Origin of the sequence: Nostoc sp. ChiQUE01b (assembly GCF_034531255.1) — a bacterium.
Classification (GTDB): Bacteria; Cyanobacteriota; Cyanobacteriia; order Cyanobacteriales; family Nostocaceae; genus Nostoc.
The window spans coordinates 1-43,213 of record NZ_JAVRBM010000079.1 but is presented as its reverse complement, the minus strand read 5'-3'; the positions used below and the strand labels follow the sequence as shown (position 1 = coordinate 43,213).

Annotated in this window: 32 protein-coding genes; 15 read left to right on the top strand and 17 right to left on the bottom strand. The window is 42.1% G+C overall.

What is annotated here, in order from left to right; genetic code table 11:
• Positions 1-170: 170 nt before the first annotated feature.
• On the bottom strand, positions 171-2,372 hold the full coding sequence (locus tag RMY63_RS33135; RefSeq protein WP_322732766.1) for a PAS domain S-box protein: 2,202 nt from the start codon (positions 2,370-2,372) through the stop codon (positions 171-173).
• A gap of 392 nt (positions 2,373-2,764) precedes the next feature.
• On the opposite strand from RMY63_RS33135, the gene RMY63_RS33130 reads away from it, so the two are divergent.
• From RMY63_RS33130 to RMY63_RS33115, 4 genes are all read left to right on the top strand, one after another.
• The gene (locus RMY63_RS33130; RefSeq protein WP_322732765.1) at positions 2,765-3,037 is read left to right on the top strand and encodes a hypothetical protein; all 273 of its coding nucleotides are present in this window, start codon (positions 2,765-2,767) and stop codon (positions 3,035-3,037) included.
• Positions 3,038-3,078: 41 nt separating this feature from the next.
• Complete coding sequence (locus RMY63_RS33125; RefSeq protein WP_322732764.1) at positions 3,079-4,422, top strand: adenylosuccinate synthase; 1,344 nt, start codon at positions 3,079-3,081, stop codon at positions 4,420-4,422.
• 84 nt (positions 4,423-4,506) lie between these two features.
• Positions 4,507-5,124 (top strand): 50S ribosomal protein L25/general stress protein Ctc, encoded by a 618-nt coding sequence (locus tag RMY63_RS33120; RefSeq protein ID WP_322732763.1) that lies wholly within the window; start codon positions 4,507-4,509, stop codon positions 5,122-5,124.
• Positions 5,125-5,242: 118 nt separating this feature from the next.
• Positions 5,243-5,377: a hypothetical protein gene (locus RMY63_RS33115; RefSeq protein WP_322732762.1), complete on the top strand. Its 135-nt coding sequence runs from the start codon at positions 5,243-5,245 to the stop codon at positions 5,375-5,377.
• Between the two features lie 206 nt (positions 5,378-5,583).
• On the opposite strand, the gene RMY63_RS33110 is transcribed toward RMY63_RS33115, so the two are convergent.
• Positions 5,584-7,005: a CHAT domain-containing tetratricopeptide repeat protein gene (locus RMY63_RS33110; RefSeq protein ID WP_322732761.1), complete on the bottom strand. Its 1,422-nt coding sequence runs from the start codon at positions 7,003-7,005 to the stop codon at positions 5,584-5,586.
• A gap of 232 nt (positions 7,006-7,237) precedes the next feature.
• Positions 7,238-7,447, bottom strand: a complete 210-nt coding sequence (locus tag RMY63_RS33105) for a hypothetical protein (protein ID WP_322732760.1) — start codon at positions 7,445-7,447, stop codon at positions 7,238-7,240.
• A 441-nt stretch (positions 7,448-7,888) separates the two neighbouring features.
• Here RMY63_RS33105 and RMY63_RS33100 point away from each other — a divergent pair, with 441 nt between their 5' ends.
• From RMY63_RS33100 to RMY63_RS33080, 5 genes are all read left to right on the top strand, one after another.
• On the top strand, positions 7,889-8,785 hold the full coding sequence (locus RMY63_RS33100) for a hypothetical protein (RefSeq protein WP_322732759.1): 897 nt from the start codon (positions 7,889-7,891) through the stop codon (positions 8,783-8,785).
• A 313-nt stretch (positions 8,786-9,098) separates the two neighbouring features.
• Entirely contained in the window at positions 9,099-10,628 is a 1,530-nt protein-coding gene (locus tag RMY63_RS33095) for an AAA family ATPase (protein ID WP_322732758.1), read from the top strand.
• A gap of 73 nt (positions 10,629-10,701) precedes the next feature.
• The gene (locus RMY63_RS33090) at positions 10,702-11,208 is read left to right on the top strand and encodes a hypothetical protein (protein WP_322732757.1); all 507 of its coding nucleotides are present in this window, start codon (positions 10,702-10,704) and stop codon (positions 11,206-11,208) included.
• A gap of 145 nt (positions 11,209-11,353) precedes the next feature.
• Positions 11,354-12,145, top strand: coding sequence for a YdcF family protein (locus RMY63_RS33085; protein ID WP_322732756.1), 792 nt, complete (start codon positions 11,354-11,356; stop codon positions 12,143-12,145).
• A gap of 110 nt (positions 12,146-12,255) precedes the next feature.
• Positions 12,256-12,477, top strand: a complete 222-nt coding sequence (locus RMY63_RS33080; protein WP_322732755.1) for a hypothetical protein — start codon at positions 12,256-12,258, stop codon at positions 12,475-12,477.
• Positions 12,478-12,482: 5 nt separating this feature from the next.
• On the opposite strand, the gene RMY63_RS33075 is transcribed toward RMY63_RS33080, so the two are convergent.
• The 3 genes from RMY63_RS33075 to RMY63_RS33065 all read right to left on the bottom strand — a co-directional run bounded on the left by RMY63_RS33075 (position 12,483) and on the right by RMY63_RS33065 (position 14,938).
• Positions 12,483-12,704, bottom strand: coding sequence for a ferredoxin-thioredoxin reductase variable chain (locus tag RMY63_RS33075; protein ID WP_416212567.1), 222 nt, complete (start codon positions 12,702-12,704; stop codon positions 12,483-12,485).
• A gap of 883 nt (positions 12,705-13,587) precedes the next feature.
• A complete protein-coding gene (locus RMY63_RS33070; protein ID WP_322732754.1) occupies positions 13,588-14,121 on the bottom strand; it encodes a hypothetical protein in 534 nt (177 codons plus the stop codon).
• A gap of 211 nt (positions 14,122-14,332) precedes the next feature.
• A complete protein-coding gene (locus RMY63_RS33065; RefSeq protein ID WP_322732753.1) occupies positions 14,333-14,938 on the bottom strand; it encodes a DedA family protein in 606 nt (201 codons plus the stop codon).
• Between the two features lie 600 nt (positions 14,939-15,538).
• On the opposite strand from RMY63_RS33065, the gene RMY63_RS33060 reads away from it, so the two are divergent.
• From RMY63_RS33060 to RMY63_RS33045, 4 genes are all read left to right on the top strand, one after another.
• Entirely contained in the window at positions 15,539-15,886 is a 348-nt protein-coding gene (locus RMY63_RS33060) for a DUF3040 domain-containing protein (protein WP_322732752.1), read from the top strand.
• Between the two features lie 16 nt (positions 15,887-15,902).
• Positions 15,903-17,984 carry a dynamin family protein gene (locus RMY63_RS33055; protein WP_322732767.1) on the top strand — a complete coding sequence of 694 codons (2,082 nt, stop codon included), beginning with the start codon at positions 15,903-15,905 and terminating at the stop codon, positions 17,982-17,984.
• Positions 17,985-18,118: 134 nt separating this feature from the next.
• A complete protein-coding gene (locus RMY63_RS33050) occupies positions 18,119-20,368 on the top strand; it encodes a dynamin family protein (protein ID WP_322732751.1) in 2,250 nt (749 codons plus the stop codon).
• Between the two features lie 104 nt (positions 20,369-20,472).
• The gene (locus RMY63_RS33045; RefSeq protein ID WP_322732750.1) at positions 20,473-21,201 is read left to right on the top strand and encodes a hypothetical protein; all 729 of its coding nucleotides are present in this window, start codon (positions 20,473-20,475) and stop codon (positions 21,199-21,201) included.
• Here RMY63_RS33045 and urtE read toward each other — a convergent pair.
• The 3 genes from urtE to RMY63_RS33030 form a co-directional block, all read right to left on the bottom strand.
• Positions 21,164-21,862: an urea ABC transporter ATP-binding subunit UrtE gene (urtE, locus tag RMY63_RS33040; protein WP_322732749.1), complete on the bottom strand. Its 699-nt coding sequence runs from the start codon at positions 21,860-21,862 to the stop codon at positions 21,164-21,166. The genes RMY63_RS33045 and urtE overlap by 38 nt on opposite strands.
• Positions 21,863-22,009: 147 nt before the next feature.
• Positions 22,010-22,156, bottom strand: a complete 147-nt coding sequence (locus tag RMY63_RS33035; RefSeq protein ID WP_322732748.1) for a hypothetical protein — start codon at positions 22,154-22,156, stop codon at positions 22,010-22,012.
• A 122-nt stretch (positions 22,157-22,278) separates the two neighbouring features.
• Positions 22,279-23,922: a calcium-binding protein gene (locus RMY63_RS33030; RefSeq protein WP_322732747.1), complete on the bottom strand. Its 1,644-nt coding sequence runs from the start codon at positions 23,920-23,922 to the stop codon at positions 22,279-22,281.
• A 115-nt stretch (positions 23,923-24,037) separates the two neighbouring features.
• Between RMY63_RS33030 and RMY63_RS33025 the strand changes: the two genes are divergently transcribed.
• On the top strand, positions 24,038-24,562 hold the full coding sequence (locus RMY63_RS33025) for a hypothetical protein (RefSeq protein WP_322732746.1): 525 nt from the start codon (positions 24,038-24,040) through the stop codon (positions 24,560-24,562).
• Positions 24,563-25,165: 603 nt separating this feature from the next.
• On the opposite strand, the gene RMY63_RS33020 is transcribed toward RMY63_RS33025, so the two are convergent.
• Entirely contained in the window at positions 25,166-25,855 is a 690-nt protein-coding gene (locus RMY63_RS33020; RefSeq protein ID WP_322732745.1) for a pentapeptide repeat-containing protein, read from the bottom strand.
• Positions 25,856-26,172: 317 nt separating this feature from the next.
• Here RMY63_RS33020 and hisD point away from each other — a divergent pair, with 317 nt between their 5' ends.
• Positions 26,173-27,453: a histidinol dehydrogenase gene (hisD, locus tag RMY63_RS33015; RefSeq protein ID WP_322732744.1), complete on the top strand. Its 1,281-nt coding sequence runs from the start codon at positions 26,173-26,175 to the stop codon at positions 27,451-27,453.
• A 256-nt stretch (positions 27,454-27,709) separates the two neighbouring features.
• Here hisD and RMY63_RS33010 read toward each other — a convergent pair whose 3' ends face one another.
• The 7 genes from RMY63_RS33010 to RMY63_RS32980 all read right to left on the bottom strand — a co-directional run bounded on the left by RMY63_RS33010 (position 27,710) and on the right by RMY63_RS32980 (position 42,641).
• Positions 27,710-28,039: a hypothetical protein gene (locus RMY63_RS33010; protein WP_322732743.1), complete on the bottom strand. Its 330-nt coding sequence runs from the start codon at positions 28,037-28,039 to the stop codon at positions 27,710-27,712.
• Positions 28,040-28,417: 378 nt separating this feature from the next.
• Positions 28,418-29,794 carry an alpha-amylase family glycosyl hydrolase gene (locus RMY63_RS33005; RefSeq protein ID WP_322732742.1) on the bottom strand — a complete coding sequence of 459 codons (1,377 nt, stop codon included), beginning with the start codon at positions 29,792-29,794 and terminating at the stop codon, positions 28,418-28,420.
• 31 nt (positions 29,795-29,825) lie between these two features.
• A complete protein-coding gene (locus RMY63_RS33000) occupies positions 29,826-30,008 on the bottom strand; it encodes a hypothetical protein (RefSeq protein ID WP_322732741.1) in 183 nt (60 codons plus the stop codon).
• Between the two features lie 48 nt (positions 30,009-30,056).
• Positions 30,057-32,711, bottom strand: coding sequence for a CHAT domain-containing protein (locus RMY63_RS32995; RefSeq protein WP_322732740.1), 2,655 nt, complete (start codon positions 32,709-32,711; stop codon positions 30,057-30,059).
• A 29-nt stretch (positions 32,712-32,740) separates the two neighbouring features.
• Positions 32,741-35,950 (bottom strand): filamentous hemagglutinin N-terminal domain-containing protein, encoded by a 3,210-nt coding sequence (locus tag RMY63_RS32990; protein WP_322732739.1) that lies wholly within the window; start codon positions 35,948-35,950, stop codon positions 32,741-32,743.
• Between the two features lie 123 nt (positions 35,951-36,073).
• Complete coding sequence (locus RMY63_RS32985) at positions 36,074-39,466, bottom strand: filamentous hemagglutinin N-terminal domain-containing protein (protein ID WP_322732738.1); 3,393 nt, start codon at positions 39,464-39,466, stop codon at positions 36,074-36,076.
• 721 nt (positions 39,467-40,187) lie between these two features.
• The gene (locus RMY63_RS32980) at positions 40,188-42,641 is read right to left on the bottom strand and encodes a filamentous hemagglutinin N-terminal domain-containing protein (protein ID WP_322732737.1); all 2,454 of its coding nucleotides are present in this window, start codon (positions 42,639-42,641) and stop codon (positions 40,188-40,190) included.
• Positions 42,642-43,213 lie beyond the last annotated feature (572 nt).

Here is a 43,213-nt window from a genome sequence, read left to right as displayed (position 1 = left end):
TTTACACCCTAAAAGCTAGTCAAATAAAGGCTTTGATAGTTATCGGAGATGTCTACTATAATTAGTGGATATGTGCAAAAATCCCAAAAGCCTCTTTCCCCCTGCCCCCCTGCGGTCTAAATGATAAGTCTTTACTGTTAATCTATACAGGGATAGCAGTTCGTTGTTGTTTAGCCATCTTTTATAACTGATTCCAATTGTTGAGACAGCGAATGTGTGTCTCTGAATGTTGAGGCAGGCAAGTACACTGTAAATTGAGTACCTCTGCCTACTTGACTGTAAACATTGACAAAACCACCGTGATTCTTAATAATTCCCAACGCTGTAGAAAGTCCTAAACCTGTACCTTTGCCTACTTCTTTGGTAGTGAAAAATGGTTCAAAAATCCTTTGCTGAACTTCTGACGACATCCCCATACCAGTATCTGTCACCACGATCGCAATATAAGAACCCACTTTCGCATCAATATTTATCTGAACCGAATGTTCGCCAATCACCAGATTTTCCGCCACAATCCTAAGAATACCACCATTAGGCATAGCGTCGCGGGCGTTGATTACTAAGTTTATCAATACCTGATGTAGTTGAGTTATGTCTCCACGAACGTACCAGAGATTTTTAGGGATATCTATCTGCCAAGTAATGGATTTAGGGAATGTTTGAGTGATAATTTGCTCAATCTCTGCCATCAAAGGCTGAATTTGCACAATTGTCCGTTTGCTTTCAATACCCCGTGCAAAAGATAACACTTGTTTAAGCAAATTAGCGCCGCGTTTGACATTATTTTCTAAAGTTTGCAGTATTTGCTGACTCTGCCGATCGGGCAATTTCTTCTGCAACAGTTGAACTGACATTAAAATTGGCGATAGTATGTTATTGAGGTCGTGAGCGATACCGCCAGCTAGAGTACCGATACTCTCTAAACGTTGCGATCGCAGAAGTTGAGCTTCTAGTTGTTTCTGTTGCGTAATCTCAGTGTTCACAGTCAAAATGGATTTGGGTTGTCCATTATCATCCCGGATCAGTGTCCACCGACTTTCAATGATAATTACTTTGCCTTCCCTTGTCAGTTGATGCAATTCACCCCGCCACTCACCCGTATTCATCACCCTTAAGTAGGCATCTTCTAGCTGTGGTGAAATCTCTTTATATAAAAGTTGTAAAACATTCTTACCCACAACTTCCTCAGCCTTCCAGCCGTATAGACGTTCAGCACCTTTATTCCAAAATAAGATTTGGTTGTGGATATTTCGCACCAGAATCGCATCAGTTGATACATCCAACAGCGCTGCTTGTTCGCAGATTTTCTGTTCTGCCTGTTTTTGCTGGGTTATATCTCGCGTTAGTGCCAAATGCATGAAAGTGCCATCAGATTCGTTACGCAGTGGTACAGCATGAGTTTCCAGGTAGCGGCAAGTGCCTTTAAATCCCACGATTTCAAACTCCAAAGTCCCCTTATTACCTTGACAAACATTTTTATGCAAGTCGGCAAAGGCGGCTTTATACTCTGGTACAATTACGGCATCAACTGATTTACCAATCAAGATATCAGCACTTTCCACTTCCATCATTGCCAGCCCTTCTGCATTAATTTCTAAAAGGGTGCCATCTCTGGCAATTAGCTGGATGCATTCTGGTTCTGCATCTATCATGGCTCGTAAACGATTTTCGCTTTGGCGTAGAGCCAGTTCTGTCTGCTGAAGTTGCCTGATATAACGCCACAACAAATCATACAGCAGCGCCACCAGCACCAAATCCACAATCGCAGCGATAAAAAATGTCACTATCGCCTTTTGAGAATTTGCTTGTGACTGCTGCATTTCCTGCTGTAATAAATTTTTCTCTGCCTTTAAAGAGTCGTTAATCAGTTGTTGAATCTCTTTGCCAATTTGCTTGTCATTATCAGATAATATTTGCTGCCGAACTGCTTCTAATCCCTGGTTTTTTCTGAGGTAAATTTCTTGTTGTAAAATGTTGAGTCTGTTGGTAATTTTCGGCTCTAGCAAAGCAATCCACTGCTGCTTTTGATGGTTATTGGCAGTTAAATTTTTGAGAATCTGAATATTGCTATTTGTTTGTTGATCGGCGGCAAGATAAGTTTGGAAATCATCTGCATCTGCTGTAATTAAGTAATTCCGTTGTGCAGTTTCAGTATCTTTGAGTGTAGATTGGATACTTTCAAGTTGGGTAATAACTTTATATGAGTATGTTAACCATTGCTGGTTGTGAATCAGCTTCACAGTGTTGCTATATGAAACTACAGCATTAGTAAATACAACTGCTAATGCTAGGACAAATATTGCTTTCAGCTTTTGGACTCGATACCATTTTTTGCTCATGCGATCGCCCCTTCTGCCGCAAATGCCCTCCATCAGTTAAGATTAAAGATTAAAAACAAATATTGAGAATATTTTAAGAATTTCGAGAATACGGGTAGCAAAATACAATCTGTTATGGTTGTAAATCTCTGGATTTTTAGGGATGATGATTTATACATGATACTCGCAAATAAATCCGCTAATTTTTAATATAAATTCATTTTTAGCTGTAGTGTCGTCAATACAGTTAATTTGCCTATCCATAATATTTGCAGAGACGTTGCAATGCAACATATTTTGTTGAGAATTTTAATTAACCGCAAAATTATAGGGATTTCCTGATTGGTACCTACCTCTACCATTTTGCTAAAAGTATCTGGACGTACACCACACAAGCGTTTAAAGTCTTCTGGCTTCAGGCTCTTTACCTGGAAAGTAGGTCATAGATGCTACCCAACTCTAACCTACTTGTCCCACGTATGTGGGACTTTTGCAAGAGGTCTAATGGCTATTATGCTAGGATATCCGACGATGAATATCGCAGTATTTCCGAGCAGGAAATTGGGCAATATCAAGACGTAGGCCATTACCTGAAATATACAAAAGCTCTTTATGATTGGTCTGAGACTTTGGCTAAACCATTCAATTTACCACCACAAGGCAATACAGATGTGCGCCCCTACTGCAATAAGCTTGACATGATTCAAGCAATATGTTAATAATTATAGTTTGTGGAAACTTTACTTCTTAATATAAGCTCTTGGCTAACGTCATTGTCATAGGTGCCCAATGGGGCGATGAAGGAAAAGGTAAAATAACTGACTTACTCAGCCGTTCTGCAGATGTTGTGGTGCGTTACCAAGGGGGTGTCAATGCTGGACATACGATTGTAGTTAAAGGTCAAACCTTTAAACTGCACTTGATTCCCTCTGGGATTTTGTATCCAAATACCGATTGCATTATCGGTTGTGGAACAGTCATCGATCCACAGATTTTGATCGCAGAACTCGACCAACTAAAAGAGTTAAATATTTCCACTGACCACCTGCTGATATCTGAGACAGCCCACGTAACGATGCCTTATCATCGATTGATTGACCAGGCATCGGAAGAACGACGGGGAAGCTATAAGATCGGCACAACAGGTCGGGGCATTGGGCCGACTTATGCTGACAAATCTGAACGTACAGGCATTCGGGTTTTAGACTTGATGGACCCGAATGGGCTGCGTGAGCAGTTGGAGTGGACGATTAATTATAAAAACGTCATTTTAGAAAAACTTTACAACTTGCCGCCTCTAGATCCACAAGAGGTGATTGAGCAGTATTTGGGGTATGCAGAACGCTTGCGTCCTTACGTTGTTGATACATCGTTGAAAATATCCGATGCGATTGGGCGACGGCGCAATATTTTGTTTGAAGGCGCACAAGGTACGCTCCTAGACTTAGATCACGGAACTTATCCCTATGTCACGTCCTCTAACCCAGTGGCGGGTGGGGCTTGCGTTGGTACTGGGGTAGGGCCGACAATGATTGACCGGGTAATTGGGGTGTCAAAAGCCTATACAACCCGTGTGGGAGAGGGGCCATTTCCGACTGAATTGGATGGAAAGTTGGGAGAATTGTTGTGCGATCGCGGTGCCGAATTTGGCACAACTACCGGACGCAAACGGCGTTGTGGCTGGTTTGATGCCGTCATCGGTCGCTATGCCGTGCGGATTAACGGCATGGATTGTATGGCACTGACCAAACTCGATGTTCTTGATGAATTAGAGTCAATCCAAGTTTGTGTTGCATACAACATAGATGGCCAACGCAGCGAACACTTGCCCACAAGTTCTCGTCAATTTGCTAGATGTCGCCCCATCTATAAAACCTTACCTGGGTGGAAAGTGTCAACAACCCACTGCCGCACCCTAGAAGACTTGCCACCAGCAGCATTGGATTATCTCAAATTCTTAGCCGAATTGATGGAAGTTCCGATCGCGATCGTCTCACTAGGAGCCAGCCGCGATCAAACCATAATCGTAGAAGACCCCATCCACGGGCCCAAACGCGCTTTATTGCACCCTGACGGCACACCTGCGACCCTCCTAAGTGCGTAAATTTAGTCATTGGTCATTAATCATTACCAAATGACAAATGACAAATGACAAATGACAAATGACAAATGACAAAGGACAACTTCTATGGCTATTACAGTCGAATCTCAAAAACGTCCAGAAGGCAGCAAGCCAAGAGCTTTGCGCCGTGCTGGATTGATACCTGCCAATTTGTATGGTCATAAGGGTACAGAATCCATTTCTTTGACCATTGAGGCCAAAACTGTTGAGCGTTTGCTCAAAAGAGCTTCTGTCAACAACACCTTGATTGAGTTGAATATTGCTGATGCACCTTGGCGCGGCAAAACCTTACTGCGGGAACTTCAGATTCATCCCGCAAAAGGTACGCCTTACCACCTCAGCTTTTTTGCAGTTGCCGGTCACGGCGATACCACTGTAGAAGTACGGCTGCGTTTTGTGGGAACTGCTGTTGGTGTGAAACAAGAAGGTGGTTTTTTAGACACTGTTATCACTGAGTTGCAAGTGACCTGTGCGCCAGAAAACATCCCGGAAATAATTGAAATTGATGTCTCTAACCTGCAAATTGGAGACAGCTTGCGTATTCACGAGCTAGTCTTGCCTCAAGGTGTCACAGTTCTTGGCGATACAGAGCGAGTCGTAGTTAGCGTCTCGCAGCCGCAAATCAGTGCTGCTGCTGAGGATGAGGCTGAGGCAGGGAGTGAAACAGCCTCTGAAGCTACGTAAGTGTGTAATAATTTTTGATGATAGCCAGGGGGAAACTCCTGGTTTTTTTTGTATTTGAACCGCAGAGGCGCAGAGAGCGCAGAGCAAAGAGATGACAGAAGTATAGCAGGAGGCAGCTATGCTGGAGTCAGGAGGTAGAACTATTATTATTCCTAGCATTTACGCTTGTCATTATGTCCTAACCTATATGACTACGGCTGTAATACCAATTCAACGTTCAACCCAATCAACGCAGTTTATGGCTTTAGCCTAATGCACTTAATTACAAATTACTTTAACAAAGTGTAGGGGTTTAAATCCCCGGCTTCTATCAAGCCGCAAGTGTTGGGCTGCTTGTCTTTATCCCCGTTACAACACGGAAAAAGCGAATTGCGAATTGCGTTAGCGCAGCGTTAGCGAGTCTTCTCCCAAGGAGAGACGCCAAGGGCGAACGAGCGTCATTGCGAATTGCGAATTGGTTTAACGTGCATCACCAATCAAGACAAATGGCGACCAATAATAAGGATGGTCTTTAATTAGCTTCAACTTAGCTTGTTGCAAAGCTTCTCCTTTGGTCATACCTTGCTTGAGGTTTTGATAAAATTGAATCATCAATTGCTGAGTCGCTTCATCATCAACCGCCCATAAACTTGCCATCACAGCTTTAGCACCAGCACGCTCAAATATATAAGCAACTCCTGCAAGTCCTGTGCTAGCATCATTCAAATTAGTGTCTACAGCAGTTTGACAGGCACTAAGAGTAATCAGTTGTGTGCCTTGTAGCCCTAAAAGAGCAGCATTGGCAATGTCTAAGGGTTTGTCAGCAAATAGTAATGTATTATTTTTTAACTTGACTTTTTTGCAATCTTCAGTTTTGAAACAGCCGTGAGTTGCTAAATGCAAAAATGAAAAGCGCAATGCTTGGGATCTAAACTTTTCTAGGGTAGCTTCATTGTGAATATAAACTTCACTGTCTGGCAGTATTTCTTTAATACTTCTGACTTCTGCCTCTGCACCTGGGAGATTTTGTGGGTCACTGGGTACAGGATTACCAAATGCTAAAACAGCTTGTAGTTTGGGGGGTACGGCATTTTGCACACCTGGAGATTTTAGGGAATTATTAGTAATGGCTTGGGTTGGTCTATTTGTACTTTGGAAGAGTAGACCAATATTACCCAAAATAATAGCAACACCAGTGCGATCGCCCACAGCCCGAATTAGGGGCAGAGCTTGGTTGTAAAATTCGAGTGCTTTTTGCTTTTCTCCTAAAGCGTTGTAGACTGCACCGATGTTATTGAGTGTAGTCGCAACACCTGAGCGATCGCCCACAGCCCGAATTAGGGGCAGAGCTTGGTTGTAGAAATCGAGTGCTTTTTGCTTTTCTCCTAAAGCGTTGTAGACTTTACCGATGTTATTGAGTGTAGCAGCAACATCAGTGCGCTCGCCCACAGCCCGATATAGAGGCAGAGCTTGGTTAAAAAAATCGAGTGCTTTTTGCTTTTCTCCTAAAGCGTCGTAGACTAAACCGATATTATTGAGTGTAGTCGCAACACCTGCGCGATCACCCACAGCACGAAATAGTGGCAGAGCTTGGTTGTAAAAATCAAGTGCTTTTTGCTTTTCTCCTAAAGCGTTGTAGTTAAACCCAAGCCACACCAGTACAGTTCTTTCTAGTTTTTGGTCTTTGAGTTCCTGTGCCATAGCCGGAACTGGCTGTAATATTTGTATTGCCTTTTGGTGTTCCTGTTGCTGTGTCAGTTTTATCCCTTGCTCTAGCAGTCTTTGTGCTTCCTGTGCTTGCAAATTTTGAGTTTGTCCCCAAGTGGGTTGAGCCATCAGCATCACTGTTAAAGGCGTTAGATAAAAGCCCACAGCCAAAAGACTGGTGAGAATTTTTTTCATAGAATAGCGCAGAGGTAGCTGTTTTTAATTGGGTGTTAGCAAAAGTTGTCGTTGGCAACATCAAAGTATTTGGTCAAGACTAGGATTGTTACCTTACAGGAACGCTAAGAGCAAGCGGAGCGATCGCAAGAACAAAAATACCTTAACTTTGCGTAAGTCCTATAAATGTTTCAACATTAATTGCCGACATCGGAGCATTTGTTATAAACGTTGGGACATTTATTGCAAATGTTTAAGCATTTGTTGGAAATGTTTGAACGTTTGTTGCAAACGTTTGAATAATTGTTGCAACTACTTGAACATTTGTTATAAACCTTTGAATATTTGTTGCACTTATTTGAACATTTGTTATAAACCTTTGAATACTTGTTACAACTACTTGAACATTTGTTGCAACCGTTTGAATAATTATTGCAACTATTTGAACATTTGTTGCTAGCAACGAAGTATTTGTTACAAACGTTTAAATATTTGTTACTAGCATCGAAGTTTTTGTTATCAACATCAGCAAAAGCCTAAATTGGGGATTTACGTTGAGTAGACACAAATGTGCTATAGAAGCGTACAGCTAAAATAATTCACGAATCAATAAGGTTTTGCCAGAATAGTGATTGTTCTTTGTTGCGAATTGAACTGGATTTTATCTACCACATATTGCCGATTTCTAGCCACTGACTGAATACCCAGCCCCTTCCCTACTAGCGTTGGGGAGTAAGATTGAAAGCCTCTCTCCTTTTACTAGCGTTGGTGAGTAAGATTCAAAGCCTCTCTCCTTTTAGGAGAGAGGTTTGGAGAGAGGTCTATAACTTGGTGCGTTACGCTTCGCGGTAACATACCCTACAAAACTGCTTCCCCTGTTTCCCTCATCTCCTCTATTTTTCGTATGACCCAAACCCCTAACCAGGAAACCAATATTTTAGGTAAATTCACGAGTGTACTTGGCTTACTGGGTGCGGCGCTTTTCTTTGCAGGCTGGATTTACCGTTGGTCATATTTCTACTTTTTTCAGCTAGAAGTCAATACCCTCGACTTACCCGCACAGTCTTTTTTGATAGTTCCCCTGCAAATATTTCTCGGAGATGGTTGGACAATCTGCAAAAGTGCGATCGCTTTTTTTGTAGCTGCGATCGCTATTCAGGCAACATTATGGTTAATTAAGATCATCAGTGATACAGTAGTCTCTGCAAGCCAATTACTATTGAGTCGCATCATCTCTGCAACCCAACACAAACGCTCATGGACAGCTAAACGGCTAAAATCTCTGGCTGAATTTAGTTCTGGGCAACTGCGTTCAGTTGATTTTCTGCGATCGCTAGTCAATGAGATAGTCATAGTATCCTGGGTATTAATTGTGATATTTTGGTTAGCTCGTTGGCAAGGTATCGCAGATGCACAACGAGACGCTGGTCAAAACTCCACCTTACCTGTTGTAGCCTTAATTACACCTGAAGAAAAGTTTGCTGTGGGACGCAAACTTGATGATATATTTGCAGATCCATCTTTGAAAGGTTATCGCATAATTGGCGTTGGCGTAGCCCGCCGGAGGCATCGCGGTTTATTCGATGACTTGCGAGGTAGGGAAGATAATGATATCAGCAATCCAAAACAACCGAGAGTCTGGCGCTTACTCCTAGAACGTGGCGGCTGGATTTATTTGTTTCGAGCATTACCCTCAAACGCAAAACCTGGCGAGATTCCATCTGTGTTGGCTATTCAAGAAAGTGAGAAGGGACATATCATCATTCGCAGTCCAGAAGCTTCCAAAACGAGTTCTCCTTGATATGCTTAGGACTTACGCAGTGAAAACCTGAAACCTCGATCCCCCCTAACCCCCCTTAAAAAAGGGGGGATCTGAAAAGCCCCCTTTTTAAGGGGGTTGGGGGATCTATTCTGCGTAAGTCCTAATGCTGATATCTTGCACCATTCTCAATTGACCAATGACCAATGACTAATGACAGTCTTCACAGAAAATAGCGCAATATGTAAGCGCATTAGCTTATCAGCACTCAATTGGTAAACTGTGTAATAATTCTTGATGATAGCCAGAGGGAGACTCCTGGTTTTTTTTGTATTTGAACCCGCAAAGCAAAGAGATGACAGAAGTAACTCTTCCAGCTTTTATTGAGCAAATGTTGCAGCCCGGATTTTATCCCCATCCGGTAACAGAACCTATTCAACTAATTCAAACTCACATTTCTTATGTGCTGTTGACTGGAGATTACGCCTATAAACTGAAAAAACCTGTGAATTTTGGCTTTTTGGACTTTTCCACCTTAGATAAGCGGCAGCATTTTTGTCAGGAAGAGTTACGCTTAAATCAGCGGGGTGCTGGTGAACTGTATTTAGAAGTTTTGCCCATAACTTTGGTAGGGGAGCAATACCAGTTAGGGGGAACTGTTGAGCCTGTAGAATATGCGCTGAAGATGCGCCAGTTTCCTGAAGAGTCGCTATTAAGTAGACTTTTTGAAGAGGGTAAGTTAAATGAGACACGCCTAGCTGAGTTAGGACGGGTAGTTGCTCAATATCATGCCCAGGCACAGACAAATGATTACATTCGCACTTTTGGCGAAGTGCCAAATGTTCGGGCTGCCTTTGATGAGAATTATCAGCAAACTGAGAAGTATATTGGTGGCCCCCAGACTCAGGCGCAATTTACAGAAACAAAGCAATATACAGATAACTTTTTTGCCGAACGTCCAGAATTATTTGCTAGCAGAATTCACAACGGTTATATTCGTGAATGTCATGGAGACTTACACCTGAGAAATATTGCCCTGTGGCACGATAAAATTTTATTGTTCGATTGCATTGAATTTAATGAGCCGTTTCGTTTTGTCGATGTGATGTACGATGTGGCGTTTACAGTAATAGATTTGGAAGTGGGGCAGCGTAAAGATTTGGGTAATGCATTTTTGAATGCCTATATAGAGCAAACTGGAGACTGGGAAGGCTTACAAGTGCTGCCCTTATATTTAAGTCGTCAGGCTTATGTCCGGGCTAAGGTGACATCATTTTTACTAGACGATCCGAATGTACCTGCGACGGTAAAGGAAGAAGCGACAAAAACGGCTGCTGACTATTACAAACAGGCTTGGGAATATACTAAACCAAACCTGGGACAACTAATTTTGATGTCGGGGTTGTCGGGTTCTGGTAAAAGTACCACAGCAAGGTCTTTAGCCCGTCAACAAGGAGCGATTCACCTGCGTTCTGATGCGGTGCGGAAGCATTTAGGGGGAATTCCTTTGTGGGAAAAGGGTGGCGATGATTTGTATACACCGGAGATGACCGAGAAAACTTACACACGGCTGTTGGAATTGGGGATTATGCTGGCTAAACAAGGTTTTTCGGTAATTTTAGATGCCAAGTATGATAAACAACAATTACGGCAAGAAGCGATCGCACAAGCTACAAAACATCAACTTCCCCTTCAGATTATCCAATGCACAGCACCGCTTGAAGTTTTAAAAGAGCGTTTGAACAATCGCACTGGTGATATTGCTGATGCCACCGCCGATTTATTAGCCTCACAAATCAAACAAGCTGAACCTTTCAGTGAAGAGGAACAACCTTATGTAAAGATTTGGGATACAACTCAACCACAACAGGCACAATTAAAATAATTCGTAATTCGTAATTCGTAATTGCGTCAAAAATTAGGAATTACAGTAATTAGTTAAATAAGTTTTTTATTTTATGGCAGACAAAAAGAACGACTTTTTCAGTATTTCTCCCAGCTTCTTTTCTCAACTGTTATTTGGGGCATTTTTAACATTTATATTAATCATGACTGGCTCCGCACCAGCCCTGAGTATCTTCTTAGGAATCATGGGCGGTTTCATCTTAAGCTGGATCACAAATTTAACCGATAATAGCCCCCAGGCTCCAGATGTCGCCTCATCTGATGGTGTCGATACGGGATTGAAATACTGGTTATTTTTCATGCTGGGTTTTGTATATTTAGGCTATCCAGCACCCATGAGTATCTTGCTAGGTGGATTAGGCGCTTTAGCTGGAGGCTGGATTACTGCTTGGTGGGGAAGTAAGGAAGAAGCTAGAACTCAGTTGCAAGTTGAAGAGTCAGAAGAGAACGAAGTTGAACCAACGAATGAAAGAATCAACAAACGGCAAATCAGAAAAGCCGGTCGCCGTTACCGTCGTGCTCCTGGAAGTAGTTTCAATTTCAGGTTTTGGGAAAGGTAGGACTGGGGACTGGGAATTGGGAATTGGGGATTGGGGATTGGGGATTGGGGATTGGGCATTGGTCAATAATCAATAAGTTTTTCTTCCTCACTTCCTCATCTCCTATTCCTCATGCCCCATGCCCCATTCCCCATGCCCTAATAATATGTTTTTATATCTATCCAAATTACTGCCACTATTTTTTTATCCATTAGGATTAGCCTGTGTAAGCTTGGTAGTAGCATTAGTGACTTTGTGGAAACGACCAAGGACTGCGGCGATCGCAATTGCTTTTTCCTTAACTTTATTGCTATTTTGTAGCAATGCTTGGATCGCTAAATCATTAGTGCGATCGCTAGAATGGCAAAATCTTCCACCTGTCCAAATACCTAATGCAGAAGCGATTGTGGTTTTGGGTGGCGCAACGAAATCAGCTTTTCCCCCAAGACCTACCGTCGATTTAAGTGAAGCAGGCGATCGCGTCATCTACGCCGCCCAACTGTATCGCCAGAAAAAAGCGCCTATAATCATTCTGAGTGGGGGACGCATTGATTGGCGTGGAAGTGGTTCTCCAGAATCGGCAGATATGGCAACAATACTCACATCTATTGGTATTCCATCTGAGGCGATTATTCAAGAACCTGACTCTCTCAATACTTATCAAAATGCTGTAAATGTCCGCAAAATCTTGTTATCTCGTGGCATTCGTCAGGTATTATTAGTAACTTCGGCAATGCATATGCCGCGATCGCTTCAGATTTTCCAGCGTCAAGGAATCAATGCTATTCCTGCACCTACTGACTTTCTAGTTAGTGAGGGTGAATTGCAAGAACTCGGTAGTACTCCCAAAGCCGCTATACTAAATTTATTACCTGATACTGACAACTTACACCAATTTACCACCGCTTTAAAAGAGTATATTGGTTCTTTAGTTTATCGCTTACGCGGTTGGCTTTAATTAAAGTTAGAGTTAGGAGTTAGGAGTTAGGAGTTATTAATTAGGAAGTGCGGTAATTAGTTGAATTGAAAACAGACGCGATTAATCGTGTCTCTACTACTCTTAATTTTATGTCAAAAAATTTACCTTATATTATTCCAGTTGCTCAACCCCAAGTTGAGGAAGCTTTTGCGTCTTACCAAACAACCCATCAGTTTTACCAGGAAGTTCGATCACGGTCAGAGTTTCAGCGTTATTGTGATTGGTATTATACAACAGCAGAACAAAACCGCCAAGACCTTAAAAAAATGCGCGGCGAACTGAATATTTTCCAGTGGTTTCGCCGCCGATAAGTGCTTTAGATGACTTCTAACTCATTTTCACGCAAGTGGGCTTTAAACTTTTTACTAAACTGGACTACAATCGGTAGATTAGCGCTTACTGGTCTATCTCGCCATTGGGTGGCAATAGTTACTACTTCGCCTTCTGTGCCTTTGATGTCAAAAGGCTGATTCCGGTGTTCAGGATGATGATACACCACTACCGAATCTTTAACGCGGACGCGATCGCCAACTTTCATAACAACATTTACACCTAGCATTTTCTTTTCCACAAGTATCTGCTACAAAATATATGATTAAATCGCTTAGAATTTGATTTAATCAGCTATTTCTTGACGCTTCATCGGGGTGCAACGGCTTAACCCTCTGCGTCCAGGCACGTCTTAGCAATCCGTGCGTACTTTTTTAAGTTTTTTGCCGCGTTAATGAGTATTGCCCATAACCTTCCTCTTTACCCCAAAAGCAAGGAAATGAAAGAAAATCAGGCAATATTCAGATGTGCTTAGTACTTTGAGAAGATATCCAACTCTTTTATCTTGACTCTACGATGTTCCCCAGGTCAACTCTCTCACGAATTTTTGTGTATGGCAGATGCTTTGTGATTGCGATCGCTGGCGGTCGAGGTGAAGTGTTGATATTTTTTAGATTTTTGAGGAAATAATCAAATTCATCTTTGCCCTTCTGAAGCGTTTCAAAACATTACTTTTTTAAACCCAGAGGGACAGAGAGTTTTGCCAAGTAGCTTGCTAGCTCCTACGTTGCTGCAAGATGTGATGTAAAGTTATGTGTGGTGCAATGGCGTACCCGCCCGCCGTAGGCGATCGCTAACCTATATTGACTCACTAGCGATCGCCACTTTTTTCTCCGTCACTCTCAATGTACAAGTAGTTCTTGTCAAGATTGCAACATTCCTCATCAATATTACAACATCCATAAGCAACATTGTAATATTCCTCATCAACATTACAATATTCCTTATCAATGCTGGAATATTTCTCATCAACATTACAACATTTATAAGCAACATTGTAATATTCCTCATCAACATTACAATATTCCTTATCAAGGCTGGAATATTTCTGATTAAGATTAAAATATTTTGGCTAATTCTGCAATTAATCCCTAGCTAGCGTCAGAGTTTGATTGTACTTCCCAACGAAACAGCCGCGGCAATTGAGATACATCTATGGCGTAGTTCACAATCCACATCACCAATTCAAAAATCAATAAATATCGTACCCCCTGCAACTCGCTTGTAGAATCTAAAAGTGTCAAACCCTCATACAACTGCCAAAAGCGGTAAGGGAGATATATATAAGGAACCATCACCCAGACGACATTTTGCAACTGCCTAAGCGTCACCCTTTCAGAGATGATTTGCAACCCGAATACGATAAAATACCAACCAAGCACAATTAAGACCGTGCGATCGCCCCACCATACACCCCACAATAGCATAACCACTAATGGCGGCACTACTGCTAGCAGTATCACTGAGCCAAACCAGATTTTATACCAACCGGGAAATGGTAAAGGTAGAGTATAAGGCTTTGTGTTTTTCCACCCCCAGTTCACAACCACAATAAAAAGCGTGGCAATAAGGAAAAAGAGGAGATTTTCTAGGAACAGATAGAGGTCGATGTTTAAGGAAGTCACGTCGCTTCGCTCCGAATTCAAAATTCAAAACTTGTACTGAGCATAGCCGAAGTATTCAAAATTCAAAATCCCTATAAATAAATTTAGTTGCTCTGTATCCTTTTGTTTATCGCTCATGAGGGTATGATCAAGCTCTGATGTTTATGGCTTCAGTAAATCAATATACTTGTCCATACAATAAAACATCTACTAAGGAGCTACAAAAAATATTTCAACTTTTGTTTGCTCTATTTTCTTGTACCAAATGAATAATCGATGGTATTAAAGAAATAACTATAATTAATCCAATAATCGGTAACAAATACTTATCTACCTGTTCAGCTGGCAGAGATTTTCCTAAGAAAAACCCTAACAGGGTAATGCCGAATGTCCAAAGAAAGCCACCAATTAAGTTGTAAGACATAAATGTGCGATAATGCATTGCACCAATCCCAGCCACAATGGGCGCAAAAGTCCGTACAATGGGTAAAAAGCGTGCTAAAACAATCGTTTTTTTACCGTGCTGGTGATAAAAGTTTTGAGTTTTCACAAGATGTTTTTTATGAAACAGCCATGAATCTTCCTTATTAAATAGTCTTCTACCAAATTTATGCCCAGTCATATAGCCAACATTGTCACCTAAGACAGCACAAATAAAAGCACCAATTATCAGAACCCAAATGTTCAATAAATTCTGAGATGCAACAAATCCAGCAGTGAACAATAAGCTATCCCCAGGCAGAAAAAAACCAATTAACAAGCCAGATTCAGCAAAAACAATCGCCCAGACCCCAAAATAGCCGAGTGATTTAATCAGTTGTGGTAAATCCAAATGCATAGAATTTTTACTTTTTGACAATAGATCCACAACATCTTAACGTTCAGCAATTTTATTGAATAAAAAGTAATATTAAATTTATGTAAAGTTATTATGTAATCTGGGAAAATCTAATGACAGATGACAGGTTTTGGGTTATTGGTGCAAGAGACAAAGATATTTAAAAGTACTAAGAATATTTTGGGATGCTGCCAGATGAGGTTTTCAAGCGCAAATTGTGATGGAATTAGGAATTATTGGCTCAAAAAGAGTTGGGATGGGATAGAAATATTATCAGTAAAGGAATTAAACCAATTCGCAATTCGCAATGACGCTCTCTACCAGACGCTCTTGCTAGCTTGCAACTCTTACAGAGTACGCGGACTCGCTAACGCTGGGAAGAGAGCAATTCGCTTTTTCCGTGTTGTAACGGGGATAAAGACAAGCAGCCCAACACTTGCGGCTTGATAGAAGCCGGGGACTTAAACCCCTACACTTTATTAAAGACTTAACTATTAGTAATTTTACTGTGGTTATTAAATATTTACGTAAGCTAGTATACAGCATGATTGATGAGTGAATGCTGACATCTTTTCATTGTCTTAAACGGGATGGATACCGATGACATCTGAAAGCGTAGGCAAAGCCCGCCGTAGGCATCGCGAAAAAGAACTTGAACACCAAGAACGCATATTACGGGAACGAGAAGTTGAATTGCGACTGCGGGAAATGGAAACTAACATCCATCCTAGCGATGCGGCTTTTCATCAAACCGTGAAGCATCAGCCAGAAAATTCCCAGAAACCTTGGATGAAAAAAGTAATTCTGGGTGGGAAGCTGTTTGCTCTTGGTGTGGTAGCGCTGGTTGCAGTGAGAATAGCCCCAGTACTGGCTGGGTTTATTATTGTTGGTGCGCTAGGGTGGATGTCTTACAAATTATTTTTGGAATCTAAAAAAACCAATCTTTAATAAAGGTGTAACTATGATGAATGATCGGGTAGCAACTGACAGATTTATCCAAGATTTAGAGCGTGTTGCTCAAGTGCGATCGGAGATTTCTGTGTGTTTGAGTAGACTGGCCCAAACAATTAACCAAGCTGAGTTGGCTGGAGACTCTTCATCAGGGAAACTCAGTTTAGAGCGAGATATTGAAGATATTACAATAGCTAGTAAAAACCTCCGCCAAGGTGTATTTCGCCTTTTAGTCTTGGGCGATATGAAACGGGGAAAAAGCACATTTCTCAATGCCTTAATTGGGGAAAACTTATTACCGAGTGATGTTAACCCTTGTACCGCAGTGTTAACAGTTTTACGCTATGGGCCGGAAAAGAAAGTGACCATTCATTTTAATGATGGCAAAAGTCCCCAACAGCTAGATTTTCAGAATTTTAAGTATAAATATACTATTGATCCGACTGAAGCTAAAAAGCTAGAGCAGGAGAAAAAACAAGCCTTTCCTGATGTTGATTATGCAGTAGTTGAGTATCCGTTAACGCTACTAGAAAAGGGAATTGAAATTGTTGATAGTCCAGGATTAAATGATACAGAAGCGCGAAACGAATTATCTTTGGGTTATGTAAATAACTGCCATGCAATTTTGTTTGTGATGAGAGCTTCTCAACCTTGTACCTTGGGTGAGCGTCGCTATCTAGAAAATTATATCAAAGGTCGAGGATTGACAGTTTTCTTTTTGGTTAATGCTTGGGATCAAGTGCGGGAATCATTGATTGATCCTGATGATGTTGAAGAATTAAAAGCATCTGAGGATAGATTACGGCAAGTATTTAACGCGAATTTAGCAGAATATTGTTCTGTAGAAGGTCAAAATATTTATGACGAACGCGTGTTTGAGCTTTCGTCAATTCAAGCACTCAGACGACGGTTGAAGAATCCCCAAGCTGATTTAGAGGGGACTGGCTTTCCGAAGTTTATGGATTCGCTTAATACTTTTCTTACCAGAGAACGTGCGATCGCAGAACTTCGTCAAGTCAGAACCTTAGCTAGACTTGCTTGCAATCATACCCGCGAAGCAGTTGCTAGACGCTTACCATTACTTGACCAAGATGTAAATGAATTAAAAAAACGCATTGATTCAGTGGAACCAGAGTTTAACAAACTCACAGGTATTCGAGATGAATTTCAAAAAGAAATTATCAATACGAGAGACACTCAAGCAAGAACGATTTCCGAATCTTTTCGCAGCTACGTTTTAAACTTAGGTAATACCTTTGAAAGCGATTTCTTACGCTATCAGCCAGAATTAAATTTGTTTGATTTTCTCAGTAGTGGTAAACGAGAAGCATTTAACACCGCACTGCAAAAAGCCTTTGAGGAATATATCACCGATAAATCTGCTGCTTGGACATTAACTGCTGAAAAAGATATCAATGCAGCTTTTAGAGAACTTTCTCGCAGTGCTGCACAATATGGTGCGTCTTACAGTCAAGTCACAGATAAAATAACAGAAAAGCTCACTGGACAAAACGTCAGAGTAAATCCCACTACTACTGCTGAAGAAGACAACTCTCCCGGCTGGGCAAAATGGGCAATGGGATTGTTATCACTGTCTAAGGGGAATCTGGCTGGTTTCGCACTAGCCGGGGCCGGATTTGATTGGAAAAATATCTTGTTAAACTACTTCACTGTAATTGGCGTTGGCGGGATAATTACGGCAGTGACAGGTATTTTTCTTGGCCCCATCGGGTTTGCACTGCTAGGTTTAGGAGTAGGATTTTTGCAAGCAGATCAAGCGCGTAAAGAGTTAGTTAAAACGGCGAAGAAAGAGTTAGTTAGACACCTGCCACAAGTCGCACATGAGCAATCTCAGGTTGTATACAATGCCGTGAAAGAGTGTTTTGACTCTTACGAAAGAGAAGTTAGTAAGCGGATTAACGATGATATTGTATCTCGTAAATCTGAATTAGATAATCTAGTGAAGCAGAAACAAACCCGCGAAATAAATCGTGAAACTGAGTTCAAACGTTTAAAAAATTTACAGGAAGACGTAATAGCTCAGTTGCAAAAAATCGAAGCAGCGTATAGCAATTTATTAGCTTATTATAGTTGATAAATCTCATTACTCTCGTTCTCAGCTTCTAGCTGGGAATGCCTACTTGGAGGCTCCGCCTCCTATAACCATAAGAATGTGAGACGGAGCTTCAATGAATTGCATTACCAGGCAAAGACTGGAAACGAGGAACTATGCAACAACAGTATGAAGGTTATAAGGATTTAGCAGATTCTTTCAAATCTGCATCTGCGTTACTGAATTTAGAACGTAAATCGCAACTGCATCAAGATATAATTACCATTTGCAATCATCTAGTTAATCCTAGCTTTCGGATTGCGGTATTTGGCCCTTTTAATCATGGCAAATCTACTTTACTGAATGCCATGCTGGGGAATCGCACCTTACCAATTGATTTAATTCCCACCACAGGAGCAGCGATTACTGTCAAGTATGGTTCTGATGTGCGAACTCGCATCATGTTGGTAGATGGCACAGAAATCTATCGCAGTGGCACAGAGATTTTACAGCAATTTGCCATTCTTGATGGCAATAGGCAGATGCGAAAAGATGTAGTTTCAGTGGAAGTTTTTTGTCCGCATCCATTTTTGGAAACGGGTGTAGAATTTGTCGATTTACCGGGAACAAATGATCGGGATGAACAAGATAATTTAATCCGAGAACAACTATTAAGTGCAGATTTAGTTCTCCAATTATTAGATGCACGTAAGTTAATGACTTTAGGTGAGCGGGAAAACTTAAGAGATTGGTTATTAGATCGCGGTATTAAAACAGTTATATTTGTTGCCAATTTTATTAACTTACTTGAACCAGACGAGCAAAAACAAGTCCAAAATCGCCTGCTATTTGTTGCAGAAAGCTTTCGCTCTGAATTACCTCCAGGTTTTAGTAATTTATATCGTGTTGATGCTTTACCTGCCTTAAGAGCCAGATTAAAAGGCGATGTTGCTGCTGCTAATAGTAGCGGTTTGGCGGCTTTTGAAACAGCCTTGCAAAATATTGTCGGGATTTTGCAACCGAATCGTGGTAGTGTGCGTTTGCCAAGAGTACAAGCGATCGCTTCTCAAATCCAACTTTCATTAAAAGCTAAAATTGACCCGATTGCTATTGAAATAAAATCTTTTGATGATAAACAAAATAATAAAAATGAAATTAAACAAAAAGCAGCCGATTTAATTTATAAAGGTTTTACTACAAGCATAGGAGAGTTACGCGATTGGCTAGCATTGCCCAATCTACTCACGAAATATCAAGCTGATGCGGCAGTCGCATTGGCAGAAAGTAACTTTAAAGCTTGGCAAAGAAATACTCTGAAAAAAGACCTGAATCAATTGCAATTGGCTGTGGTGAAATGGCTTTATCAAGCTTATGAGTTTTTCCAAGAAGAACGACCGCAAGATTTATTAATTTCCTTTCCTAGCGAACCACAAGTAATACTACCCTCAAAGCCAAGCAATACTGATGATTTGAGTGAACCTGGTTCCATCGCTGTTGGTGGTGGTATTGGTTGGTTGTTAGGCGGCCCAGTGGGTGCTGCTGTCGTTGGGAGTATTTCTTATTTGTTAAACAAGAATATCCAAAAACAAGACGAACAATTAGCCAAGGAATCTTATCATCAGGAAGTCGCTAAACTTTGTATAACTGCAACAGAAGATTATTTATCGCGCTTCAGCAGTCAAGGGTTAGCTATTTTGGCTGAATATGAGCAGAAAGCTGAAAAAGTAATTTGTTTTGAAATCAGTCAAGAACCGCTAGAAATTACTAAGAAACGTGAAAATTTGCAGCGGTTACAAAATGGTTTTAATCACTTGCTGCAAGAGTTAGAAAAAGTCAAAATACTTTCAAATTATCAACCTTATAAAGAAATACCTAAATACAGCAACACCAATAGAAAATATTCGCCACAACCAAAGAGAGTTCAAGCTTCCCCTGGAAAAGATAATGGTGTTAAGCAACAACAAGAAAATACAAATACTGCTAAGAATACTGAGACAAAGGTAAAATCTGTTTCTCCACCACCGCCAAAAGCTTCTACCTCTCCACGGAAAGAAGAGGTGGAGGCGAAATTTCGTGATTGGGAACTCAATGAGGAAATAGCGCGAATGAAAGCAGAGATGCGTAGCCCTAAGGCTTGTCGTCAGACATCGCCTAGTTCTCAAACTAGCAAACAACAAAATACAACTCAAAGCAACAAAGCACCCACTCAACCAAAAAGCCAGACGGAAAAAGATAAGATTACTCGCGCCTACGGAATTTTAGGATTGCAAGCTTATGCTTCTCAGGCTGAGGTAAAGCAAGCTTATCGAACTTTAGTAAAAAAATGGCATCCAGATTTGTTTGTGAATCAGCCGCAACTGCTAAAACAAGCGCAAGAGAAAATGCACTTAGTTAATGAAGCTTATAGCATTTTGAGTGATAAATGAACAACCCCAACTTCTCAAAAAATCGGGGATCTTTAGATTTCTTCCTAATTTGATTAGAATTAGGAATAGCCTTTGCAAAAATTTCAGCCTCGGTGAAATATTCTATGGCATCTCAAATAGACCTAAATTTGCCTAATGGAGTTTTACAACGCTGGCAAAATGTAAAAGATTTTGTGGGCGGAAGCGTTAACTCTCTAAGTAATTCAGCACAACAAGCTGGAGAGTCTTTAAATACAACAACTGATAGAGCAATTGATACAGTTACAACAAGTTTAGAACAAACTTGGCAAACAGCAGAGCAATTTAAGAGTACAACATCGGGAGCAGTTAAAGATGCTATTACATCTTCTGCAAGTGATTGGCTGATACAACACCCGATATTTTTTCGGTTAGTTCAAATACTAAATTGGGCAGCTAATCACCCAATTATAAGTATAGTCATTTTGCTGTTTATACTTGCTCTCGTTTGGAGCATCATTAAAGCAATTGTCCGCTTGATTGAAACAGCTAGTTGGTCAATACTCAAAGTTCCGTTAAAATTGCTTGTGGCTTTGTTTCAAGTTAGCTTTCTATCCTTAACTAAAGTTGGGAGTTTTGCTGTTCAACGAATTACAGGTGCTAAAACAACTGATAACCTATCAGCTTTACTACCTGAAAATTTTCAACAAAATAAACAACAACGATTAGCAGAAATTTCTATTCGGTTAGAAGCAATTCAAAAAGAACAAAATGAGCTTTTACAAGAGGCAGCAGACTTGATTGCTACCGATACAATTGATATAGAAATATCAAAAATTAAACAGCTAAAAAGCGCTGAATCACATCTTGGCTAAGTTCGGCTGTGGAACCGGAGGCGACAATACCACCTTTTTGCATGGCGTAATAATAATCAGCCTGACGGACAAAGTGTAAATGTTGCTCTACTAATAATACCGAAATGCCTGTGGTTTCGACGATGCGACGGACTGCGGCTTCAATTTCTAGAATGATGGAGGGTTGAATACCTTCGGTGGGTTCATCTAAGACGAGTAATTGAGGTTCTCCCATTAAAGCACGTGCGATCGCTAATTGTTGCTGCTGTCCTCCACTTAAATCACCACCCATCCGCGAAAGCATAGTTTTTAACACCGGAAATAAACTAAAAACTTCCTCTGAAATTTCTGCTTTTTTTACTGGTTTGCGTCTAGCTTCCAACCCCAGCAATAGATTTTCTTTAACTGTCAACCGAGGGATAATCTCTCGTCCTTGGGGGACATAACCAATTCCCAACTTTGCCCTTTGGTCTGGGGATTTAGAGTTGATTAATTCTTCAGCTAAATTAATAGTACCGCTGCGGGGTTTGAGTAAACCCATGATAGTTTTTAGTAGGGTAGTTTTTCCGACACCATTGCGTCCAATTAGGCAAACCATTTGCCCAGATGGTACGCTCAAATCTACATTGCGGAGAATATGGCTTTCGCCGTAATAAACGTTAAGATTAGAAATTTTTAGCATAAAAGAATTTTTAACTATAGCAATCCGATTTGATTCGGTGAATTACTCGTAGAGACTGGGGACTGGGGACTCTTAAGAAGGAATAAAGGTGTACCTAGCTCCCTTAAAAATCAAATATGAGTCCTATATTTAACTTTGATATCAAGTCTATAAGACAATACGGTTCAGATAAGCTTTTTTTTCTCCCCCTGCTTCCCCTGCATCCCCTGCTCCCCCTGCCTGCCTCAACGGATAAATTTCCTTAACTGAACCGTATTGGTCTATAAGAACACTTGCACAGGAAGGGTTTCCCAACTTGAGCAAAGTGTCCGTCCCACGCTGCCCTATTGGGTCAGACGTGGGGCTTCTGTCGGTTTAAGCTAAAAATAGCATCTTACAAACTGTACCGCTTGGCGATCAAAGAGTGCTAATTCCGATTAAACAACCACAAAATTGTTTACGCTGACTGACAATCCAGTAGATAGTTGTGCAAATTTTACCTGAGTAAACCCAGACGCACTGCCATCAAGGTCAAAGAACAGTCCACCTGTAACACTGTCATAGATAAATCGTTGATTGCTTGTCGTTGCAGATGTTCCCAGGGTAAACTGACTTGTCTTAAGTGAACCCAGTGATAACCCGCCGCCAAAGCTAGCAGCCGATGCCTGAATCAGTTCATTAGTCGCGTTGAAGTCATAAATACTGTCAACACCTTGATTGTAACTATTGAAAACAAAGGTATCAGTACCAGCTCCTCCATAGAGGGTGTCATTACCAAAACCACCTATAAGGATATCATTCCCACTGCCACCATAGATTGTGTTCTTACCAAAGGCGCCAGAGGCGGAGATATAATCATTGCCAGCGCCACCATCCAGTAAGTTATCACCTTTTGAATTAGTAGCATTCAAGTTATCGTCCCCAGTGCCACCATTAAGGGTGTTATTACTTATGGAACGAGACTCGTATGTGATGGAAACGTCGCGGGGTGAGTACGGGTCGCTGGGAATATAGCTGTAGTAGCCAGAAATGGAGAGATAGTCATTGCCATCACCCCCAGAGAGCAAATTATCGCCTGTTGAACCGCCAGCACTTAAGGTATCCTTACCTGCACCACCGTTGAGGGTATTATTGCCTATGGAACGAGAGTCGTAGTTTCCGTAGTTATTTCCTTCGTAGTAACCAGAGATGGAGAGATTATCATTGCCATCATCCCCAGAGAGCAAATTATTGCCTGTTGAACCGCTAGCACTCAAGTTATCGTCACCAGCGCCACCGTTGAGGGTGTTCTTACCAGACGAGCGAGAGTTGTAGTCGTAGTCTGGATAGCTAAAGCTCTCGTAGCCAGAGATGGAGAGATAATCATTGCCATAGCCCCCAGAAAGCAAATTATTGCCAACAAGGGAGTCAGTCCCCGTACCACCAATGAGCGAGTCATTTCCCGCACCACCAATAAGAGTATCATCACCTGCACCACCTCGTAGCAAATCGTTTCCACTCAAGCCATCGATTTTGTCATTACCGCCTTGACCATTAACGACATCATTTGAGTCCTCTAACCCCGTAATGTTATTGTTGAGGTCATTGAGAAAAGTTACTGTGTTCTTGATGCCCAGGCTAGTATCAGTAGAGTTGGAATCGAGGACATTAAAGCTGTCGGTGATGGTATTTTGCCCGTCAAACAGGATATTACCAAGAGCTGGTTTTGCTCCAGAAGCTTTCAGATTATCCAAGTTTTCTAGTTTGAAGTTTTGCAGGATAACTATGGCATTAGTATTCCCTTCAAAGGTAATTTCTAGATCGTTGCCATTCTGAATCAGCAGTAAATTTCGAGCAGTTAATCCTGCACCCTGGAATTTGATGGTGTCCACTTCAGCAATAACCGCTGCTGTCGGGTTCGTTCCTTTACCTATGCCACCGAAATCAGTGATTGTATCAGTGCCGTCGCCCAAGTTGTAAATAAATTTATCCTTGCCACCGCCACCAGTGAGGATATCATTCCCTTGACCACCAATAATAGTATCATTTCCAGTACCACCCTCTAGTAACTCGTAGCCGCTGGTTCCAATAATATTTGCCATAATTTTTACCTACCTGATTCCATTTTTTCAGTAATTTCAGTTCTCAACCTTGAATTTATTTCCCCAATTAATTACTAAAATCTAATACTATATTAAATTTAGTATTTGTTCAGATATGAGTATAATTTCATTTAGACCTTTGATTTTGATTATAGGCACAAGTATTGGTTTACTGCCTTTGTTATCCAACTGGTGCGTCCAAGCACAAAATCAATCACAAAACATTGAGCTAAAAGTTTATAGTGAAAACGAGCAAAAACAAAGCTGTCCAGACAAGGTGATTGTCACTGAAAAACCCCATCCTTATCAAGAAGGCAGTTTTGCAACAGATGGCTCTATTAACCTGAGTGCCTATGCCAGTAACATCTCTGTTCAAGCCAGTAATAGCTTTAGTGTTACATGGGTTGGGACACTCAAGCCAAAATATGCTAAATGCTTTGCTTCTGCTGGAATGACTAAGGTTGATGGGCAAGACTACTCTGGAAAGATTAATTATTTACGGATGCACTTTGTTAAAGGTAAAGTTTATTTCATCCTAGATTTGGCTGGCGGCTCTGATGCTAATGATTATCCCCTAGTCGTGCTAAAAAATCGTTTAAAGAATGGCAATCCTACTTGGACTTGGGGCGGAACTGACTAGTACCGCAAGGCGGAATTCAAGAAGAGGCAGGGGAGCAGGGGGATGAACAGAAAAGGGATTGAACCCCACCTGTTGCGCTAGCTTCCCGTAGGGTACGAGAACCGCTTAAACCAATTCGCAATTCGCAATTCGCAATTCGCAATTCGCAATTACGTTTTGTAACGGGGATTTAACCCCGACACAAAACCTGCTGTCTATAGAGACAGGGGACTTAAACCCCCAAACTTTGTTAAATGTTGCGGGGGATTGTGACCCATGTTCCGCTTTGCTTCACACCAGGGAGGAAGGAGCATTCCCCCTGCTGAGAGCTCCCTTCCCCCCTGCTTCTTGTTCAAAATTCATGCATTCACGCATTCAAACAGGTATACAGCGTAAGCGTTTCGTTGATTTGGAATAGGTGGTTTATTTACGCCATGCTGTACTAGAGGTAATATTGGAGTTTGGCGATCATTGTTGAGCAAAAGCCAAGTCATATCATGTCCGTTTGATTACTTATTAAACCCGAAGAACCCCACCCCGCCAAAGCTACGCTTTGTCTCCCCTCCCCGCTTGCGGGGAGGGGATTAAGGGGTGGGGTGCAATGACTGTGGAAATCATAACTAATTATGCGGACATGATATCACTTTCAATTAACTTGGCATCTTTTAGGTTAGCCCCACTCAAATTGCACAAGTGAAAATTTGCCCCTCTTAGGTCTGCTAGTGACAGATTAGCTCCTGTTAAATCTGCACCTGTGAGGTTGACTTCACTTAAGTTAGCACTACTTAGGTTAGCCCCCTGAAGTGAAGCTCGTTGCAGGTCTGCCTCGCTTAGATTTGCCCTGATCAAGTATGCTTTACTCAAGTCGGCTCCACTTAAATTTGCTTGAGTTAGGTCTGCTGCTGTTAAATCAGCTTTACTTAGATTGGCTTGACTTAAGTTTGCCCAACTCAACGAGGCATAACTTAGGTTAATTTCACTCAGCTTCACTGATGCAAGCACTGCACACCTTAAATTAGCATTAACAAAATTTCTTTCTCCTATTGCATAACGGCGTAAAATTTCATCAGTTGTTACTCTGTCTAAAACAGCTTTTGATGCGCCTTGATAACACCATGTAGCTTTTAATAGTTTGGCAGCAGTGTTAACAGCTACCTCATCACTAGAAGCCACAATTACACCATTGCAGCCATCCCACTGACCGTTAAGCATGAAAGCAATCTCATTAGCGGCAGTCATTGAGTCAAATAGTAAAACAGATTCTTTATGCCGTTTTAACCAGTTATTCCAACCAATCGAGATAATATTTTTCATTTTTATAAATTTTGGCCTTTTCAAACGATTACAGCTCTAACTATTCTGGCTAATAACAATCAGACTGGTGTGTGTAACAACCGATCATTATTGTGCGTGCTTAACGAACGCTTGCTAAAAGTTCTCTCTTGACCAACGCTGGGCAGGTATGTCAGCCCCTGCGGGGAAGTCAAAAGTCAAAAGTCAAAAATTTTGAACCCCATAAATAAATTTCGGGGCTGTTTCGACGAGTGATGCATATAAGCCACAGTCATATCGAGCAAGTTAATCAGGAGTTAAACTAATTATTGACCTCACTGCTTTTATAGGTACTGTCGATGCAGCTACTTCAAACTACCGACAAAGATTTTTCTGTTAGATTCAAAACCCTTGTAAGCGATCGCCGGGAAGTTACAGTTGATGTTAGTGGGACAGTACGTGAGATTCTAGCTGATGTCAAAGTGCGTGGTGATGTCGCAGTTAAGGACTATACTAGCCGCTTTGATCGCAACAATCTCCAGTCTTTGCATCTAAGCGAAACCTTTATTGCCGAACACGCAACGCAATGTCCTGCCGATGTCTTGGCGGCGCTGGAACTTGCTGCTAAAAGGATTGTGGCTTTCCATGAAAAACAACTACCGCAAGATATTGGCTACACTGATGCAGTCGGGGTAAAACTGGGATTGAATTGGGTAGCGCTGTCGCAAGTAGGAATTTATGTACCAGGAGGACGGGCTAGCTATCCGAGTTCTTTGTTGATGAATGCCTTACCAGCTAAAATTGCCGGTGTTGAAAGAATTGTCATGACAGTACCGATGCCTGACGGTGAGATTAATCCCGCCGTATTGGCTGCGGCTCAAGTTGCCGGTGTTACAGAAATATATGGCATTGGCGGGGCGCAAGCGATCGCAGCATTAGCTTATGGTACAGAAAGCATTGCCCCTGTGGATAAAATTGTTGGCCCTGGTAATGCTTATGTTGCTGAAGCCAAGCGTCAAGTCTTTGGCACTGTTGGCATTGATAGCATCGCTGGCCCTTCAGAAATTTTAGTGGTAGCCGACAGCCAGAACAACCCAGATTGGATTGCCTGGGATTTATTATCGCAAGCAGAACACGATCCTAGTGCCCAGTCAATCTTAATTACTGATTCCGAAATCTTCGCGCAACAAGTAATAAAGGCTGTTGAGAAAATTCTCGCTGATTTACCCACCAGAGAAGTTGCCGGTGCTAGTTGGCAAAATTATGCAGCCGTGATTCTGGTCAGCGATTTGTTAGAAAGTATACCATTGCTCAATCAATTAGCTCCTGAACATGTGGAATTGTGCACAGACAACCCGCAACTGCTAGCCAATCAAATTAAGTGTGCCGGCAGCGTGTTTTTAGGACGCTATACTCCAGAAGCGATTGGTGATTATTTAGGAGGCCCCAACCATATACTGCCAACTGCCCGTTCTGCCCGCTTTGCTTCTGGTTTGAGTGTGTTCGACTTTCTCAAACGAATTACTTTTTTAGAATGTGACAAACAATCATTACAGACAATAGGCAAAGCAGCTGTCACCTTAGCAGAGGCAGAAGGTTTGCCAGCCCATGCAGGTAGTGTATCTCTACGCTTGCAATAAAAAGCTGAGATAATTTGTGAATTAGATGATGGTTATTCAAAATTAATTGGTGTACTGACTGCTTGATTGATACAAATTTTTCTGCTGTTAGCTGGACTTTATTGATGAAGGCAGAAGGAAGGAGGCAGGAGGCAGAAGGAGCAATTCACTTATAGGACAATACGCTTGACTTTTAAGACAATCGCTACAATATCAGGCGATAGCGTAGCCCAGAGCAGGCATCGCACTTTTGATCTTAATGTCTGAGCCGTCCCTCTTACCAAGGAGGGATTACAGGGGGATACATCGAAGTCGTGTTGAGGTACTCCAAAGTCGTGTTGAGGTACTTCGAAGTCGTGTTGAGGTACTTCGAAGTCGTGTTGAGGTACTTCAAAGTCGTGTTGAGGTACTTCAAAGTCGTGTTGAGGTACTTCGAAGTCGTGTTGAGGTACTCCAAAGTCGTGTTGAGGTACTCCAAAGTCGTGTTGAGGTACTCCGAAGTCGTGTTGAGGTACTCCGAAGTCGTGTTGGAGTACTTCAAACTTTGTCGCACCGCGATCAAGTACACAGGTACGTAGGCGTAGCCCGCCGTAGGCATCGCTTTCATAAATCTCCACAAACAAAGCAATCGCTTGACTTTTAAAACAGTCGCTACAATTTTTCTTAACTGAACCGTATTGATATCATGTCCGGGTAAAGACTTATTATTTAGACCGCAGGGAGCAGGGGAAAAGAGGCTTTTGAGATTTTTGCATAGATGCGGTAATTATAAGTGATTAACCGAACTTGATATAACTTATAGGATTCAACCCCTCCTGAATTGAAGCTACTGAACGAAAGTTCAGTGGGGATTTTAAACCCAAGACCCGTTTGGTCGCGACAGGAAACAGATAGCGCAGTGTTAGCGAGTCCGCCAGCGTCGGGCAGTTTTCCTACTGCCTCCTGCCTTCATCAATAAAGTCGAGCTAAGAGCAAGAGAGAACATCTACACTTGACATTGATTAAAAGGTTCTCGAATAAAATAGAGTGCATCGCGTTTTTGAACTTCCATACCGCCTCTATTCCGGTTTCCCCAACGAGTTATAAATTTTTTCTCACCTTCGCGACGTTCAATCGCAACAGTAAAATTATTACGGAGTTCCCGATAACATCCATCCAAATTCGTCAAGGTCAAATCCAGTGCTGGGATATTAAATTTATTCTCCCCTTTATTAACAACAAAAAATCCTTCACTGCCCCGCTCCATTAGCAATACAGTCGGGCTATCAATAGCTGCTAAAACATTTTCTTTGATATTTTTTTCCTGATTTCCTCGTTGATGCATAATTTGGCGGAATTTGACACCATATTTGATAAAAGAAACATCTCTATTATCCCAGTTCAGTATTAAAGGAGTGCCACTTTCTCTTGCCAGGATATATGCTGTTGCAAGGAAAGAGTCAGAAGGATCGCTATAGGGGTTAATGGCATTGGAATTAATCTCGCGGATAGTATCATGGTTTCTGCCAAAAGTGACGCTACGCGGATCGTTTATGCCTGTGGGAACTCGCAGAGAACGCAAATCTCCACCAAAGCTGAAGGCATTTTTCATTGAATTGTAGAGAACAAAATCTGTGACAGCAGCAATCCAGTTATAATTTTCTGCACTGGTGTCGCTATCTGTGATTACCTCAAGATAATTCCATGCTTTGCCTTGACTTTGTTGATCCACATAGCTGATGTACTCTTTGATAACATCTGCTGGGATATGCTTGGCAGCATCAAATCGAAATCCATCAATTCCTAAATCTAGCAATTTTTTTAAATGAGCTTTTTGAATTTTTTTAACATTATTGGTAAATCTCAATTCAGGAAGTCCACCTAACCAACAATTAATTTCTGAATCTCTATTGCCATCACTATAATTAATGCTACAAGATTTTTTACCTGGACGGTTTGAATCCGAATTAAAGTCATTTATAGAAAGACCTGGAAATTTAGTTAAATCTTCCAAATCATCATTGCCATCTAAATTAGCCATGTGATTGAAAACAACATCAGCAATCACTTTGACCTGACAACTGTGGGCTTGACTAATAAGTTTTTTTAAATTTAAGAGTGAACCTCTACCTTCGATAATGCTGTAGTCTACAGGTTGATAGCGTGCCCACCATTCTGGAGCAGGATTAGATTTTTGGGCTGGAGAAATTTGAATGTGAGAATATCCTTGCTTCCCTATTTCACATACAAACTTTTCAATATCAGTGTACTGCTGGTCAAATGCATGAAAAATCGCAGAAGGTTTTTCTCCTGCTGATGTCTTAATCGGGTAAATATAAGTTGTGCAGATGACAACTGCACAGATGAATATAGTTTTTATCAAAGATATTACTCCTAAACCGTATCGTGTTTTACTATGCCATAAAGTTTTCTGGGAAAACCTCAAATTCTTCTTTATCGATTTCTGCGATCGCTTGTCCCGATAGAATATAAATCCATTCTTCCTCACAGTGGTGGGAATGGTAAACAAAAGATTCTTTCCCCGTAGTAACAAAAGCGTTCGAGGAAAGCGATCGCTCATGAACAGCTTCTATCACTCTCCAGAAGAATAATCTCTAGAAACTTCAATCAGTGGATAGAATTTGTTAAAGCCAGTTACCAACTAAAACATAAGGTGCCCAGTAGCCCGGACGACTGTAATTGGGATAATCTTTTAATAACTTTACTTGGGCACGACGCAAAGCTTCAGCCTTTGTCACCTCAGTTTTAACTAACTCACGATAAAATTCACCAATTAAGATAGCAGTAGATTTATCACTGATATGCCATAGTGAAGCCAAGGTACTACGGGCACCAGCTTTCACGGATGCTCCTGCTAGCCCTAGTGTGGCGCGATTGTCACCAGTAGCAGTTTGGCAAGCACTTAATACCAGCATTTCCAAAACTTCTGAGCGAGTTTGATCCCGACGACGCAGTAGACTATCAAATTGCGTAACGTTGATCGGCCCATCATCTGCAAGTATAAAAGTATTCTCAACACTCGAGCTAAATTGACCGTGGGTTGCCAGATGTAACACATTAAATGGTACAGTATTTACCTTACTCTCTAGGTTTTTGCTGTTGAAGTCTCGATCTAATAACTGGGTGGTAGACGCGATCGCTTGGGAAATAGAGTCGAATTCTGATTTAATTTCTGGTAGCGGTGGAAATTGCTGTTGAAAGCCTTGTGGTGGTTGCACTAACCCGGCAGCTAGTACATTGAGTTTTGTTGGTGTCAAGGGTTTGAGTGCGAGTAACTGGAGTCCTAAGCTGAGTGCTACAGCGTATTTTTCTACCAGATATTGCTGACCGTCATACAATATAGCCATTGGCACATTTCGCAATATTCCATCCAGTACAAATACAAGGGTTTTGACGCCACTATCTTTTAAATCTGACTCAATTTCTTTGATTAACCACCCATAGACTTCCTGTGATAGCGCCTGCACTTCCTCAGTCCGGTCAGGTTCTAATAGATACTCTCTGAGTTTTCTGATAATACCTTCTACTTCATTTTGTGACTTATTTACTGTATAATTACGCAGTGGTTGTTTAGGGATTTTGACAATCACTTGCAGTTGATCGGGCAGAATAATTGGATAAATGATCGCGGCTGTAGGATTATCTTTATCTACGATTGTGTCAAGCAAAACAGTTTTGGCATTAATGCAAGCTTCCCGGAAAAAGTCGTCTAATTCCGCTAGTTGCAGTGCTTCAATCCTCTGTCTAGCTTTGTCTAGGATTGGTTCGCTCGGATGAGTTTGCTGAAACTGCAACAATAATTCTACAGACTCTCGATATACAGGTTCTACACTTTCTTTAAAGGAAAACTGGACATCTCGATTCACAACTACTAAGTCACTACGGAGAGTCTGCAACTCACCGATCGCAGTATCATAGCTGGCAATAGCGCCCTCAATCTCTCCCTGCTGTTTTAACAAGCGTCCTAACTGCCAATGCCAACGATAAGCGATATCTGGGGCATTGATTGTTTGGGCTATGTTCAGTGCTTGTTGGGTGAGGTTCTGGGCTATTGACCATTGCTTAGTTTGTTCGTATACACTGCCCAAAGTCCCAACGGCAAAGCTCTCGGCTCGTTTATCTGCCAAATCTTGAGCTTGTTGCAAGGCTCTGGCGCAGATTTGAGCGATCGCTTGGGGTGTAGTCCCAAATTTCATCAAGCTTTGAGCTAGATTAATTTGGGTATAAATAGTTGTCACAGAAGTAGGTAGTTGTGCCAGTTGAGTTTGGATTTGCGGCAATAGTGTCTGCACGGCAGCTGTTTGTCCCGTGTTCACTAGTAAGTTCAATTGATTAACTTCAGCCTGAACTTTGCTAATCGGGTTAGGAGCGATCGCAGCCGCTTGCTGATAAAACTGTATTGCACCCTTAAAATCTTGCTGTACTTGTGCCGTGTTGCCTAAACTGAATAAAGCCGCGCTCACATCCTGGGGAGAATCCAATTTTTGGGCAATTGACAAACTTTGCTGTAATACCTGACGGGATTGATTCAAATCTCCTGCTAATTGCATAGCATTCCCGAAAGACCGTAATTCTACTGCTTTGGTAATAGAGTTAGGTTTTGATTGTAACTGCTGCTGCAATTGAGTCAAGATTGTCAAAGCCCGACGGTAAAATCCCAAAACTTGCCATGCTTGTGCTTGATTGATGCGATCGCGGATAATGCCATTTTGATCGCCTAATTGCTTATAGCTGGATTCCGCACGTTGCCAGGTGTTAAGTGCCTGTTCAGCTTGTCCCAAGTCTAGTTGAATACTACCTTGAATATCTAGAATTGGAGCCAAAACCTCAATATTTTGGGAATTAGAGGATTTTTCGAGCAACTTCAAGCTATCTGTAATTGCCTGCTGCGCTGGTGGTAAATTACCCAGTTTTTGATATGCCAACGCCAAATTACTTAATGCTACAGCCTGCTGTAATTCATTGCCTTGGCTGCCATAACTTTTAACTGCTTGTTGCAAAACTCTAACCGCTTCTGCAAACTTTCCTGCCTCATACAGCACTTTACCCTGTTGCAGCAAGTCTTGTGTTTGTGCAGGAGGATTTTGGATTGAGACTGCAAAAGTTGCGATATGTTGTGTCTCTAAAGTTGCAGCAACAGGAAAAGCAGTAACGCACAAAAAAGCTGTCACCAGAACCAAGAGGATGAAAACAGGCAAGTTATGGTTTTTAAAGGGACGAATCAACCATCTGTTGCATATCTGTTGCCACTGATTATTTTTATAACTCTTGGGTTTCATAAGAATTCCTCCCCCATCGGGGTAACGAATCATTGACTACAAGACATGGCAGAAGGCATAGAAGAACTTTGCTCAGATTGAGCTACAAAAACAACATCACCCTTAGCATCAACAATCCATCCTTGAGCCTCCACAATTTGATCGCTAGATTTGGTCATAGTTGCAGTAGATAATTTCTCTGTTACTCTGGCTGTTGCTTGTGCAGGCAAATCTACCCAACCAGTAATCACTGCTCGTCCTTGCAATGGTTCATTAGGACTTTGGGGTAATCCACCGCGTCCCGTGGCGATAAAACGACTGGCATTTTGTCCTCTTTTGGGAGTGCAACCTTGGGCAATTTGTCGGGATGCATCCACGAGGTTAGTGGGTAGTTGAATTAAGCCGCGACTGGGGTCAGTATCTGGACTGTTGATAGTTACTTCCCCACTCACTCCCAATTGGGAACTCGCTGTAATGTCACTGTTTTCGGTTGGGCTTTTTTGCGGGGCAATACCAAAAATACCGTTAGTTGTAATGTCAACTCTACCACCAATCCCTGTAAAGGCGTTAGCGCTGATATCGCTGTTTTCTTTGGGGACGGCGACAATGAAAGGGCTATTAATGGTGATGTTACCGCCATCGCCTCCAGCTTGGGCAGTACCGGCTGTGGTTGAAATTTGACTGCCACGACGCAACAGTAAGAGGTCTTGCAAATTCAGGTTGATATTTCCGCCATTACCTGAAGCAGTAGTAGCTTGAATGCTGCTGTTGTTAAGACGAATCGAATCAGCTGTAATTCCTATATCACCTGCTGTCCCCTGTCCAAAGTTGCTAGCAGTTATTTCAGCTTTATTCATCACAGATAATGAATCAGTAGCAATAGTAATAGTGCCGCCCTTGCCTATTTCTTCAAATAGCACTTTGTTAAAAATGCTGAAGATACCAGTATCACTCCCAGCCAAGAAGACATATTCACTCGCATGAATCATCACACTACCTGCATCTCCTTGACCAGCTGAACTGGTAATTATTTGAGCGCCGTTGGTGATATCAAGTGAGCCTGCTGCAATCAAAATCTCTCCTCCCTTGCCTACTCCTCTAATTCCGACAGCACTCACTGCAGCACTAGACAATCCATTTTTGTCCACACCATCAAACAAAACACCATCGCGAGCAGTTATCGTCACACTCCCTGCCTCTCCTTGCCCATAAGTAGTAGTGTCTAGTTGAGCGCCATTAGTGACAGCAAGTGCGCCTGTAGCGATCTTGATGTTTCCTCCCTTACCCTTAGATCCAAATTCTACAGCACTAGCAACAGCACTACTCAATCCATTACTACCCAATCCATCAAGAAAAACAGTATCACCAGCAGTAATAGTTATATCGCCTGCATTCCCCTGTCCAAAAGTAATAGCATCTATTTGACCGCCATTTGTGACAGAGAGCGAACCTGCGGTAAAAGTGATGCTTCCTCCTTTACCTGAAGCATTAGCTTCCAAATTGCTTAAGGCACTCCCGCCATTGAAGGATACAGTATCACTAGCTGTAATTGTTAAACTTCCTGCAGATCCTTGCCCAAAGGAGCTAACAGATAGTCCAGCACCATTGGTAACAGAAAGCGCCCTAGTCTCAATATTGATATCGCCTCCATTACCGATTGCGCCAAATTCCACACTGCTGAAGGCACCACTATTTGCTCCATTGCTACCTATCCCATCAAAGGCAACGGTATCACGCGCAGTTATTGTTACACCTTTTGCATCTCCTTGACCACGAGTTAAAGATTGTAGTTGAGCACCATTGGTAACGAAAAGCGAACCAGTGGTGATACTGACGTTACCTGCTTTGCCCACTGCACCAGATTCTAATGAGTTACCTGCACCACTATCTGTACCATCAAAAGAGACATTATCACGCGCAGTTATATTGACATTACCTGTATTCCCTCGCCCAGAAGGATAAATACTAGAAAGTATTTGAGCGCCATTAGTGACAGAAAGCGATCCAGTGGTAATATTTATACTGCCTGAATTACCTTTAGCAAAAGGTGTCACAATACTAGCAACACCACTACCCAATCCATCAAAAGAGACAGTGTCAGGGGCATTAATGGTTATATTGCCTGCATCTCCCAGCCCAAAGGTATTGGTTAATATCCGACCACGATTAGTTCCGAATACTGTTCTACTAGTAACATTAATATTACCTCCTCTACCTACAGATCCAGGTGTTACAGAATTAACAATAAAGCTGTCATCTTTGAGATTGACTGTTTCAGTTGCATTAATCTCAATATTTCCCGCTTTGCTGTTAACTGAACCTAATCCTGGTGATATCCCAGCTCGTATACGGCTTTCTTTTGCAAGCCCTATGCTACTGGCATTAATCGCAATACTGCCACCGTTATCAGCACGAACGTTAACCTCAGCACTATTGAAGAGCGACACATCACTTCGCTCCAGTATATTTGGAAAACTCAAACTCAGTTCGCTACCATCTCCATTCAACTCAATCGTTCCTGCACTTGCTAATCCTCCTAACTCAACCCTCCCACCAAAAGCATTCAAGGAGCCACCATTCATGCTAATGTTGCCACCTACTAACAGCAAGCTTTGACCATCTGGTACACGGAGACCATATGCACTCATGCTTTCTGTAGGATCTAATCCTGCTGGTGCGACTGAGTTGTTTTGAATCGGTGCAGCAGCAATTTGATTAAATAAAAAAGCGGAAGGATTGACCGTCAGTAGTGCAGGAAAATTCGGATTGTTAGCATTGAAAAAACCTTGATTGCCAAATTGAATGGCATTTGCGGTCGTTGCAACAAACGACCCGCCAATATTCAATTGGCCATTTTTGCCAAAAATAATCCCATTGGGATTAAGTAGAAACAGGTTTGCTGTACCCGACGCGCGGATTAACCCATCAATGTTAGAAACTGAATTACCCGTTACCCTGCTAATGATGTTTTGAATGTCAAGAGCATTATTAAAGAAAGCAGTGCTTGCAGTGGGAACGGAAAACTCCCCAAAGCTGTGGAACAAATTGCCACCCGTTCTGGTTCCTCCTTCAATAATTCTGGTGTTACCTTCTAGTTTGACGGTGGAATTATTAGGTAGAGTGCGATCAGGGGTAATTTGGGCAGAAGCACAATTTGCCCAAAAAGCGATCGCAATTCCCATCTCCACACAAACAATAATTGTTGAATAAAGGTTAGTTTGTATAGTGATTGTGGTGATGGATATTTTAGGCTGTGTCATCGCTTTAGCGATTCGCTTTAATGCTTTGGCCTAATTTTATTCTGCTAAGAGTAATTAAAAGTAATAACTTTTCTGAAGAAATACTTAGATAAATATAAATTCCTCTCCCATTGGAATAACGAATCATTGACTACAGGACATGGCAGAAGGAATAGAAGAACTTTGCCCAGCTTGAGCCACAAGCATAATATCACCCTTAGCATCAACAATCCATCCTTGAGCCTCCACAATCGGATCGGCAGATTTGGTCATAGATGCAGTAGATAATTTCTCCGTGACTCTGGCTGTTACTTGTGCGGGCAAATCTACCCAACCAGTAATCACTGCTCGTCCCTGCAACGGCTCGTTAGGACTTTGGGGTAATCCACCGCGTCCGGTAGCGATAAAACGACTAGCATTTTGTCCTCTTTTGGGAGTGCAACCTTGGGCAATTTGTCGGGATGCATCCACAAGGTTAGAGGGTAGTTGAATTAAGCCGCGACTAGGGTCAGTATCTGGACTGTTGATAGTTACTTCCCCACTGACTCCCAATTGCGAACTTGCTGTAATGTCGCTGTTTTCGGTTAGGCTTTTTTGCGGCAGAATACCGAAAATACCGTTTGTTGTAATGTCAACTCTACCACCAATCCCTGTAAAGGCATTAGCAGTGATATCGCTATTTTCTTTAGGGACGGCGACAATGAAAGGGCTATTAATGGTGATGTTCCCGCCATTGCCACCGAATTTACTACTGCCGGCAGTGGTAGAAATTTGACTATGATTGCGTAGTAATAATAAGTCTTGCAACTTCAGGGTAATATTACCACCATTCCCCGATCTGGTTATGGCAGCGATCGCTCCTTGGTTATCCAGGCTCAGAGAACGAGCTTGGATGTCAAGGTTGCCTGCCGTCCCTGCGCCGTTACTACTGACAGTGACTTCACCTCCATCCCGCACACTCATCTGCTCAGTTTCCAGCTTTAAACTTCCCCCACTACCACTGCCTTCTGGCGTCACCGCAGCGCTGATTTGGCTGTTAAAGTTACCATTTGGTGATTTGCCAACGACTTCTACAGATTTCGACGCATAAATTCGCAATCTACCTGCATTCCCCTCGCCAGCAGTTCCAACCGATACTATTGCACCACCTCTCACACTCAAGCGATCGGTTTCAATTGTTAAATCGCCACCGTTGCCTCTGGGTGGAATCACTGTTTCGTCTGCATCTATTTCAACACCTGCATTGATACCTGTAGCATAGAGGTTATCAATAAGTGTATCAAATACCTCTATCTCAGAAGCACGAATTGTGAGATTACCAGCGTCGCCTTGACCAAAAGTAGCCACTTGCACTTTGCCTCCATTACTGACACTCAAGCGTTTTGTCTCAATGGTCAAGTTGCCACCGCGACCCTCACCTTGAATGTTTACCTGAGCAAATAAGCCAGCAGGATTTTCAATATTAGGTCTAAACAACGATTTGACTTTTCCACTGATTTCCACTGACTCGGCAGCGTGAATAGTCAAATTTCCTGCAAACCCTTTACGGTAAACACTGTTTCCCACTTGACTATCTATGATATTCATAGTGACAGTTTCAATGTTTATATTGCCAGCATTCCCTTGTCCAAAAGTACTGGCAGATAGTTGTCCATCTCGGACAATCAACTGATTGGTATTAATTGCCAAATCTCCTGCTGTACCTGCACTCGATGTTTGAGTCAACAAGCTGCTGGGAAAGGGAAATAGACTATTACTATTAGTAGCAGATCCGATCAGTTTAACTGATTGTGAGGCATTTACTGTTAAACTTTGTCCAGCCCCACTACCGTTAGTTAGAGCTAAAATCGCTGCTCCATCTTGGATTAACAGCTGATTGGTGTTAATCGTAATCTTTCCTGCGGACCCTGTACCATAGGCGTTAGAACTTATTCTGCTAGGATACCATCTATTAGGAAACTGTGGAAGAATAGCAGTACCGACTAGCTGCACTGATTCGGCATTTACTGTTATACTCCCTCCAACCCCTTTACCTTCGTTATCGGTTATGATTCCGGCTCCATTTTGGATGAGTAACTGTCTAGTGTTAATCGTGATGTCTCCGGCGTCTCCGACTCCATTAGATGCAGCAAATATACCAGTGAAGCCTAAATTGGGATTATATGGAATACCGATTACTTGCACTGATTCTGAGGCATTCACGGTCAAATTTCCTGCCACACCTTCACCAGAAGTAGAAGCCGATACTTGCCCTCCATCTTCGACGAGCAACTTAGAAGTTTTAATTGTTAGCGTTCCTCCTTCTCCTGTCGCGCCAGAACTACTCTGAGTAAACAAGTCGCTGCCAAACTGACCACTAACTGTCAGACCTGCCACTTGTACAGATTCTGAGGCATTTACTGTTAAATCTCCCGCCGCTCCTGCATTGTATGTACCAGATGAAATCTTTCCTCCTGCTAACATTTGTAACTGCCTGGTGTTAATTGTCAGGTTTCCTGCGTCTCCTGTCCCAAAAGTTTCAGCAAATAAACCACTGCGAATTCCAGTAGGTGATTCTCCAACGACTTGCACTGATTCCGAAGCATTTATATTCAATCCTTTTCCAGGTAATGCTCCGAAAGTGCTGGCTTCAATCTTGGAACCTCCATTGACTGTAATTCCTTTACCCCACACCTGAATAGCGCCGCCACCTTCGCCACTGGTACTAACCAAGGCTTGATTACTGAGTGAGATATCGGCTTTAGCTACACCATCAGGAACAATCAAACTCAAATTATTACCATCTACATTCAGTCCAACTGTCCCCTCACCTGCAATTCCTGCCAATTCCACTCGTCCACCCGGAGCATTCAATTGACCTTCGTTGATGGCAATGTCTCCACCCGCTAATAGCAAACTCCGACCATCTGGTACTCGTAGACCAAAGATATTATCTCCTGCTGGTGCAATTGAACTGTTTTCAATTCTGCCAGCCTGAAGTTGATTGAATAGCAAAGCGGAAGGATTAACTGTTAGTAATGAAGAAGGAGTCTGAGGATTCGTTGCACTAAATTCTAACCCATTGCCAAACACAAAAGAATTCGCCGTACTCGCCACAAACGAACCCGCTACATCCAGCCGTGCATTCTTCCCAAATAAAATCCCATTGGGATTGATAAAAAATAAATTTGCACCACCATTCACCCCCAGTGTACCGAGAATATTCGAGATATTACTTCCTGTCACCCGTGTGAGAATATTGGAGATTCCCGTGGGATTGGCAAAATAAACTCGTTGGGATTCTCCGACATTAAATTCCTGGAAACTATGGAACAGGTTTGCACCGCGAATTGCTCCACCATCAATGCGGTCAGCAGCACTACCTTTAATATTGACATTGGGAGTGATTTTTGAAGGGTTATTACCTAATGTTCCATCAGGGGTAATCTGGGCTAAGGCGTGATTTTCATCACAAAATATGACATGAGCAAGCACTCCAATAATACTAAAAACTCCTAAGAAATCTGAGTACCAATTCCTATTTTTACAGGTTGTCATATCAGAACCAGCCTCGCTTGCTCATTTCCTACCTGTGAATATGCAATCAATTTATTGAGAAATTTATCTACAATTAATTTCAGCAGATATTTTACTTTGATGAGAGTAAAGTTTTTAAAACTTAAAATTAGGTAATAGACATCTAGTGAAATTAAATATGCGTTATCCAGAACCTTTGTAATAGAATAGACCTCTTGCAAAAGTCCCCTAACACCCCACCCCCAACCCCTCCTCGCTTGCAGGGCTACGGTGTACACACAAGTCTGAAACAGTTCACTCATCTGGGTTTTACCCCACCCTAACCCTCCCCTTGCAAAGGGGAGGGAACTGGATTTCCGGTTTCCCCCCTTTCCAAGGCTACGGTGTATACACAAGTCCTAAAATCATTGCCTGGTAAGATACAAGCCTTGGTAGGCAAGGTTTTGAGTTAAGTGAACTGATTATCAATAGTGTCAGGTTATTGATAGAGTCCTAACGGAAAATCAAGGATTTTAAAAATAATTTTCCGTTGTTTTTCGTTGATTTGATTGCCAACTCGACTTGTGTATACACGGTAGCCTTTCCAAGGGGGGTAATTCGACTTGTGTGTACACCGTAGGCTTGCGGGGAGGGGAGAATTTGACGTAAGTCAAAGGCGGGGTGGGGTTCTTTTTTTGATTTATGCAAGAAGTCTATTGACCAGAAAGAAAAAGGTACAAGCCCCGAAATTTATTTATGGGGTTCAAAATTTTTGACTTTTGACTTTTGACTTTTGACTTCCCCGTTCGCGTAGCGTCTCTAAGAGTTGGGGCTGACTACAGGATATGGCAGAGGGAATAAAAGAACTTTGCACAGATTGAGCCACGAGCATAATATCACCGTTACCATCAACGATCCATCCTTGAGCCTCCACAATTTCATCGCTAGATTTGGTCATAGATGCAGTAGATGATTTATCCGTGATGGCTGTTGCTTGTGCGGGCAAATCTACCCAACCAGTAATCACTGCTCGTCCTTGCAACGGTTCATTAGGACTTTGGGGTAATCCACCGCGTCCAGTGGCGATAAAACGACTAGCGTTTTGTCCTCTTCTGGGTGTGCAACCTTGGGCGATTTGTTGGGATGCATCCACCAGGTTGGAAGGTAGTTGAATTAAGCCGCGACTGGGGTCAGTATCTGGACTGTTGATAGTTACTTCCCCACTCACTCCCAATGGTGAACTTGCTGTAATATCGCTCTTTTCGGTTAGGCTTTTTTGCGGGAGAATACCGAAAATACCGTTTGTTGTAATGTCAACTCTACCACCAATCCCTGTAAAGGCATTAGCGCTGATATCGCTATTTTCGTTAGGAACTGCAACGATAAATCTGGAGTTAATATTGATGTTCCCGCCATTGCCACCTAATTTTTCTGTACCTGCGTTGGTGGAGATTTGAGCGCCACGACGGAGTAAGAGTAAATCTTTTACACCCACTGTCACATTCCCCCCATTCCCCTGTCCACTGGTTGAGGCAGCAAGAAATGCGCCATCTCGTAATGAGAAGTCACCAGAATCGATGGTAATGCTACCGCCATTCCCAACAGTCCCCGTTCCCACATTGCTGCCAATCCCACTGAAAAAACCGTTTTTCTCCCCAGCAATATCAACAGCACCTGTTACTTTAACATTGACATTGCCTGCATTCCCTCTTCCTGCTGGTTGGGTAGCAGATGCACCACGAGTACTGGTTAGCAGTTGAGCGCCATCAGTGAGTGATAGTGTTGTAGCATTGATGTTGATATTGCCTCCTTTACCTACGCCTCCTGCTGACACTCTGCTGAGGATGGCACCATTTGCAAGGGAGATAGCATCTTTTACATCCACTGTCACATTCCCCCCATTCCCCTGTCCAAGGGTTGAGGCAGAAAGTTGAGCGCCATCAGTGAGTGACAACGTTGCTGCATAAATGTCGATATTGCCACCCTGACCTACACCTCCTGTTTCCACGGTGCTGACGATATAAGCATTACCTGCAAGGGAGACAGCATCTTTTACATCCACTTTCACATTCCCCGCATTCCCCTGTCCATAAGTTGAGGCAATAAGTTGAGTGCCATCGCGTAATGAGAAAGAACCAGAATTGATAATTATGTTACCCCCATTGCCTTTTGCTTCCAAGCGCACAAAATTGCGAATTGTGCTCCCAGAATCTGCAATTTTGATTTCTCCCGTAGCTTTGAGGGTAATTTCCCCGGCAACACTTTCAGATGTACCCAAACCTTGCCCAATACCAGCACTTAGAATACTTCCTTCCAATATTTCTAGATTTCTGGCATTGATTGCAATATTACCGCTACCAGCCCCAGTCACAAATACACCTGCTTGATTGTTAAGTGATACATCTGCACGAGTCACATTCTCAGGAAATTTCAAGTTGAGATTATCGCCATTTAAAACAAGATTGACATTTCCAGGTGCTGCTAACCCTCCTAATTCAACTCTCCCACCAAAAGCATTTAACTTGCCGCCATTCATGCTGACATTACCACCCACTAGCAGCAAACTTTTACCATCTCCTACTCGCAAACCAAATGCATTAAGACCTGCGGGAGCTATTCCTGCTGATGCAATTGACCTATTTTCAATTCTGCCAGCCTGAAGTTGATTGAACAATAACGCCGAAGGATTAACTGTTAGTAATGAGGAAGGAGTCTGAGGATTCGTTGCACTAAATTCCAACCCATTGCCAAACCCAAAAGAATTCGCCGTACTCGCCACAAACGAACCCGCCACATCCAGGCGTGCATTGTTCCCAAATAAAATGCCATTGGGATTGATCAAAAACAAATTTGCATTACCATTCACCCCCAAAGTGCCGAGAATATTGGAGATATTACTTCCCGTCACCCGTGTGAGAATATTGGAGATTCCCGTGGGATTGGCAAAATAAACACGTTGGGATTCTCCGACATTAAATTCCTGGAAACTATGGAATAGGTTTGCACCGCGAATTGTTCCACCATCAATGCGGTCAGCAGCGCTACCTTTAATATTGACATTAGATGTTATTGAAGAGCGATCGACCAATGTTTCATCAGGGGTAATCTGGGCTAAAGCGTGATTTTCACAACAAAATATGCCATCAGCAAGCACTCCAACAATACTAAAAATTTCTAATAAACCTGAGAGCCAATTCCTATTTTCACAGATTGCCATATCATAACCAGCCTCGCCTGCTCATTTCTTATCTGTGAATATGCAATCAATTTATTGTTGAAGAAGAATTCAGAATTCAGAAGTCAGAATTCAGGAGCGGAGCCGGAGACGGAGCGTCTCCGGTCAGAATCAATCAGTCAGGGATTCAAACCCGCGACTGATTGAAGACCACCAAATCTAGGATTTGGAGGGGGTTTTAAACCCGTTTATTCATCCACCAGTCGTACAGAATTCAATTCTGAATTCTGGCGACTGACTCCTGAATTCTGTTTGATAAATTTTTCTAGAATAAATTTAATTTCAACAGATATTTTACAGCAATTTTCATATATTTAAACTACATCTATCGTAAGGACACAGCATTGCTCATTGGTGTCAACTTAAGTTAAAGTCAGTCTAGAAAAAGCTTTTAGCAGATTATCTCGTGATCTCGATCTCGTTCCTAGTCTCCGACTGGGAATGCCCCTCATTGAGGCTCCGCAGTATTGAATGGCTTTATGTAAATTATTGGAGGTTGCCCGAATTCAATAAACGACTACCCGAATTCAATAAACGACTACCCGAATTCAATA

Bases quoted from the DNA above. Each gene is read 5' to 3' on its own strand.
- RMY63_RS33135 (WP_322732766.1), bottom strand. From the start codon at position 2,372: ATGGAGGGCATTTGCGGCAGAAGGGGCGATCGCATGAGCAAAAAATGG.
- RMY63_RS33130 (WP_322732765.1), top strand. From the start codon at position 2,765: ATGCTACCCAACTCTAACCTACTTGTCCCACGTATGTGGGACTTTTGC.
- RMY63_RS33120 (WP_322732763.1), top strand. From the start codon at position 4,507: ATGGCTATTACAGTCGAATCTCAAAAACGTCCAGAAGGCAGCAAGCCA.
- RMY63_RS33115 (WP_322732762.1), top strand. From the start codon at position 5,243: ATGCTGGAGTCAGGAGGTAGAACTATTATTATTCCTAGCATTTACGCT.
- RMY63_RS33110 (WP_322732761.1), bottom strand. From the start codon at position 7,005: ATGAAAAAAATTCTCACCAGTCTTTTGGCTGTGGGCTTTTATCTAACG.
- RMY63_RS33100 (WP_322732759.1), top strand. From the start codon at position 7,889: ATGACCCAAACCCCTAACCAGGAAACCAATATTTTAGGTAAATTCACG.
- RMY63_RS33095 (WP_322732758.1), top strand. From the start codon at position 9,099: ATGACAGAAGTAACTCTTCCAGCTTTTATTGAGCAAATGTTGCAGCCC.
- RMY63_RS33090 (WP_322732757.1), top strand. From the start codon at position 10,702: ATGGCAGACAAAAAGAACGACTTTTTCAGTATTTCTCCCAGCTTCTTT.
- RMY63_RS33085 (WP_322732756.1), top strand. From the start codon at position 11,354: ATGTTTTTATATCTATCCAAATTACTGCCACTATTTTTTTATCCATTA.
- RMY63_RS33080 (WP_322732755.1), top strand. From the start codon at position 12,256: ATGTCAAAAAATTTACCTTATATTATTCCAGTTGCTCAACCCCAAGTT.
- RMY63_RS33075 (WP_416212567.1), bottom strand. From the start codon at position 12,704: ATGAAAGTTGGCGATCGCGTCCGCGTTAAAGATTCGGTAGTGGTGTAT.
- RMY63_RS33065 (WP_322732753.1), bottom strand. From the start codon at position 14,938: ATGCATTTGGATTTACCACAACTGATTAAATCACTCGGCTATTTTGGG.
- RMY63_RS33060 (WP_322732752.1), top strand. From the start codon at position 15,539: ATGACATCTGAAAGCGTAGGCAAAGCCCGCCGTAGGCATCGCGAAAAA.
- RMY63_RS33055 (WP_322732767.1), top strand. From the start codon at position 15,903: ATGAATGATCGGGTAGCAACTGACAGATTTATCCAAGATTTAGAGCGT.
- RMY63_RS33050 (WP_322732751.1), top strand. From the start codon at position 18,119: ATGCAACAACAGTATGAAGGTTATAAGGATTTAGCAGATTCTTTCAAA.
- RMY63_RS33045 (WP_322732750.1), top strand. From the start codon at position 20,473: ATGGCATCTCAAATAGACCTAAATTTGCCTAATGGAGTTTTACAACGC.
- urtE (WP_322732749.1), bottom strand. From the start codon at position 21,862: ATGCTAAAAATTTCTAATCTTAACGTTTATTACGGCGAAAGCCATATT.
- RMY63_RS33030 (WP_322732747.1), bottom strand. From the start codon at position 23,922: ATGGCAAATATTATTGGAACCAGCGGCTACGAGTTACTAGAGGGTGGT.
- RMY63_RS33025 (WP_322732746.1), top strand. From the start codon at position 24,038: ATGAGTATAATTTCATTTAGACCTTTGATTTTGATTATAGGCACAAGT.
- RMY63_RS33020 (WP_322732745.1), bottom strand. From the start codon at position 25,855: ATGAAAAATATTATCTCGATTGGTTGGAATAACTGGTTAAAACGGCAT.
- hisD (WP_322732744.1), top strand. From the start codon at position 26,173: ATGCAGCTACTTCAAACTACCGACAAAGATTTTTCTGTTAGATTCAAA.
- RMY63_RS33010 (WP_322732743.1), bottom strand. From the start codon at position 28,039: ATGAAAGCGATGCCTACGGCGGGCTACGCCTACGTACCTGTGTACTTG.
- RMY63_RS32995 (WP_322732740.1), bottom strand. From the start codon at position 32,711: ATGAAACCCAAGAGTTATAAAAATAATCAGTGGCAACAGATATGCAAC.
- RMY63_RS32990 (WP_322732739.1), bottom strand. From the start codon at position 35,950: ATGACACAGCCTAAAATATCCATCACCACAATCACTATACAAACTAAC.
- RMY63_RS32985 (WP_322732738.1), bottom strand. From the start codon at position 39,466: ATGACAACCTGTAAAAATAGGAATTGGTACTCAGATTTCTTAGGAGTT.
- RMY63_RS32980 (WP_322732737.1), bottom strand. From the start codon at position 42,641: ATGGCAATCTGTGAAAATAGGAATTGGCTCTCAGGTTTATTAGAAATT.